Genomic DNA, 57671 nt, shown 5'->3' with positions numbered 1-57671 from the left:
GAATATCTTTATAACCAATTTCATTCGCAATTGAAATGGCACTTTGAATCATTCGATTTTGAGCTTCTTTATCGGTGAATATTACATGCGCTAGCTCTGCACTAAATGTATAGTTTTCTAAGTTGGTCAGCACCAGCATATTTAGAACGCCTGCATTTTGGGCGGTCGTTGGAATATCTGCTATAGCAGGCATTTTGAGCGAACCATCGCGTTGCACTTCATAACTGAACATAGCCAGATACGTCAAACCATCCACACGTTCACGAACTTCAGCCAACATAGCCTGACTGACTGGATTACGCGTTTCTACATATAACAAAGAATCAATCAGTGTTTTCACTTCTTGCGGTATATAGAGTCGCTGTCCAACCAATAGTCTTGCAGCAGGATTAATTGCATTGATTCTTGCCAAGCGTGCGACCGAAAGACCGTATCTCTGTGCAATTGTATATAAACTATCTCCAGGTCGCACCCAATAGTACGAGCCTATAATTGGTATAACAAGCGCTTGTCCTACTGCCAGTCGCGTATCACTTTCCAATTCATTTGCATCAGCGATTTGTTCGTACGGAACACCATATATTTTACCGATTTCATATAAACTCTCACCTTGCGAAACCACATGGATCTGCATGCATTCCCACTACCCTTCTTGAGTTCTATCCTTATGTTATGTTTGCACGTAACGAACTATGCATGAATCATAAATGCCATTTCACATGTATAAGATTTTGACGACCTCACATGCTACTCTCGATGTACACGACTACTAAAGGAGGAATTATATTTGACCAATCAATTCGAAACATCTCAACACATGCAAGGCGGAGCAGTCCCCCCATCAATGAATCATGGCGGACACGAGTTATTTGATGTCAAAGAAGTGCTAAGCGCGACTCTCGGAGCATTGAACCAAGCGATGATTTTACGTCCACATGTCCAAGATCCAGAACTTCTCGATATTCTCGATCGACAATACCGATTCACGCTGGATGAATACAATATCCTTGTCGAAAGTTTTAAGACCGGCAAAGACCCTTCACATCCTACACAGAGCTATCAAATGAAAGCAGGCAGCGATTTCATTTACGGCATGAAAGAAAAAGCACCATCTAAACCGATTCAATCTACAGGTGAAATCACCGATGAAATCATCTCCGGTTTGCTGCTAGGCGCTACAAAAGAAGGCGCTACAGGCAAAACAGCTGCTTCATTAGAAGTATGTAATCCAGTCGTCCGCCGTGTACTTGCAGATTCTGTGCCAAACTGTATAGAAATGGCATACGAATTATCTATTTATCAAAATAAACACCAATATTACCAAGTACCACAATTAAATGATCAGGATATGAATTTATTGCTGAATTCATTTGCGCCTTCACAAGGCCAACCTGCTTTACCAAAAAACATTCAATAAGTCATGGCTACAAGCAGATGGAGTATTTGCCCATCTGCTTTTTTGCATTTACACTCGTTATATTTGTATACTATATAGAAGAATACAATAGAGGAGTGTCTATATGAAAGTTGCGATATTTGATTTTGATGGTACGTTGTACACGAAAGAAACCTTTAAATTACTTATGGAGCAATTAAAGAATCATCCTAAATACAAGCAGTACTATGGAAAATTCTATCGCTCGATATTACCGCTATATATTCGTTATAAACTCAAAATTCTACCTGAATCTGTTATGAAAGAACGTTCTATGCGTCTTTATCTCCAAGCTTTGGATTCATTGTCAATGACAGAACTACATGAGTATTTTAAAGGCATGCATAACGTAATGTTGCCTGACTTCAATGAACAAGTCGTTAATCGGCTAGCCGAACATAAAAAAGATGGATACCATGTCTTGCTCGTCTCTGGAGCTTATACTCCTTTTTTGAAAGCTGTTACAAGTCATCTAACATTCGATAAGATTATTGGCACAGACATACCTTCAAATGGAGATGAACTAGCGATGGATCAGCCTTTTCTACATATTCAAGGCACACGAAAAAATGAACAAATCGAGCATGTACTGCAAGGGGAAACTGTGAATTGGGATAATAGCTTTGCTTATGGTGACAGTATTTCAGATCTTCCAGTCTTAGAGAAAGTTGGGTACCCTGTAGCAGTTCGTCCAGATGAAAAACTTACTGCAGTGGCTAAAAAAAGAAAGTGGGAAATACTATAAAAAACGTGAAGAGCTCTGACGATATCAGGGCTCTTCACGTTAAGTTGATTTTAATGTATTAATGTATAAACTGCCATCTGTCTGAATTTCTGCATAAAGAACATGCTCTGGCTTGGAAATTCCTTGCTTTTTCAGTTGTTCTGTTAGCCAATTATCAGTCAATTGAAGTTCCCGCATATTTTTCTCTTCTACTTTCCCATTAGTAATAATTTCAGTCGGAATATATTTTGGCGTCGGTGATGGAGCTTTGACATCTTTCTTCGTCGCATATTTCTCACCCGTATTTAACATGACACTTAAATTACCATTCGTTTCAAATATCGCGTAATTGACATCTTTCACCGAAAATACCGACTGCTCTCGTAGCATCATATTTAGATCATTGAAACTCAACCGTAATTTACGCATGGAACCTTCTAGGATTTTTCCATTCTGAATGACAATCATTGGTTTATCATCGAGTAATACTCGAAGTTTGATGGATTTGAACGATAAAAAGTTGGCAAGTATCGTTAACACCGCCCACAAAATCATTCCATATAAACCATTCAAGAACGGAGTTTCAGACTCCCCTGCCAAATTGGCTGCAATCGAACCAATTGTAATACCAGTCACATAATGAAAGAACGTCAATTGAGACACTTGTTTCTTCCCCATGAAACGCGCTAAAATCAACAGCACAATAAATGAGATCACCGTTCGTAACGTCATTTCCCAAAAAGCCAATTCCCAAAATTCATCTATGTTCACTGCATACACCTCCAGTAGTCGGAGTATGTGCAAACTATAGGAATTTATACAACAATTCTTTTAACTCCAGTTGTAAGGAGTTTTTTGGTAGACGTAGTAATTGAGCCAATTGGAGAATAATAAATGGGTATGAGAACGCCAAGTATTTAAAGGCTCATTTGTCGGATCATCATTCGGATAATAGTTTTCCGGAACATCAATATCCGCTCCTTTTTCTATATCACGCGTGTATTCATCCCCTAATGTGTGTGCATCGTACTCTAAATGTCCCGTGACCATAATATGCTTTGCATCATTTGAGATTACAATGAATGCACCTGCCTCTTCAGAAGCAGATAGTAAAGTCAATTCGGGATGACTCTTTATTTCTTCTAATGGCACTCCTGTATGACGTGAATGTGGCGCTACAAATACATCATTGAATCCTCGTGCCAAGTTCACTGTCGGATCGGTAATGTCATGTGAAAACACTCCAAAACACTTCTTTGGCAACTCGAACTTGTCAATTCCATAATGATGATAAAGCGCTGCTTGTGCCCCCCAACAAATATGAAGTACAGACGTTACATTCGTTTTTGTCCACTCCATAATTTCCTCCAACTCTTTCCAATACACTACATCTTCAAATTGTAGAAGTTCGATTGGGGCACCTGTAATGATCATACCGTCAAAACGACGATTTTTGACATGTTCGAAGGTAGTATAGAAAGTTTCTAGATGATTCTGACTGACGTTTTTTGAAACGTAGGTAGCCGTATTAAGAAATGTAACATTTACTTGTAATGGTGTATTACCAAGCAATCGAAGTAATTGTAATTCTGTCTTTTCTTTTTCAGGCATCAAGTTTAAGATCAATATATTAATTGGACGGATATCCTGTGTAGTCGCACGTTCTTCATCCATAATAAAGATTTTTTCTTCTTTCAATAATTCCCCTGCTGGTAGATGTTTTGGTATGTTAATCGGCATGCTAATTCCCCCTTGAAGATCTATTATTATTATTATTATTTCTATACAAAAAGCCCTCATTTCTCTTGGATAAGAAAATGAGGGTTGACCGTTCACCGTTCTTATCTCTCAAGACAACAATCTTGTTGGAGGTAGCACCTTCCTGTTTGCACAGAGGTTGCTGAAGCTTCATCAGGCCAAATCCCTCAGCTTCTCTTGATAAGAAATATTTAATTACTGACTATTATAGCATTAATAATTTAATTGTATAGCAGAATTATCGAATTGTTCTGCGCATTCAAGTTTTGTAAATTGTAGATAGTATATTTTTGTGTATAATAGAAATTACCAACTACATTTCTTCGAGGAGGAGCTTATGAAGTCTTTAGGTATTGTTCGTAAAGTAGATCATCTCGGTAGGATTGTGATTCCAAAAGAACTTCGAAATTCTCTGTCAATCGATAAGGGTGATCCTATCGAAATTTTCGCAGAGGACGATAGAATAATTTTAAGAAAGTATCAAGTCAACAGAGCATGTTTCATCACGGGTGAAGTGATGGAAGAAAATAAACAGTTGTCAAACGGTCTATTCATTAGTCCACGGGGCGCAGAAATCCTGATGGAGCAATTGAAAGATTACACAAAATAAAACACATAACAACTAATGGAGCATGTGGCTCAATAGAAAAGGACTGAAAACAACTTTTATCGTTGTCTTCAGTCCTTTGTTTAGTTGTATCCATGATCTCAATTATGGATACAGTAAATTACGCCAAGCTATTAATAAATTCTTCGATTTCTTCTTTAGTTTTACGATTTTTACTAACGAACCGGCCTGTTTCTGTCCCTTTGCTGAACGCTATGAAGCTCGGAATACCGAATATATCCAACTGACTGCATAGATCAATGAAATCGTCACGATCAACAGAGACAAATTCGTATTCCTTAAATTCCGTTTCCAATGTCGGTAAGAATGGTTCAATCACTCTACAATCCGGACACCAATCTGCAGTGAATAAGAAAATGACTCGTTCTCGTTGTTTAAGTTGCTCAAACTGCTCTAGAGATTCTAAATTTTTCAATTCCAAACACTCCTTTTTACGAATAGTATAAGGTCACTATAGCACGCTTACTAGTACATCTTCTCTTCAGACGACTTATGCCATTTCCATTTACTAAATCGAAATTAGGATATATCTTTATAATTAACGTCCAAAACACGAACGTTCACAAATAATTCACTATTTACGTTCGTATTTGACTGTTTTCTGTTTTTTGCAGGAAAGCAATTGACAATAGTTTTTGACGTGTTATGATAAATCTAAATTAATAGTTGATTAACAATTTCGACGAAGAGATACCTTCCTTTAACGAATTTTCTAGAGAGCTGATGCAGTGGTGAAAATCAGCAAATTCCAAGGTTGGAGGCACTTCCGAATTGATTGGCTGAACTTTTTTAGTAGGCTGGTCCGTCACATGTACGTTACGCATGCTGAATGAAGGCTGCTTTTGCAGCAAAACAAGGGTGGTACCGCGTTAGTTTATCGAGCTTTTCGCCCCTTACTTATATGTAAGGGATGGAAGGCTTTTTTATTTTAGCTAAAAGGAGGTAACCCGTAACATACATATACGGTCAATCACACATAGTTTTTTCACTAAAAAATCCACTACAAACAATTGAAGGAGAGAATGAATACCATGGCTTTTAAAATACTTATTAGTGACCCACTTAGCGAGGACGGAATTTTCCCACTACGACAAGCAGAAGGTTTTGAAGTTGTAATGGAGACAAACTTAACACCTGATCAGTTGAAAGAGCGAATCAAAGGCTTTGACGCACTATTAGTTCGTAGTCAGACAACCGTTACTAAAGAATTGTTGGAATCAGCAGATCAACTAAAAATCATCGGTCGTGCAGGTGTAGGTGTCGATAATATCGATTTGGACGCAGCAACTGAAAAAGGAATTATTGTTGTCAACGCTCCAGACGGTAACACGAACTCCGCTGCAGAGCACACAATTGCAATGATGATGTCTATGGCACGTAAAATTCCTCAGGCTTTCAACTCATTAAAAAACAATAAATGGGATAGAAAATCATTCCTAGGTGTGGAATTGAAAAATAAAACTTTAGGAATCATCGGACTTGGCCGTATCGGTGCTGAAGTGGCAAGACGTGCAAGAGGACAGCGTATGAATGTAGTAGCATATGATCCGTTTCTAACTGAAGATATTGCGAAGAAGTTAGGTATTGAAATCGGAACAGTAGATGAAGTACTCGAAGCAGCAGACTTCATTACAGTTCATACCCCACTACTTAAAGAGACGCGCAGAATGATCAATAAAGATGCTTTTGCGAAAATGAAAGACGGTGTACAAATTATCAACTGTGCACGCGGTGGAATCATTGACGAAGATGCTTTATATGACGCAATTGTCGCTGGTAAAGTAGCGGGTGCTGCATTGGACGTATTCGAGGAAGAGCCATTCGTAGGTCACAAATTATTAACTTTAGATGAAGTGATCGCAACTCCTCACTTGGGAGCAAGTACATTCGAAGCACAGGAATCAGTCGCAGTTGACGTAAGCCGCGATGTAGTGAACTTCCTGACAATCGGATCTGTTCGTAACCCAGTGAACTTGCCATCTGTTTCCCGTGATGTGTTGGCGAAAATCGAACCATTCTTCGATCTTACGGAGAAATTGGGCATGTTCTTATCACAAATTCAAAACTCGGTTATCCATGAAATCAACATTCAGTATGCTGGAGAATTGGCAAACTACGATGTACGAGCATTAACTCGTAATACGGTTAAAGGTATTTTGAAGCGTAATCTTGGCGAAACTGTAAATGATGTAAACGCGAAGCTATTAGCTGATCGTTACGGCATTAAAGTGAATGAACAAAAAACAACTACAGGTAAAGGCTTCTCGAACCTGATTACAGTAGAAATCGTTACAGAAAAAGGTGTCCGCAAAGTAGCAGGTACACTTCTGAACGGTCTAGGAGCACGTATTGTAAAAGTCGATGATTATGTAGTGGATGCGATTCCTAGCGGTCACTTATTATTCATCCGCCACATGGATCAGCCAGGTGCAATTGGTCGTGTAGGTACACTTCTAGCAAATGAAAACATCAACATAGCAGCGATGCAGGTTGGACGTTCTACTGAAGGTGGATATGCAATTATGATGTTAGCTGTTGACCACCACGTTGAGGCTGATTCGATCAAGCGTATTAAAGAAGTTCAAAATATTAATGATGCTAAAGCAATAGATCTATAAGAATAAAGAAATCCAGCTGATCATTTTATCAGCTGGATTTCTTTATGTACGATTAACAAAAAAGTCGAATCCCATAGCGGTCAGAATACCAAACACTAAACACCAAAGTGCAATACTGACTGCAGACCAAATCGCCGTATTCACTTTCTTCGCGCCGAATACAAGACCAATAAAGGCCGCGATATGTGTCCCAATTAATATTGGACCTGCAAGTGCTAAAACAGGTAGTCCATATGTATTCATAATTTGTTTTGCGCGTTGTTGGCGTTTCGATTCACCTTTTCCTTTCTTTTGCTTTCTGCGTTCCATCCATTCTTTAATAGGGTGGAAACCAATAATCAAAAGAAGGATAGTTGACATATTACCAGCAAATGAAAGTAGCATTACCCACATAGGCGATAACCCTCTAATAATACCTAAAGGAATGACAATCATGATTTCAATCCACGGTATAGCCGCTCCTAAAAACACCAAAAGATATTCTAGCATGATGCACCTCCTTGCTATTTAAACCAGTAGCTATGAGTAGAAAAGAATTAAAACCGATGAGATGATCTCATCGGTCTTCTAGTGTTGTAAGTATAGGAAATAGCCCATGTAAATTGTCAATCTCATAAGTAGGTTTTACTTCATCATTCGGTGGCTTATTCTCACGATTGATCCACACATTATGCATATTAACACGGCTTGAACCTAAAATATCTGTCATTAGGTTATCACCAATCATCAATGCTTCATCCGCTTGAATGCCGCATAAATCAAGAACATATTTAAATATAGAAGCATCAGGCTTTCCTTTTCCGAATGCGCCAGAAACAATTATATGATCAAAGTAACCAGGTATTTCAGGCGATATCGTTAATTTAATTTGCTGTAGACTCGGTGATCCATTTGTCAGTAGGACCAGCTGATAATCTTCCTTTAACTTATCTAACACTTCAAACGTTTCTTCATATATATAAGGACTATTTTTACGCTCTTTCGGAAACATTTCAGCCAGTTCTCTTCCGAATGCCTCATCATTAACCCCTAATTTCTTTAACCCTCTAATCCAAGCCTCTTTTTGATAGCCTGGAACAATCTCTTTCATTTTCTGGAATTCTTCCCCTTCATCGTCAAAGACACCCCATAGTCCTTCAAAAGGATTAATCCCGATGTTTTGAGTATGTGGAAATGTTTCGTATGTAGCATACAAATCTCTTGCTTCCTGACGTACCGCATGCTCGAGTTCAACTGGATTGACTCCTGTTTTCTTTGTCGCATACTCACATGTTTTTTGAAATGCCATTGAAATACTCTTGGCATCCCAAATCAGTGTGTCATCTAGATCAAAAATCAGTGTTTTAATCATTTTGACATCCCCTTTCTCATTACAATGATTGTGTTATATCCCATTCTCATTATACACATTACTCAAGTAATTTGTTAGTACGTTACAGAGGACGATGAACTATACGAAGATTATCATCGAAATATGCATATTTTTCTGAGAGTAAGGGAACCTACTAAATAGGAGGTGAGCTGGAATTGGCACAACATTATTTTATAGGCATCCCTACTGCTCATCCAGTCGAAGAAATAGCCCAGCAATTTCGTGCTGAATATCAATTGATAGAGAAATACAAAGTGATTCCACACGCAAAAGATCTGCATCTAACTATGCGCTATATCGGTGAGCTCGATGAAGCCAAACTCCCATGGCTGAAATCTTGTCTACAGAAAATTGCTCTATCGAATAAAGAATTCACAATGTACGTAAAAGGCATGTCTTTCTTCGGATCTGCAAGTGGACCACGTGTCGTTTTTCTTGCAGTCCAGCCTTCAAGTATATTAAGTGAATTACAAAGACAAATCGCCAGACGGGTTGAAAATATTCTGGAGCTGGAAAAAGATACACGTTTTGTTCCGCATATCACAATAGCTAAAAAAAGAAAAACGACGGATAAGCTGCAATTAGAAAAAAAGATGATTGAACCTGTGCCTATTACAATAGAAGGTTTTTCTTTATTCAAGATTCATCCGAATGAAAGTCCCTCATATGAAACAATTGCTTATTTTCCATTTAAAAAGAGTTGATTGCATAATTTGCAATCAACTCCTTTCTGTTTATTAGACTTTAAACCGTGACATATCATGTTGAAGTTGTTCCGCAAGTTGAGCCAAAGATTGTGCGCTTGAAGTGATTTCCTCATTAGCCGCCAACTGTTCTTCTGTTGCAGCGCTAGTAGACTGAGCTTCTGCCGCTGCCTGAACAGCCAATTCTTCCACTTGTTTGGCTCCTTCTGTCACTTCATCGGTCATCGCGCGAATTTCTTCAATCGCTGCAGATACCGTTGATACCTTTTCACTGACGTCTGAAGTAGCATGCTCGATATCCATGAAGATAGAATTTGTTTTTTCTGTGGATATTAGGCCTTCAGCTACACGCTTTCCGCCTTCCTCCGTGCTCATTACTACCGTTTCTACATCGTGAATGATTGTATCAATCATTCGGCCAATTTCTTGAGTAGATTGCTTGGACTGCTCCGCCAGATTCCGTACTTCCTCAGCTACGACAGCAAAACCTTTACCATGTTCTCCTGCACGCGCAGCTTCAATCGCCGCGTTTAGTGCAAGTAAATTAGTTTGTTCAGCAATCGCTGCGATCATCGATGTGACACCACGGATACTTTCGGTGTGCTTAGACATTTTATTAATAGTCGTCATAGAGTCCCCGATGTTTTGACTAATATTTGTCATCTGATTGGTTGTTTCCCCCATGAGTGCAGAACCTTCCTTAACCAATCGCGCCACATCTTCAGAAGAATTCAGCATTTCTTCGTTATCTTGTGTAATGACATCAATTGCAGTTACCATTTCACCCATCGAGACGGTAGATTGATTGACAATGTTTGCCTGCTCTTCACTTGTTTGCAAATTCTTTTCTGAAATTTCCGCTACCATCTCAGACGCTGCTAAACTTTCTTCAGCACTTGCGGACAATTCTTCTGATTGTGCTGCCAATTGCAAAGCTGAATTTTTCGCACGATCGATGATCCCTCGCAAATCAATAACCATTACATTCAGTGCAGTAGACATATCACCGATTTCATCATTGTTTTTAATCTTCACTTCATCTATCGCAAAGTTTCCAGCCGATACTTCAGTAAGCGCTGAAGTCATTCGCGCAACTGGACGGCTAATCAAACGACTGATCACAATCGTGATGATTATACTACCAATGATGCCGAATATGATTAAGGAACCAGCCAATAAAAATGCACTTTTTGTATAGCTCGCTACATCTTCTTCCAACTCTTGTTGCTGTTGTCTTTGATATTCAGTTATTAGATTGATATTATCCGAAATTGTCTCTTGATAACCAGCCCCGTTTGTTCCAATTGCAAGTGCTTGTTCATCATTCCCCGCACGTTTCTCTTCTATAATAGATAGAAGTACTTTATCGTATTCAGTACTCGCTTCTTTAATAGAAGATAAAGCTTCCTGCATAGAGTTGTTTGATATAATTCTCCCTAATTCAGTTAAGCGTTCTTCTATACGTAATTGAGTTTCTTCCAATTCTTTTATGTAAGATTCATTGCCATATAACATGTATCCTCTAATATCTTTAGCTAAATTATTTTGATCACTTTGCTGTTGCTCTAATAAAATCACTTTATGCATCCGATCATTAATTAAAAACGAATACTTTTCATTGACACTTTTTAGCGACAGGAATCCGATAACACCGATAATAATCATGATGATAACCACACTCATAAAACCAAACCACAGCTTTTTACCCACTGTAAACTTCATGTTTTCCATTCTCCTCTATTAAATTGTCAGTACAACTTAAAACTTTATATCCAGTTATTATTATACATCAACATAGTTATTTCAGTATATACTTTACCATAATATTCTTAAAAACATAACCTTTGACATGATATTCACTCATATTTTATAAAGTTATGCCATTACTAGGTATTTAGTTTTCCGAGACTGAAGATCAACATACATATCGTGACTTTATGGTATTAATATATAGTTAAAAGACGCTTTTTATAACGGTTTTTAAAAATCGAATTTTAAAAAACGTAAGAATTCGTCAGCAATAAAAGTTGATGAACAGAACGTAAATACACTAACCTTTCTCCATCATACGACACGAACTTTTTTCTTTCGTCAGAATGGTATTTTTTTTGTTTTTCTAGTATACTAGAATTTCATGACTCTTGAGAGAAGCACTCAAGGTAATCTTTCATTTCTACATATATTTACAAAATAATACACAAATAAAAGCAGTATTAGACTGAAGTAGTTAGGACGTGTTACTCGTGTCGACAGAACTTTTTATCACAACGGACTTTCAACGCCGATGGGTCAATGAATTGACTGAGGCAGGTCCGTTTTTCAGCAGCTTTTCAGAACGGTCTGATCAGCTCTCAAAATTCCCAAAAGAGAATATAGAAAAACTTGTGGAAATGGGCTATACGACGCTTACCCTACCTAAAGAATTCGGAGGCGCGGGTAGCACAGTGACGGACATGGTACTTTTCCAAGAAACTATAGCTCGCTTCGATAGCGCTACCGCTCTTGCAATCGGCTGGCATCAAGGAGTCGTTGGTGAGCTGTACGAGAGCCGTAAATGGTCGGAAGAACAACTGGCACAGTTTAGTGAAGCGATTCAACAAGGCGCGCTTGTTAATCGCTCGGTTACAGAAGCACAGACTGGGAGTCCAACTCGTGGCGGCCGTCCACAAACAACCGCGGTACGCACTGAAAATGGTTGGGTGATTTCAGGAGAAAAGACGTTTACAACTATGGCACCCGCCCTTACTCATATCCTGGTATCTGTTTGGATTGAAGAAAAACAAAAAACAGGTTTCTTTTTATTACCAAGTGAAACGACTGGTCTTTCCATCAGAGATACTTGGCATATGATTTCAATGCGCGGCACAGAAAGCCAGACGCTCGTACTAGATCAAGTCCAAGCAACAAACGAACAGTTAGTAGAAGTAAATGAAGAGCCACGCGCTACTAAACAAAATGGCTGGCTTCTACATATTCCTGCATGTTATATGGGAATTGCCCAGGCGGCTCGTGATTATGCAGTGCACTTTGCGGCTACTTATCAGCCAAACAGTCTCAACGAACCTATTGCTTCCCTATTCAATATTCAAACGCAAATCGGAAAGATGGATTTAGAGCTGATTAAGGCACGCCACTTACTTTATGATATAGCAGGTATTTACGACGATTCTGCACGTCGGGTTCACTTACAAAATGAGCTTGGAGTAGCGAAATCGATCGTGACAAACAGTGCAATTGAAATTGTTAACTTAGCGATGCGTATTGTAGGTGCAAAGAGTTTGGAATTATCGAACCCTCTTCAGAGACATTATCGCGATGTACGGGCTGGTCTTCACAATCCACCGATGGATGATATGACGATTACAAAACTTGCACAAGCAGCAATAAGTGGTCAACAATGATTAAACGTCTACTCGTGAGCGGTTACAAAGCCCATGAACTAGGAATTTTTAATGAAGACCATCAAGGAATACCTATCATCAAAAAAGCATTGACGGATCAATTATTAACTCTTCTAGATCAAGGTCTTGAATGGGTTATAGTCAGTGGACAGCTCGGTGTTGAAACGTGGATTATTGAATGCGTGTGGGAATTACAGGAAGACTATCCCCAATTACAATACGCGGTCATTACGCCATTTCTTGATCAGCAATCGAATTGGAATGAACGTAAACAAGAAACATACGAGCAAATCATAGCACTAGCCGATTATTCTGTAAGTCTGACGAATAAACCTTATGAAGCACCTTGGCAATTTGTCGAGAAGAATAAGTTCCTACTTCGAAATTCAGATGCTTTGTTGCTTCTATATGATGAAGAAAATGAAGGTTCACCAAAATTCCTGAAAAAAATGGCGGTACAACTAGCCGAGACAACCAACTATGAGTTATTGTCTATAACCGCTGATGATCTACAACTCATCGCGGAAGATTTACAGCGAGAACAATGGGAATAATAAAAAGCGAAATGCCGAAAATAGGCATTTCGCTTTTGTCTATTTTGATTTACTTAATTACTTTTAACACTTGTTTAAATTTATCTGTCCCCGCCTCACCAAGCAACTCATATAAAGCGGTTTCTACACAAGTACCTGAGACTCCTAGATGCTTCATCTTTTGCAAACCAATCATTTTATTGGCTTCGGTTCTGGAGGTCACAGCATCTACGACTACTTCTACTTCATAGCCCTGCTTTACAAGATCAGCTGCTGTCATATAGACGCATATATGGGTTTCTATTCCCGCAATTAATACTTGCTTTCTTCCCAGTTTCTCCAGTTGATTAACAAATTCTTCATTGCCCATTGCGCTGAATGTCATTTTCGCAATCGGTTGCTGACCTTCAAGCAAGTTCGATAACGATTCAGTAGTCGGCCCTAAACCATCAGGGTATTGTTCTAGCCATAGAATTGGAACATCCAATACGTGTAATCCTTTAATCAGTTTTTCCAGGTTATCATGCAATTCCTTACTTCCATTGACGATTTGTGCGAGCTTTCCTTGAACATCTACTAATACGAAAACTGTTTGATTGGTTTGCAACATATTTTATTCATCCCCTTTTCAACATTCCTGCTAGTATAGCATGTTTACAGATTTATTAGAAAAATATCCACCTCTATTTAATTACGTAAAAGACCGCCTCTCTTTCTTTAGAGAAAGAGAGGCGGTTCGGAATGGTTATTAGTTTTGTACAGTCGCTTTTTGTTTTGCTTTCGCTTTAGCTTCAATACGTCGAGCATGCAAGATAGGCTCCGTATATCCACTCGGTTGTTCCGCCCCTTTAAAGATCAAGTCGGATGCCGCCTGGAACGCGATAGAATCATCATAATTCGGAGCCATCGGTTGATACAATTCATCTTCCGCGTTTTGCTGATCTACTACTTTTGCCATCCGCTCCAAAGTTTCCTTTACTTGTTCTTTCGTACAAACGCCATGACGTAACCAGTTTGCAATGTGCTGACTCGAAATACGTAAGGTCGCACGGTCTTCCATTAATCCCACATCATTGATATCAGGAACTGTTGAACACCCTACTCCTTGGTCGATCCAGCGAACTACATAACCTAGGATTCCTTGTGCGTTGTTATCTAGTTCCGATTGTACTTCTTCAGTAGACCAATCTGCATTAGGCGCCAATGGAATATCAAGGATACCATCGCGGTAATCGATTGAACTGTCGATTCCAGCTTGTACTTCTTTAACATTTACTTCATGGTAATGCAATGCATGCAAAATTGCAGCTGTTGGTGACGGAACCCAGGCAGTGCTCGCTCCTGCTTTTGGATGAGCGATTTTCTGTTCAAGCATTGCAGCCATTAGGTCCGGCATAGCCCACATTCCTTTACCTATTTGCGCGTGACCTGGTAGACCCGCTCCAATTCCGACTGCCACGTTTGCAGCTTCATATGAAGATAGCCACTTAGATGTCTTCATATCTGCTTTGCGAATGACTGGCCCCGCTTCCATAGATGTATGAATTTCGTCACCTGTACGGTCAAGGAATCCAGTATTGATAAATGCAATACGCTCTTTTACTTCATTAATTGCAGATTTCAGATTCAGTGACATTCTGCGCTCTTCATCCATAACCCCAATTTTAATCGTATTGCGTTCAACACCTAGTAGATCTTCAATACGATCAAATAGTTTGTTTGCAAAGGCCGCCTCAGCTGGACTATGCATTTTCGGCTTTACGATGTAAATAGAATTATGAAGTGAGTTTTTAAACTCTGCGTTTTCTTTAAAGTTATGCGTAGCAATCAAAGATGTAAGAACACCGTCCAAGATACCCTCCGGTACTTCATTGCCATTTTCATCTAGGATCGCATTGTTAGTCATTAAGTGACCTACATTACGTACGAACATCAATGAACGACCACGCAGTGTCAACTGCTTGCCATCACCACCAGTATACGTACGATCAGCATTTAGTTTCCTTGTAACTGTTTTACTACCACGCTTGAATGTAGATTCCAAGTCACCCTTCATTAGACCAAGCCAGTTACGGTATACGCCAACTTTATCTTCGGCGTCCACTGCAGCAATCGAGTCTTCACAGTCCATCAACGTAGAAAGTGCCGCTTCAAGTACTAGATCTTTCACACCAGCTTTATCACTTTTACCGATTGGATTATTTTTGTCGATTGCGATTTCGATATGCAATCCATTATTCACTAACAATATAGCAGTAGGCTCGTCTTCTCTGCCATTATATCCAACAAACTTGGACTCATCTTGTAATAGAACCGTGTTACCGCTTTCAAGCGTCACTTGAAGTTTACCTTCTACAATTTTATAAGCTGTTACCTCTGCATGAGAACCCTCAGCTAAAGGCGCCGCTTGATCTAATAAATTCTTCGCAAAATCGATAACCTTTTGTCCACGAATCGGATTGTATTGAACACCAGCTTCAGCACCCGCTTCATCACTAATTACATCCGATCCGTAAAGTGCATCGTATAGACTTCCCCACCTAGCATTGGCTGCATTTAAAGCATAACGAGCGTTATCAATTGGAACTACCAATTGTGAGCCTGCTTGGTTTGCGACTTCATTGTCAACGTTAGCTGTTGTTACTTTAAAGTCTTCAGGAACTGGCTCTAAATAGCCAATCTCTTGTAAAAACTCTTTATATTTAGCGAAATCAATTTCGCCTTTATTATTTTGGTGCCATTCGCTAATAGTCTTTTGCAATTCATCACGTTTTTCTAATAGCGCTTTGTTTTCAGGAGCAAGTTCATGAATGAGCGAATCAAAGTTTGCCCAAAATTGATCTTTTTGGATTTCTAAGCCTGGTAGAACATCTTCGTTTACGAAGTTATACAGTTCTGTCGCGACTTGCAGTTTACCTACTTTTTCATAATTTGTCATGGAAAAAAGCCACCCCTTAATATTTTTTGCGCCACTCTGTTGTATAACATGTAGCGATGAACACTAATTATCATCGATTATTCAGCAATACCCCATAGCCTGCTAATTAAAAATTAGCACATAAAAGATGATCAATTTCTTCATTTGAAGACGTGTTAGTACATATCATACCTAAAGTCTAGTTAACTTTCAACTGAATTGTGAAAATTTTCACATCTCGATAAAGCAGACGTGATTGTAATCATCTACAACAGTTATATAACAGTTTATGTAGAGAAGTCTTCCCTCCTCTCGCCCCTATCTTTCTACTCAATAATTGTTCTATAAGTAGTAATCATTAAATATAGATAGCAAGTTGACACCTGTTTTTCCATATGATAGCTTTAAAGACAATCATCTGAATTGAATAGTTTGAAAAATGGGTGAAATGAAAAACCTTTCATTTCTTAATAGGGAATCCTTTCTTGGAGCGGTCCCGCCACTGTGAAGACGCCCAGCGTCCAGCCAGACACCTGCCTATTTTTCACAACGCTTAATCCTACGGTGAATAGGGAAGTGTTAGACATACGCAGTCTATAAATATATGCTTTTTTATGCATGTGTTTTATACATACGCGATCTTCTAACATTTCCCCGAGAAATGTTTTTTTAATACAAAAATTTCAAGGGGGAATAATCAATGGTTAAAAGTAGTATCACAGGCTATCCTGTTATAGGTGAAAATCGTGAATGGAAACGTGCACTCGAGGCATTTTGGTCGAACAAGATCTCAGAAGACGAGCTTCTTCAAACAACGAAAGAGATTCGATTGGCCAACTTAAAAAAGCAACAAGAGGCAGGCGTGGACTTAATTGCCGTGGGTGATTTCACATTGTATGATCGCGTACTAGATACATCCGCAATGTTCGGCATCATACCTTCACGCTATAACTGGAAAGGCGGACAAGTTTCCACTTCCACTTACTTCTCAATGGCTCGCGGCAATGACGAGGCAGTTGCCTCTGAAATGACCAAGTGGTTCAATACGAACTATCACTATATCGTACCTGAATACGAGGGACAGCGTTTTGAGTTGACGGAAAACAAGCCACTTGCTGCCTATCGTGAAGCAAAGAATGAACTAGGTATTGAAGGTAAACCCGTTCTTCTTGGCCCCTATACATTATTAAAATTATCTAAAGGATACGCGGACAAAGACGTACCATCCATCATCTTGCAATTGATTCCACTTTATCAAAAAGTGTTACAGGAACTACAGGATGAAGGTGTGCAATGGGTGCAAATCGATGAGCCAATTCTATCTACCTCCATTAGCTCAGATGAAATGAAAACTGTCACTGAAATATATTCACAGTTGACGAAAAGTCTCGATGGGCTAAATATTCTCTTGCAGACTTACTTTGATTCAGTAGAACATTATGTAGAGACTAGCGCATTACCAGTTGCAGGAATTGGACTTGATTTTGTCCACGGAGGCGAGAAAAACTTACAGAACTTGGCGCAATACGGTTTCCCTGAAAACAAAGTGCTTGCAGCCGGAATTGTAGACGGACGCAACGTATGGCGGTCAGATTTGGAGGATAAACTAGTATTGACTGAAACAATCCAGAAGCACGTTTCAACTGATAACTTGTGGATTCAACCATCTTGTAGTCTGCTTCACTCACCTGTTACGACTCGTTCTGAACAGAAGCTTGATGCAACAATATTGAATGCTTTAGCATTTGCTGATGAGAAAATCGAAGAAATCAAAACGATTCAAACGTCTTTACTACACGGAAGGGAAAAAGTCGCCTCCGAATTTGCAAAAAGCGAAGCAGCATTGAACGCATTTAACGCACTCCCCGCTCGTAACAATAAAGAAGTGCGTGAAGCAACGTCTGGAAGTTTACTTTCCGACAGTAAACGAAGTTCATTATTTGCGGCACGTAAAGTGAAGCAGCAGGAAAAATTCCAATTGCCACTGCTTCCAACTACTACAATAGGTAGTTTCCCACAAACTCCAGAAGTACGCGCTACACGTAATAAATGGAGAAAAGGTGAAATTACAGATCAACAGTACAAAGACTTCGTAAATGCTGAAATTAAAGAATGGATTGATATTCAAGAAGACCTAGGGCTAGATGTGTTAGTTCATGGTGAGTTCGAACGGACGGACATGGTTGAATACTTCGGAGAAAAGCTAGATGGCTTTGTCTTCACTGAAAAAGCCTGGGTTCAGTCCTACGGTTCACGTTGTGTGAAGCCACCAATCATCTTCGGAGACGTTGCATTCATTAAACCGATGACAGTCGAAGAATCCGTTTATGCAAAATCTCTCACAGATCACGAAGTAAAAGGAATGCTTACAGGTCCTGTCACCATTTTAAATTGGTCGTTTGTTCGTGATGATTTGTCAAGAGAAGAAGTGACAAACCAAATTGCACTTGCTTTACGCAAGGAAGTTGAAGCACTTGAAGCGGCAGGTATTCACATGATTCAAGTGGATGAGCCAGCACTTCGTGAAGGTCTTCCATTGAAAAAAGCTGAATGGAAACACTATTTAGATTGGGCAGTCAATGCATTCCGTGTATCTACTGCATCTGTAAAAGATACGACGCAAATTCACACGCATATGTGCTATTGTGATTTCAACGATTTTATTGAGGCGATCAGCGCACTTGATGCAGACGTCATTTCAATTGAAACTTCACGTAGTCACGGCGACTTGGTGGAAGCTTTCAATGAGTATCACTACGACAAAGGAATCGGCTTAGGCGTCTACGACATCCATAGTCCACGTGTTCCGGCTGTTGAAGAGATGACAGAGATTATCAACAAAGGCCTTGAAGTCCTCGAGCCCAACCAATTCTGGATTAATCCCGATTGTGGTTTGAAGACTAGAAAGCGCGAGGAAACAATTGCTGCATTGAAGAACATGGTAATCGCTACTGTACAGGCACGTGAAAAGCTAGGCGTAGTTGCAGTTAAATAATGAATTTAGAGCTGTCTAAGAAACTATATTCGTTTCTTAGACAGTTTTTTCTTTAAAGGTTTTTAAGTCACCTCTCCTAAAAACCAATCCCTTGCAATGCGAGTGGGCGATACTCTTTGTTGTGCATTAAGGTTATGGTTGTGATTAATGTTTAGCTTTAGAGGCTATGAGCGGTTATGAAGGTTCTATGATCACTTAGATGAATCTATGAGCACTCGTGGCGTCTGATAGAGCGGATTGTGCGTGCTATAGAGCGCTAAATGTGTTCTATGAGCGGAAGCTGGACACTCTAGCTTCCATCCCCTCGTACTCACAAACTCACTCACTATTAATAAACTCTTGCTCTTAAACTTAACAATGCAAAAGGATACTCCCTGAAGTTAGTCATTTCAGGGAGCATCCTTTTATTTCTACTCACTAATCAGTCAAACTGCTTCGCTAAGTTCGCCATCTCAATAGCAGACACTGCTGCGTCCCAGCCTTTGTTACCCGCCTTAGTCCCTGCACGCTCGATCGACTGCTCAATCGTATCCGTCGTTAGCACACCAAAGATCACCGGGATCCCAGATTGCATACCCGCTTGAGATACACCTTTTGCCACTTCATTGCAGACAAAGTCAAAGTGAGGTGTCGCGCCACGGATTACTGTACCGAGCGTAATGACTGCATCATACTTTTTAGAATCCGCCATTTTCTTCGCGATCAACGAAATTTCAAATGCTCCTGGTACCCATGCTACGTCTACGTCCGCTTCATCTACACCATGTCGTTTGAATGCGTCCTGTGCACCTGATAGTAGCTTCCCGGTGATGAACTCATTGAATCGACCTACAACAATTCCTACTTTTAACTCCGTACCTACTAAATGTCCTTCGAATAAATTACCCAATTTTACCTCTCCTTATAAAGTTAATAAGTGACCTAATTTTTCCGCTTTTGTGTGTAAGTATTTTTCGTTCGCTTCATTAAAAGGTAGTTGAATTGGAACACGTTCGACCACTTCCAACTCATATCCTTTTAAACCAGCAATTTTCTTCGGGTTATTCGTCAACAGACGCATTTCTCGAATACCTAGTTCTCGCAGAATTTGCGCACCGATTCCGTAATCGCGCAAATCCGCTACAAATCCAAGCTTTTCATTCGCTTCTACTGTGTCAAAACCTTGTTCTTGGAGTTCATAGGCTTTCAGTTTATTGATCAAGCCTATACCTCTACCCTCTTGGCGCATATAAAGCAATACGCCCCGACCTTCTTCTTCAATCTGAGAAAGCGCCGCTTGAAGTTGCGGACCGCAGTCACAGCGACAAGAACCAAAAACGTCGCCTGTTAAACATTCAGAATGAACTCTTACCAAAACCGGTTCTTCTGTCGTGACGTCCCCTTTTACCAACGCCACATGTTCTTTACCTGTCATCGTTTCAGTATAGCCAACCATGCGGAACTCTCCGTAATCTGTAGGCAACTTAATTTCCGCTTCACGAATTACTAATTGCTCTCGTTGTAGACGGTAATGAATTAGATCCTGAATCGTAATTAATTTCAAATCCAGTTCTTCGGCCATTTGACGTAATTCAGGCACACGCGCCATTGTTCCGTCTTCACTCATAATCTCGCAAATCACCCCTGCCGAAGCACTTCCCGCTAATCTCGCCAAATCTATAGCTGCTTCAGTATGTCCAGTACGTTCAAGCACACCTCCTGACTTCGCTATAAGAGGGAATACATGTCCAGGGCGTTTGAATTCACCTGAAGTTGCAGTCGACTCCATCATTTTAACGATTGTATCAGCTCGTTCAAATGCGCTAATGCCTGTATGTGTAGATTGATGGTCGACACTGATTGTAAATGCCGTGCCGTGCGAATCCGTATTATGATCAGTCATCATGGATAAGCCCAGTTGCGTAGCTTTCTGTTCCGTAATCGGCACACAAATCAAACCGCGACCTTTCGTTGCCATGAAATTGATAATTTCTGGTGTGACTTGATCAGCTAGCGCGACGAAGTCCCCTTCATTTTCTCGGTCTTCATCATCCACTACGATGACGACTTTTCCTTGCCGTAAGTCTTCTAATGCTTCTTCGATTGTATGAAACATCCTCATTCACTCCTTCACATAAATCCGTGTTGTTGTAAAAAGTCTTTCGATAACGTTTGACCATTGTCCTGTCTTTTTTGCAGCATGTTCTCAACATATTTAGCGAGCATATCGCATTCGAAATTGACCGTCTCACCTATTTTCTTTTTCGCAATGACTGTCATTTCCTGTGAATGCGGGATTAAAGAAATTGTAATATCTGGATCTTTCACTTCAAAGATTGTTAACGATGTACCATCCAATGAAATAGAGCCTTTATGTACCAAATATTGGCCATATCCTTCTGGTAGTGATAAGCGGATATATAATGCATTATCCACTGTTCGCTTGTCACGAATAGTCGCTACACCATCTACATGTCCCGTAACAAAATGGCCGCCAAGTCTGCCATTCGCAGCAAGGGCACGTTCTAGATTCACAAGGCTTCCTGATGTCAATTGCCGTAAAGATGTTGAGGTTACGGTTTCAGGCATAACGTCTGCCGCGAATTGATTTTTCGTAAAGCTTTTGACTGTCAAGCAAACACCGTTCACCGCAATGCTGTCGCCGATACTTACATAGGTCAACACAACAGATGCAGCTATCGTTAATGTCATGGACTGAGCACCTGGTTGTATATGTTTAACCGAGCCGATCTCTTCGATTATTCCTGTAAACATCGTTTAATCACTCTCTTTCGGTACCGCAATGATTTTTATGTCAGGTCCAATCATTTCTACACTTTCAAATGCAAATGGAAACGCATCATTCATCAATTGTGGATCAAGTCCTCCAATTGGCGTCAGAGATCCTGTTCCACCCAGTAACTTTGGCGCTACATAACAAATGACTTTCTGCACCGCACGGGCTTTGACGAATGACGCATTAATGGCCGCGCCACCTTCTACTAGTAACGTCATAACTCCACGTTTTCCTAATTCTAATAAAATATCTTCTACAATCAACTGAGGTTTCTGCATGCGAATGATCTGAACGTGCGGCTTTCTAAGTAACTTTTCTTGCGATAGTTCTGCATATTTACCACAAAAGATCCATGTCGGTGCTTCTGCGTTTTGAATAACTTGACTAAACTCTGGTGTTCGTAAAGATGTATCTAAAATAACTCGAATAGGATGTTTTCCACCTAGGGGCAGTCTGGTGGTGAGAAGAGGATTATCGTGAAGAAGCGTTTGGACGCCTACTAAAATTGCATCTTGCGTATGGCGAAGTTGATGGACATCGAGTCGCGCTTGCTCACTCGTCACCCATTTACTATCTCCTGTTGAAGTTGCAATCTTGCCGTCTATCGTCATAGCTGTTTTCATTGTCACATGAGGTGTTTTATGTTTAATAAAATGAAAAAATGGTTCATAGAGTTTTTTAGCGCGTTCATTGTATAGACCTTCTGTGACTTCCACTCCCGCTTCAAGCAGTTTCGCTATACCTTTACCCGCGACAAGCGGATTGGGATCCGTTGTGGCGATATAGACATGCTTGATACCTGCTTGAATAACGGCATTTGCACAAGGTGAGGTTTTACCAATGTGTGAACAAGGTTCAAGTGTTACATACAAATCAGCACCTGTTGCTCTTGCTCCCGCTATGTCTAGCGCTACGCGTTCCGCATGGCGCTCCCCCGCTTCTAAATGCGCTCCCATCCCAATGATTCTACCGTCTTTTACTAAGACCGCACCTACTGGTGGATTGGGGGAGGTTTGACCTGCTACGTTCTCTGCGAGTTGTAAGGCCATTTCCATATACTCCTGATTCACTCTGCAACACTCCAACTTACGGTATTCCTCTAGTGACAATTCTACATACAAAAAGCCCCGCAATATTTTATGCGGGGCTTGTAACCATAACAAAATAAACGTTATACGTAGCAATGAAAAAACCATTACATGTAGTATATACGCACTGTTCCTTCTCTCATCCAGACTTTAACTGTCGGCTTTGGAGTTTCACCAAATCCACCTTCTGCTTTATACAAAGCATCCGGGTCACGGACTAAGAGCTTGTTAGCTCATCACCGTCGGTAGGGAATTACGCCCTGCCCCGAAGGAAACATATTCGATTAATTAAGAGTCTAGCATACATATTCCGAAATTGACAATACTGAATATTTATTCAGCCGTAAATACCCACTTATCAACTGTGAATTTTTCAATGGCATTCATATTAGGCGAATAGCCGATTCCATCGTCAGTCGGAACGGTGATATAGCCGTTCTCAGCAACTACTTCAGGCGAAATGATATCCTGTTCCCAGTAACGTGAAGATCCTGCTGTATCACCAGGTAAAGTGAAGTTTGGAAGGGTCGTCAATGCTACATTTTGTGCACGTCCAATACCCGATTCCAACATGCCACCACACCAAACGTCAATTCCTTTTTCTGCACAATAATCATGGATTTTCTTCGCTTCTGTCAGTCCACCCACTCTACCGACTTTCACATTAATAATTTTGCAACTACCCATCTCGATTGCTTTCCGAGTATCTTCAAGTGAATGAATACTTTCGTCAAGACAAATTGGGGTGTTAATTTGTTTTTGTAGCGTTGCGTGATCGATAATATCATCTGATGCAAGCGGTTGCTCTATCATCATCAAATTGAACTGATCTAATTCCTTTAACAACTCTACATCATCTAACGTATAAGCGGAGTTTGCATCTGCCATCAAAGGGACATCCGGATACACTTCACGGACAGCCTTGAGGACTTCTATGTCTTTTCCGGGTTTAATCTTTACTTTAATACGCTTATATCCTTCATCGATGAAGTTTTTGATATTCGCTAGTAAATCTTCTACATTTTCTTCAATGCCGATACTGATTCCTACTTCGATGCGCTCGCGCTTTCCACCGAGTGCAGCGGCTAACGTCATATGATGATGCTTGGCATACGCATCCCAAATAGCTCCTTCAATTGTTGCTTTAGCCATATTATTTTTACGTATATGTCCAAATAATCCGGTTACTTCATCAGGATGTTCAATAGACTTACCAAGTACGGCAGGTATTAAGAAGTCACGGAGCATATGAATCGTTGTTTCCGTCGTTTCTTCACTATACCAAGGTGCTGTGAATGCGACAGACTCCCCCCATCCCTCGTGTCCGTCCTCGTCCGTTACAGTTGCTAGCAGGAAATCTTTCTGCTGCATCGTTCCAAAACTCGTTGTAAATGGATGTTTCATCATCATATTTATTCTGCGTAATGTAACCGAATTAATTCTCATTAGATAAGCTCCTTTGATTAGGCAACGGTATGATAGATCGCTTGCAGAATCGATAGTATGCCACCGTGTCTTCAGTTCTACATACATCAATCAAAGCAAATCCTTCCTCACACAGTTGTCGAAATATGGTTCTCGTCTTTATTCGCCATTCATAGGCTAGTTCTGGTTTTTTCTGCTTTATCAATTGTATATTCTTCGGCACAGGCACTTCTATTTCTTCTGCCAGTAGCCATTTATTTGTATCAGGCATGCGTAAGATAGGAAATGAATCGTTGTCTACATTAGTCTCAAAAGGACGACTGTATTGTAGATCGGGCTGCCATTTACTCATGACACGCACACTATCAATCCACCAAGCTACTTGGAAGCGGTCGGTTGGCAAACCTTTGTTCAGCCCATCATCCATTTTGCCATAACAATCCACTATATAGTCATAGCACACTCCATATAGCTTGGAAGTATTCAGATAGGCGTTGCGACTTTCGAGGGGATCAAATGTCCAGACTATTAGCCTGTATCCCATTTCCCGTGCAAGACGAAGTTGTTCGTCTTTCAACAGCTTTCCAATTCCCATCATCTGAAATTCTTTGTCTACTGCCAGCATATGAGAGCATAGGTATACCTGTCCTTCTGTATAACCTGTAAAACTGTAGGAATAACCGACCATTTGCTCTTTTAGAAATGCCCCGACAATTAACCCGCCATTTTTGACAGCAGTTATTGTTTGATGGACAGGGATAGGCTCCATTCCCCAGATTTTCTTCTCGAGTTTTTGCATCGCATACAAGTCTTCAAGTTCGGTCACTTTTCTAATTTTAATATCCAGGGTCATGACATCACCTTCTACTTTTTTGATTGAAACGTTAATTCTAAAGCAGTCGTTAAGATTTCAACTCCTGTTGCTAGCGCGTCTTGATTGAATGTCATATGCGGATGGTGAAGTCCTGGTGTTAAGCCACATCCTAAACCGAGCATAGTGCTTTTGACAGTAGGACGCTGTACAGAATAAAAGTGGAAATCTTCCCCACCTGGTGTGACAACGGTACGAGTAGCTTTGTCTTCTCCCACTACACTGACAATTGCTTGGTACATCAATTCTTCCGCTTCAGCATCCACTTCCGCAGCTACCATTTCCGCCATTACATCATAATCAATAACTACATCATATTGCGCAGCCACTGCTGAAATGACACGTTCTACATGCTGATATAACTCATCCATTACTTTATTCTCTTGTGCTCGCAAGTCTAAACTAAACTTCGCATTGCCTGGAATAATGTTTGCGGATTCTCCTCCGGCCTGGAACATCGTCATTTTCGCCGTGTGAGAAATAATCGGATCACAATGAATGGACTGCAATCCACTGACTAGTGATGCGCCTACTTCAATCGCATTTTTCCCTTGGTGAGGACGCGCGCCATGCGCTTCGGTTCCTTTTATGATACCATTTACCATCTTTGCCGCCCCATGACGTAAAGAGGCCGCGGAGCAACCGTCATTCATTTCATCCGCTGCACGCACATGAACGCCGAACAAGTACTCAATATCATCAATAATCCCCTGATCAACTACAGCTAATGCACCTTTTCCTTTTTCCTCTGCCGGTTGAAAAAATACTTTCAATGTACCTTTTTCAGGAATCCCACGTTCTTTCGCCATTAGCAGTGCACCAATACCCATCGTCATATGTCCGTCATGACCGCATGAGTGATTTGCTTGATATACGCCGTCCACTTCTTGCCACAGCGCATCGATATCTACACGTAATCCGACTACCGGCTTGCCTTCACCAATTGTGACAGACAAACCTGTAATTCCGTTAAACAAATTGACATTGAATCCTTCACGCTCAAGAAATTCTTTCAAATAACGTGTTGTTTCTGTTTCTTTCCAACTGACTTCCGGATGCTTATGTAAATGCGCAAACACTTCGTCTAATTTTGGCTTTAGCAACTGTACTTGCTCTTTCATTAAAGCGCCCCCCTAGTGTGAATTCCATCATAGCGTCTAATAGTTATTGCTGATTTTTCAAACTTCTCAATAATTCTAACATAAAAAAAGACTTCCGTTTCACACTGTGAAAGGAAGTCTTTTCTGTATTTATCAAAACGTCCAAAGAATCATCATACCGAACAATAACGTCATGTAATTGACTGAGTATAAGAACATAAAGTTAGCCCATTTATAATCATCTTTTGCATAGAAACCGTAAATGCTAGCTGCAATATATCCAATATTCATCAATGTAGCGATGACAATGAAGGTAGTACCGAACATTGTTAAGAGGAACGGTAATGGCAAGAGACATAATACATAATAAAGCATTTGACGCTTTGTAAAAGCAAAGCCGTAAACAACAGGGAGCATCGCAACATTCGCAGCGCTATAGTCATTGTATTTCTTCATAGCAATTGCAAATGTATGCGGCATTTGCCAAATGAATAATATTGCCACCAATACAATAGGTACAATATGATCCGCTGACATAATAGCTGCCCATCCAATGATAGGAGTAACAGCACCCGATACACTACCAATCACTGTATTCAATGTGTACTTGCGTTTAGACCACATAGTATAGGGTATTACATAAGTAAACCATCCAATAAATGCATAAATTGCTGCTTCAAACGTAGTGAATACTAATAATAACATTCCAATTCCCGATAATACCAAACCAATATTCAACACAGTCTTCAAAGCGAAATTACCTGTCACAGTAGGACGGTTTTTTGTTCTCTCCATCACTGTATCGATATCAGAATCAAACCAGTTGTTCATTACAAGAGCACCTGCAACAAGAAAAGTGCTACCTATCATGGTGAGTAGGAATACACCCCAGTTTTGTGCGAGTGACATGCCTGAAAAATACAACGCCAACCAAAACCCTACAAAAACCGGAAAGATATTCGCAATTAGGACAGGTCCTTTAACTAATGATTTAATATCCGAGAAGAAGGTAGATGCCGAGCGGCTTTGACTAGTACTCGAAACAATATGGGCTTCTTTCGTCATATGGATCCGTTCTCCTTTTACGTTACATTTCAATGATTTTTCTATTCGTACATATAACTATATCATTTTCTTAAAAGCAAAATCAAAAAAACAAGACAATTCCTTATAAACTGTTACAAAAATTTGTCCGGCGTTACTTAATAAGAGAAATGTCGATAAAAATCAACATTTTTTCACATTATTGTACAACGAATTATCTAATAGCACATTCCCCTATTTTTCGACAGAACGCGAACCTATACCCCCTATAGGTTATAACACTTGTTTACCCACCTGAACCAACCCTGTTTGATTTACCATATTCATTATAAAATACGATTTATATATACATATAAATCGTATAACGGCAAATGTTTTCTCAATATTTAAATTGATATTAATTTAATTATCCTGTAAACTTGCTTAATAGTATTGCGAAAAAACAATGATGATTTTTCTCTGACCTCTTCAACTGCCCATTTCTTTTTCCTGTGGCTGATTTTAAGAGATTCAAGTAAATAACAGTATTTCGTGATGAAAAAATTATAAAGAGAAGGGATTTGATTTTTTGAGAAAGTTTATGTTGTTTTTCTCCATCTCCACATTATTGCTTTTAACAGCCTGCGGTAATAGTGCGAGCAAAGATTCTATCAGTAAAATTCAGCTGGCTGACGCTGGTTGGGATAGTATCCGCATCCATAATAGTATTGCACAAATTATTTTAGAGAACGGCTACGGATATGAGACGGAAGTAGTAAACGGCACGTCTAGTGCAACATTGCAAGCGCTACAACAAGGTGATTTGCAGGTTTATATGGAAGTTTGGTCCGATAACCTAGGTGAAGCATATACAAAAGCAGTCGACAGCGGTGATATTGAATCCGTTTCAACAAACTTCGACGATAATGACCAAGGTCTTTATGTACCGACTTATGTAATTAAAGGTGACAAAGAAAAAGGTATTGAAGCAGTAGCTCCAGATTTAAAAACTGTGAAAGATTTAGAAAAGTACCCTGAACTATTCCAAGATCCTGAAAACAAAGACAAAGGACGTATTATCGGTGCACCTTCAAGTTGGTTGATAAGTAAACACTTGGATGAAAAAATCACTACGTATGGCTTGAATGAAAAATATACGTACCTATCTCCAGGTTCAGATTCTTCTATCGTAGCCGACTTGGCTAGCGCATATAAAAAAGGCGAGCCGTGGGTTGGATATTACTGGTCCCCTACCTGGGTAACTGCAACATACGACTTAACTCTTCTAGAAGACGAGCCATTTGACCAGGAAGCATGGGACAAAGATAAGTCTGGCGCATTCCCTCCGAATGATGTTTTCGTCAGCGTTCACAAAGACTTAAAAACACAAGCTCCTGAAGTAGTAGAGTTCTTAAGTCACTACGAAACAAGCAGTGCATTAACAGAAGAAGCATTGGAGTATATGGGTGAAAATGAAGCAAGCCCTGAAGATACTGCAAAGTGGTTCATGAACGAACATGAAGATCTTTGGACTTCATGGGTACCTGAGGATGTAGCCGAGAAAGTAAAGGCTGCACTGTAAGTAATTATAGATCTAGGGGTGGACGCATTCCGCTCCACCTCTTTTTTGTTTGTGTACAGATTAAAATTAGAGAAAGAGAGGGACAAGCTAGTACGTCCTAGCTTATTGCCTATGATGAATGAATTCCCGAACGTCAGAATACCTATAGGAGATTATGTAGAAAAGTTTATTGATTTTCTAGCGATGAACTTTGGATGGCTATTTGATTTCATTTTCACAATCGCCTCGACTACAATCCGTACTATTGAATCCGCTTTACTTGCCACGCCTTGGTGGGCCATCATGATTGTAGTTTTCCTACTTGGCTGGTATTTAAACAACATATTAAACGGGCTAATGTTTGCCGCCTTTATCTTTTTAATTGGATCCTTCAACTTATGGGAGGATACGATGACAACAGTTGCGATTATACTTATATCTGTTGTATTGTCCCTCGCGATTGGTATTCCGGTCGGTATATTGATGGCATTTAGTAAGACCTTCTCTGTCATCATGCGTCCTATTTTGGATGCTATGCAGACTATGCCAACATTCGTGTATTTAATACCAGTAATATTCTTCTTCCCACTTGGGAACGTTCCCGCAATTATTGCGACAATCATTTATGCGTTACCACCTGTGATCCGTTTAACAGAACTCGGTATTCGAAACGTCGATTCTGAAGTGATTGAATCAGCAGAGTCATTCGGATCTTCTCGAAATCAAATGTTAGTGAAAGTACAACTACCACAAGCCTTGCCTACTATGATGGCAGGAATCAACCAAACTACGATGATGGCTTTATCCATGGCTGTTGTAGGTTCGATGGTCGGTGCTCACGGATTGGGTGAACGGGTACTGTTCTCAATTAACCAAATCAATATTTCATTAGGATTTGAAGCAGGAATCAGTATCGTATTCTTAGCAATTATTATTGACCGCTTAACAAACGGTGTGGCAGACCGCCTACAAAATACAGGGAGGAGATCAGCATGACCGTTAAACTCAAAGTAGAGAATGTCACCAAGATCTTTGGTCCTCGTCCTAAGAAAGTCATTCCCATGATTGAAAAAGGAGCGTCCAAACGGGAAATCCTTGAAAAAACCGGACATACAGTAGGTGTCTATAACGCAAACATGGAAATCATGGAGGGCGAAACTTTCGTCATCATGGGCTTATCGGGAAGTGGTAAATCGACACTTATCCGTTGCTTCAATTTATTGAACAGGCCAACTTCAGGTGCAATCTATGTAGATGGTGAAAATATCGTCAAATACAATAAAGAACAATTGAAGTTTTTCCGTCAGAAGAAAATCGCGATGGTCTTCCAGCACTTTGGTTTGTTTAGCCATAGAACGGTTATGGAAAACATTGAGTACGGTTTGGAGATTCGGGGTTTGCCGAAAAGTGAGCGTCGCGCTATTGCACAAAAGCATATCGATACAGTCGGTCTGAAAGGGTACGAAAATCAATATCCTGATGAGTTGTCAGGCGGTATGCGTCAGCGTGTAGGTATCGCTCGAGCTCTGACGAATGATCCAGACATTTTATTGATGGACGAACCGTTCAGTGCACTTGATCCACTTATTCGTAGAGAGATGCAGATGGAACTTCTAGATATTCAGACACGTCTTCAAAAAACGATTATCTTCATCACGCATGATGTTAACGAAGCTTTCCGTATCGGTGACCGCGTGGCAGTTATGAAAGATGGAAATGTCGAACAAGTAGGTACCCCAGAAGAGTTATTGGAGACACCGGCAAACGATTATATTATTGACTTCACTCGTGAAATTGACCGTTCTAAAGTGTTGCAAGCTGAGAATATCATGTCAAAACCATTAAGTGTCATGAACGGCAAAGATGGTTTACATGTTGCAATCAAAAACATGGAAGAGCACGGCATTTCAAGTGTCTTTATTACGAATCGTGAACGACAGTTACTTGGGTTAGTTACAATTGATGGCGCAATCGATGGTGTAAAGAACAAAAAGACGTTGGAAGAAGTTATGATATCGGATGTATTGACAGCTACTCCTGAGGAATATGTGCAAGATATTATTCCTCGTGTATTAGATTCTAAATATCCCCTCGTTGTTGTAGATGAGACGAACCGAATTGAAGGGATTATTTTACGGGTTCACGTACTTTCAAGCATTATTAGTAACACGATTCACGTTGATGACCAAGAAGTAGTTCATACACCTGTCGAAACAGTTGAGGTATTGAAATAACAAAAAGGAAGAATGGGCATTGTTGTCCACTCTTCCTTTTTTATTAATTTTTTCCCGAAACGCCTGCACTTTCAAAAGTCGCCATTTCATTGACCATCCGAACAGCCGATTGAATGATACTATATGCCACAGCAGCACCAGTACCTTCACCAAGCCGCATGGATAGAGAAAGAATTGGTTCTTTTTCTAAATATTGAAATGCTCTTTGATGTCCTGGTTCCATCGATTGATGACCTAGCAACATATATCCTGACGCCCCTTCACCTAAAGTTTCAGCTACACACGCTGCTGCTGTTGAGATAAAGCCGTCCAGAATGACAGGAATACGTCTAGATGCTGCGGCAAGCATAGCACCAGTCATTGCTGCCAACTCTAAGCCACCAACCTTGCGCAGTACATCATAGCCGTCTGTAGAGTTCGGTTTATGAAGCATCAATGCGTCTCGAACTACTTTGATTTTATGTACGTGCTGTTCAGAGGAAATCCCTGTGCCATATCCAACAAGTTCTGCAGGGTCAATTTGTGTTATTGCCGCCACAACCGCACTACTTGAAGTAGTATTGCCGATGCCAACTTCTCCTACAACGAGACAATCTACACCTTTTTCAAAAAGGTTAAGTGCTTCTCTAAAACCAATATCGATGGCTTTTTCCACTTCATCTTGAGTCATGGCCTCATTACGTAAAAAATTCTTCGTACCTTGACGAATCTTGCAATCTTTAACAGGTGATGAAAATGATTCACCTATAACCCCTACATCTACTAATGCAAATTCGGCTTGTTGTTGCCTACCAAACACATTGATTGCCGCTCCACCAGCAGACATGTTGTGAACCATTTGGCGTGTAACAAGTTGAGGGAAAGCAGAGATCCCTTCCTCTACTACTCCATGATCTGCAGCAAATACCACTATTCCTAATTGCTTGATGGATGGCTGTTTCCGACCTTGTATTTCAGCTAATGTGATGACGATTTCTTCCAACTTACCTAAGCTTCCGACGGGTTTTGTCAGGATATCCAAATGCATTTTTGCTTCTGCTCCAGCTTGACTATCTAAAGCAGGGATCGTAAACATTTTCAAGTGATGACCTTCTTTCTTATCCATTCAATATATAATTATGCTAGCCCTACTAGTATATCAGGAGATACGGGCTGCTATCTAACGAAAGAACTATTATGCAATTATTGTCGATTGCAGGTATACTGTAATTAGCGCAAATGCTACATGCTGCGCTGACCAAATACTACTAAAAAGGGGCGATACAGATGATCAGTGAAAAATTAGCACAGGCATTAAATGAACAAATGAACAACGAGTTTGCTGCAGCACAAACGTATTTGTCTATGGCTTCTTATTGCGAATACCGAAATTACAGCGGCTTCGCACACTTTTACCTTCAACAAGTTGAAGAAGAGCGCCATCATGCCATGAAGATTTATTCTTACTTGAACGATCGTGGCATCCGTGCAATTATTACCGCGACGCCTGCACCTACTACTTCATTCGATAATCTAGTTCATACGTTCGAAGTAGCACTACTACAAGAAAAAGAAGTCACAAAATCATTCTATCAAATCATGGATATGGCTTGGGAAGAAAAAGAGCATGCTACGATTTCTTTCCTAAACTGGTTCCTTGACGAGCAAGTTGAAGAAGAAGCAACATTTGATAGACATATTGAGTACTTGAAGCGAATCCGTGAAGATAAGAACGCTTTGTTTATTTACGAGAAAGAGCTTTCTACTCGTTCATTCGAAACTGAATAAAAAAATAGGCAAGCTAGCGGTTCCCCAACCTCTTGCTTGCCTTTTCTATTTCAGTAATGCGATGTAAACACCTTTCACAAACACACTGTTTGTACAGTTGTTCTTCAGGGATTTTCCGAAACACTTCATCTGTAAATACTTTCTTTGTACACCAGCAAATCTCTGGTTCCGCGGATAAGTTCGAACACTTATTTTCGCCTTGGCAAATCGGACATTGATTCATCAAGTAATCCCCTTCTCTACAAACGATGTTTATCCAACTCAGCTGTGTTTTTCTTCTCTAATTCCACCACTCGGTCTTCCAATTCTTTATTGCGTTTCATACTCTCCATCGAATACAAACCAGCCAGTAAAGCGACCACAAACGTTGCGTAGTTAAACCACTCCATACAACCGTCCCCTTTTTACTTTTGTTTTTTCAAAAATGTTTTATATACTTTTTTCAATGTTTCAGGTGTGAGTTCCATATTATTCTCATACATGTATTTCACTGCATAGCCTAGCGCAATCGTCATGGATCCCGCAACACTCGCGGCAACGACCATTCCCGCACCCGGAATTACTTTCACGATTTGACGGAAAGTGGTTTTACCGATATTCCCTACAATGGTTGCGATGATCAATTCCTTGGCGTGATCTTTCGTGATAGGCTTTCCATATAATGTCGATAACTTCAACATAAGGCCCACTTGCAAAGTTGTCAACGGGATAAAATCAGCACCTGGGATAGGAGCTGCTCCAATTGCGGCTGCTGATGCACCGCTCGCAAGAATCCACCGCTTGGCAATAGATGACTTGTCTGCCATATTCGCAGCCAGTAATAGATCTTTATTTGCATCTTTTAAGTGTTGGAGGATCTCTTTTTGTAAGAACTCCATCTGCTCTCCTGTCTTTGAAGATATTGGTATAACCGGATAGGCAAACCCAGTATGCTCCAAAACATAGTTCACTAAACTTGGAACGTCATCTGCTGCATCGATTTTATTGAGCACTAGAATGATTTTCTTATTAAGCGTGGCAATCTTATTTAATGATTTTAGTTCTGTATCAGACAAAACGGTGCCTGCTGCATTTAGAAAGAACAGAATAACATCTGCTTGATTATAAAACTTCAATGTCTCATTGGAATGTTCCTGATAGATATCATCAAGACCAGGTGTATCAACAAATAATATTTTGTCACTGTAATAAAACTTCTTAACTTCCTTCGTTTCACCCGGTTGCGCTCCTACTTCCGCTACATCTTTTTGCATGAGGCGATTCAGTGTAGAAGACTTCCCTGCATTGACGTCTCCAACCATCGCAATCAATATTTCCTTTTTTAATTGTTCATTAATTAGTTGCGATTCAGACTTAAAAATCTCATCAAATGATTCATCCGACATAAATTTAGTTGTTTTCATTATAGCACTTCCTTCCAATGATTTTGACTATTCAGATTATCCTATTGTGAAAAAGAGCATCAGTCATTCACTCTCTTTTGACTGATGCTCTACGCTATTTATCTGGTTCGTTAATAATAAGGTGAAATCAAAATATACACAAGTACTCCGGTGAAACTAACATATAACCAGATAGGCATTGTCCAACGTGCAATTTTACGATGACGCGGAATTTCCATATTCCATGCTCTTGCAACACTTGTCAATGCGAGCGGCACGATGGCAGCTGCAAGCAAAATATGTGTGATCAAGATGAAATAATAAAATCCTGCCAAGAAGCCACTACCACCAAACGGTGTGGATTCTGATAAAAAGTGGTACGAGACGTACGTCACAAGAAATAAAGCGGTTGTGCCAAATGCGGCGTATATAAAACGCTGATGCACTTTGACATTCTTCTTCATAATAGCGACTAGCGCACCGACAAGAAAGACAAATGTGAAGCTGTTAAATATAGCATTCAATAAAGGTAAAATTGTAATATCAAATGCAGTGAAATTCTCTACACCTGGCATTCCAGCTAAGACACCGATTGCACCGATGAGAATGATCGAGATCGCGATGATCGCCGGACGATAATTACGTTTCTTAAAGTTTGCAGGTGGTGTTGTCTGATTCGAATAATTCATCTAGTGACACTCCTAATTCTATAATCATAACTACCCTACATCGTACCATACGTAACACGTTATGCAGGCTAAATTTGTGTCGATTTTTGAAATTGCGCTGCTGCTTCTTCCCTAAACTCATCAATCACTTTAATAAACTTCGTGATAGTCGGTGTTAAATATGAATCTGCACGACGGACAAAGACCGTTTTAATGTGACTATATTTTGGTGGTAGATGATAACAATAGACGACCCCTTGATCCAGTAGGTGCGAAACTGTCGATCTCGGAACGAATGTTACCCCTAATCCCGCTGCCACACTTCCAAGAATTGTCTCCAATGTTCCGAACTCCATCATTTTCGTAGGCTTAAATTGCTCGTCCTCAAGCCAAGATTCCAAACGTGCCCGGTAACCGCATCCCTTACTGAAACAAAGAATGGGTTCATCTTTAATATCTGCAATGGATTGGAATGGTTTACTTGAAAGTAGCACTAGTTCTTCTTCCAGTACATCGTGTACGGCCAAGTCTGGATGCGTCGTCCCTTCCGAAATAAAAGCCCCGTCAAGTTGATGATTTAGAACTTTTGCTTGTAATCGCTCTGTTACTCCTGATAAAAGTGAAATATCGACTTGGCTATACCTTTTATTATATCTCGATAGAATGATCGGTAGTTTGATGACGGTTTCCACTGAACCAAGCTCTAGTTTTCCGGAAGGCTCTTTGTCGTTCTGCACAACTTTTCTCATCTCATTCGTTAGAGATAAAATTTTCTCGCTATATACAAGAAGTCGCTTTCCTTCAGGAGTTAGGATCATTCCACGATTATGGCGATTGAATAATGGCGTCTTTAGTTCCGATTCTAGTTTTTGAATTCGGGACGTAATATTGGACTGTACATAGCGTAATTCTTTTGCAGCTGCAGTAATAGTTCCTTTTTCCGCTACCATCTGAAAGATTTCCAAGTCTTTGAATTCCATAGCCATCCTCCTAGTAATATTCTGTTATTTCTATGATATCAATAAAATCGATAGTAGTCATCATTATTATTCGTTTTACGTGATGTCTGAAATAGTGTTTACTAGAAGTAGTACTTCAAGGGGGTTTCGTTGTTGAAAAACAAAATTATCTGGGGAGCGCTTCTGTGCTTTATAGCGAGTGCATCGTGGGGTGCCATGTTCCCGGTTGCTAATAGCGCGTTCAAAAACATTGATCCATTTTACTTCACATTAATTCGTTATGTATCCGTAACTGTTCTACTCGTCGTTATATTATTATTTAAAGAAGGAACAAAGGCTTTTCGTTTTGAGAAAAGAGGGTTATCTCTTTGGTTCTTCGGAACGATGGCGTTCGTTGTCTATAATCTCTTTATTTTCTGGGGGCAAGACTTGATGGGACAACCAGGCACTATGGTAGCTTCCGTTTCAGAAGCCATGATGCCCATGATTTCCATAGTGATTGTCTGGATCATCAGTCGACATAAGCCACATGGTTTTACACTCACATGTGTGTTCACTGCATTTGTCGGTGTCATGCTTGTGATTACAAAAGGTGATTTACGCACGTTCTTGACGGCGACCGATGATATTGTACCTTCATTATTAATTTTCCTGGCGGTAATCGGCTGGGTGATTTATACGATGGGTGGAAATCACTTTAGTGAATGGTCTGCATTGCGTTATTCTACATTGAGCTGTTTGCTCGGTACACTAACTGCCTGTATCGTGGTATTCTTCGTAACATTGACAGGTTATATTTCCGTGCCGACTGTGGAAACGTTGCAAATAGTAACACCACATATGCTGTTTATGATTGTATTTCCAGGTATTATCGCATTAGTAGGTTGGAATGTTGGCGTGCGAATTCTATCTCCATTGAACGGTTTATTGTTCATTAATTTTGTCCCTGTTACTACGCTAGTCATTTCATATATGCAAGGATACCAATTAACGATTTTCGATTATGTCGGAACGGCGTTTATTATTGCGGCCCTTTTAGGAAACAATATATTCTTACGCCTACAGCAGAAGCGCAAAGACGAGTCACGTCAATATAAGAAACATAATATGCAACCTAGCGTTTAATTTACATTTAGAAAACAGAAAGACACATTCCACGTATTGGGAATGTGTCTTTCTGTTTGAATTGCTTCATTTTAAAATTTGAAGCGATGAACGATACGACTCAGTGCAGCCGCCTCATCTGTTAGTTTGCTAGCATCACTTGCTAACTGCTGAATCCCCTCGACTTGTTCATCCATGCCCGCTACAGTTTGTACCACATCTTCCGTAAATAGTTCAGAGATTGTAGTGATTTGCTCAATAATTTTTTCTATTTGTTCACCATCTCGAATTAATTCTTCCGCGTGGCGGCTATTGCTCGTAACAGCGGATTTTGTATCGATCACGGCATCATTCATAAAGTGGATGGATTGACCTGCCACTTTTACGATTTGTACGCCTTCTTCTATAGTGTCTGTATTCGATTCTACATGTTGCACCGCAATTTTCACCTCATTATTGGTCTGTTCGAGTGTTCGCACTACATCATTGGCGAAAGCATTCGTTTCTTCTGCCAATTTACGAACTTCATTGGCGACGACCGAAAATCCGCTACCTGCCTCTCCAGCACGTGCTGCTTCGATAGAGGCATTTAGTGCTAATAGATTCGTTTGTTCAGCAATTTTTGTAATGAGTGACACTTTTTGAATGACTTGATTAATATCATCCGCCACTTGCATGATCTTTTGTGAGGACATATGAACCGCATCATTGATTTGTTGCATCTTTTCTTCCGTTTCCTCAATAGCTTGGCTACCTTCTGTTGCAGCAGTCGATGCATTTTCAGATTTGGATAGCGTTTGCTGTATACGTGTTTCCATTTCTCGAATTCCTTGCATCATCGTCTGGATCATTGCGTTGGCAGATTGCAGTGAAGATAATTGTTGCTCTGTCCCACCTTGGAAACTTTGCATTGTTTCACCATAGGAAGTGAAAACATCCGATAATCGATTCGCTTCAGATGCTTGCACCTCACTAATTCTGTCCACAATTTCAGACGAGCGGTCTAGTTCTGTAACGATATTTTTTGTACCGATGACAATCTTATTAATTTCAAAACCAATTTGATTAAATTCTGATCTAGATCGTTCCGTTACTTCAGCTGTCAGATCCCCGGATGAAATTTTTCTAGTGACTTTTCTCCAAGACCTTACACCTTTCATGACAACCTTATAAAGCGCAGTAGTGAAAAAGCCTGAAAGAATTAAAGATGTAAGAACAAATGCTACGCCCTGTTGGATAGTCAAATCAAACGTATATGCAAGTACTGCCATAGCCATAGCTGGTAACAGAACAGCTGCTGTCGCTCCATATAGAATATATTTCTGATGATTGATGCGTCCTAATCGGAGTGTGAATTGTCTACCAGCTACTCGGATAATTGGCATCGAGGCATCGATAAGTCGCTCACCCGATTTTCGATCATATACTTGCAATAACGGCTTAGTTGTATTAGCAGCACGCAATCCGACTGTATCGGAAAATACTGTACCTTCCCATAATCGATTTGTATGGATATAACTCCGTCCCGTTTCATCGACAATCACAAAGTATTCGTCATCATGTAACTGTTCGTCTAATACTTGATGAAGTCGTTGATAATGTAAAGTAAATGATTGTTCATTTTCTATGAAAGGCTGAATACTTTTCGTCACTTGTTCCACTTTAGTCAATGCTTTTCTCGCAGAAGATGTGCTTAATATTTTTTCCACTAACAACACCTCTTTAGGTTCTTTTATACTATATACAGAATATAGCATAAATTGTGAGAAAGGTCACACTCTATTTTATTGATAGCCATCAATCCGCATGGTCAGGAATTAAAAGCACAGCGCATTTAGCTAACTGCAATACTTGTTTGCTGACACTGCCGATTGCTTCCGCTTTTCCTTTCCCTATTGCCATTGCAATATAACGAACTTCTTTATCATTAGACTCTGCGATAATTTCCATAGCAGGTATACCTGTACGTACTTTTGCAGAATACATGACATCTTGTCCATGCAACATATACCCACCTTTTTTAATGGTTGCCAGGCCCAGTTCTTGTAGTGTTGGTTGAATATTTAATAACACTATTTCGTCATCGTATAATTTTGCCAATTCTATTGCGTGGTGCACAACCTTAAATCCAGCATTTGATCCATCCAATGGCACAACAATCTTCATAACGATTCCCCCTGAATTAATAATTAAAAGCTATATTCTAACGCATAAACATCTTACTTTACTCATTCTATTTTCACAGAAGTATTTCCTCTTTATCCTGGGCATTACAATCAAGTCATTTGAATTATGCTAGTGAAACTTTTACACTGTGTACACTTAAAAAATAATTAGGAGTGAATGCATTTGAAGAAATGGTGGCTTTTACCCACACTCGCTGTATTTTTAGCTGCATGTGGTAACGACGGGGAAGCAAAACCTGTAGAAGATGAGAATATATCGGTTGATGTGATCGAGCCTGAAGAAGAATCGGCAGAACTTGATGAAGCAGAACCTACTGAGTCTGAAACTACTGCAGAAGAAACACCTACTAAAGAAATACCCCCTGAAGAACCAAATGCCCCATACGACCCTGCTAATTCTAACTTGTTGGGACATGAAGAGGCTGAGATATTGGCAGAATATATTCCGATAGATGAGTTAACTGCTCAAGTGGAAGTGGACAATCAAAACAAGCGTATTACTCTATTTGAAAATGAAAGCGGACAGAAGGTTTATAAAAGTATTTTCATAAAACATGAAAATCATTTGAAGATTATTGATTTAAACACCGATGATTTATTATTTGAAGGTCAGCTGTAAAATAGTAAAGCGCACAGACGTCAAATTGTCTGTGCGCTTTTTCATTTCAAATACCTTCTGGCTGAAACATACTCTGAGTTATATGGCTCTACTGTCATCGGGATGATCTCCACTGTACGTTTTGGGTTAGGTGCATGAATCATCTGACCGTTTCCTGCGTACATTCCTACATGGTGGATGATTCCTTTCCCCTTATTATAAGCAAAGAACATTAAGTCACCCGGTTGAAGATCTTTCTTCTGCACTAACTTTCCGTTTAGCGCTTGTACAGAGGCATCGCGTGGTATATCTATACCATGATGGCGATAGACAGAGTACGTGAATCCTGAACAGTCTAAGCCGAATCCTGAAGTACCTGCCCATAAATATGTTAATCCGTCAAAAAGCTTTGCTGTATTCATTATTTGCTGTGTCGTTGGTTTTGGCATAATACCGTCCCCCCCAACTATCTTCACTGCATTTTTATCAATATATTTAATGCCGTCTGCAGGCGTTTGGACAGCGAGCTTGTGATCCAATACATGAACAATAGGCAATGCGGTATTAAAGCTAATTGAACGGAATAATTGTTTTCCATTCTCATCCATTGACAATGCCGCTGATTTCTTCGTCACCATAGCTGTATCGCATGTCGCATAATTAGGATATAACGTTGTCAAATGGTTTTTCAACATCCAACCTGGGTAACCTTCTGCGTTTTTAGGCGAGCTTTGATCGATTACTGCTACTTGGACCCAGTCTCCTTTTGTTTGTAAGACCTTTACTGTTTGACCGTAAAGTGCTTGAGTCTCCAGTTTACCTACTAACCACTGCTTTTCGCGTAAACTCATCGCTGCAACCCATTTCGTAATATCAGGTGTTTTGGCTGTAGAGAAAGCATCTACTTTCCGAGTCTTGCCTGGTTCTTTCCAAAGTGTCGTAACGGGTACATTTACTGTTTGCACAGGGGTATTGTTCGGTTTATAACAGGCGGACTGCTCTCTGAAACTAGGCTCCAGAATTCGTGCGAGGAATACCGCAAAGTGTCCACGAGTTAATGTTTGATTCGGTTTGAACGTGTTATCGAGATACCCTGTCGTAATGGCGTTTACAGATAACTTTTGTATGTCTGATAAACCCCAGTACGTTGCGGGCACATCTCGGAATCGATACGTAGACGTACCTGCTAGATCGAATGCGCGAACGAACACCGCCGCCATTTGGCCCCGCTTCAAATTTCCATAGGGTTGGAATTCTTTTTTCTCGTTCCCCATAAAGATTCCTTCATCTACCATTGCAGCAATAAGTGCATAGTGCGGATGCGACGTTTGAACGTCGGATAATTTGGCATCTGGTCTATTGCCTACAGGTATGTTTAATGCACGCTGGATCATTCCTGAAGCTTCAAGCCGTGTGATTGGTTCGTTCACACGGTATGTAGTGCTTGGTTTTTCAATGATGATTCCTTTTTCAACTAGGTATTGTATTTCAGCAGCTGCAGAGTGTTGTGGACGTACATCTTGGAATATGGCGGCAAAAGAAGCGACTGGGAATGCAGAGACGACCAGCATTATCGTCAGCACTATTCCACAAATTTTTTTCAAGTCTAGGACACTTCCATTCTCTTAAATTGTATTGCCTTAACTATACCTGAGCGATAATTCTTTGTATAGAAATAATTCAAAAGAGTGTCTTGGGGGTAGGGTAGCTGGCAAAGGTTTAGGGGTTGGGGATTTGCGCTACTGAGGGGACGCTTTCCGGAGGGCGGTGAACCACACCACTAGTGCAAAGATGTGCTCCTAATGCTACGCTTTTGCACCAATCCCTTGCATTACGAGTGGGCGATACTCTTTGTTGTGCATTAAGGTTATGGTTGTGATTTATGTTGAGCTTTCAAGGCTATGAGCGGTTATCAAGGTTCTATGATCACTTAGATGAATCTATGAGCACTCGTGGAGTCTGATAGAGCGGATTGTGCGTGCTATAGAGCGCAAAACGTGTTCTATGAGCCCTCAAACGGATTCTATGAGCGGAAGCTGGACGCTGGAGCTTCCATCCCGAACTACTCACAAACTCACTGCTACTAAGCTCTTGCTCTTGCATTTAAACCCACGCAAAAAAGGATCCCCCTTGAAGTACTGTGACTTCTGGGACATCCCTGATTAACTGAATAGCAGTTCGCTGACTACCTTAATTCAAATATTCATCACAACAATACATTCTTCAAAATTGCTACTGCTTCGTCGATCTCTTCTTTTGAAACCGTCAACGGCGGCAACAAACGGATCACGTTTGTTCCAGCAGGTACAAGCAACAACCCTTGCTTCTCCGCCTCTTGTATAAATGGACCAATCTCCTGACCCGAATGAATTCCAACTAACAAGCCATTACCTCGAATAGAATACTTTCCTGCAGGTAATTCTGCTTGAAGCTGTTGCTTCAGATAAGCTGACTTTTCTTGAACATCCTTTAAAAATGCAGGATCAAATACATGATCGATTACTGTCTGTGCAACCGCAACGGCTAATGGATTACCACCGAATGTAGTGCCATGTGTGCCAGGGCCGAATGTATCGAACAACTTTTCTCCTGCTAACAACGCACCAATTGGAAAACCACCGCCAAGACCTTTAGCTAGTGAAACGATGTCAGGCTTTAGAGCGGTTTGCTCGTAAGCATAACGAGTTCCTGTGCGTCCAATCCCTGTCTGAACTTCATCAATGAGTAGAAGAATATTAAATTCTTTACATACTGCCATGACTGCCTCAGCGAACGCTGGTTCAATAGAGTTGACGCCACCTTCTGCTTGAATCACTTCTAGCATGATGGCCGCTACACTACCATTCGCTGCTTGTTTTAGAGCTTCTACATCATTAAAAGGTAATGCTTCAAAGCTTTCAAGCATCGGGCCAAAGCCTTGTTGGATTTTATCTTGTCCCGTTGCCGCCATTGCACCGAATGTCCGACCGTGGAATGATTGTTTAAAAGTTAAGATATGATGCTTGCCTGTATGTTTACGTGCAAGTTTAATCGCCGCTTCATTCGCTTCGGCTCCGCTATTACAAAATAAAGCATACGATAAATCCGTGTCTTTCGTTAACGATTCCGCAAGCTTTTCTTGCTCTGGGCTTTCGAATAGATTCGAGATATGCCAAAGTTTCTCACTCTGTTCTTGCAATGCCTTGACGATTGCAGGATGGGCGTGTCCTAGACTAACGACTGCGATGCCGCTTGTAAAGTCCAAGTACTCCTTCCCCTTATCATCTGTTACTACGGTACCTTGCCCTTTGACTAGATGCACCGTACGTCTTGCATAGTTGTTGAATAAAGAAGTCACGCGATTGCCCCCTCATTGGTAATGACCGTGCCGTTTAGTTTTTGACACACAATCTTTACAGATGGAATTCCCGCCTCTAGGCAATCAATCGCTGCCATTACTTTAGGAATCATTCCTCCGTAAATATCTTCTGTTTTAATCCATCCATAAATAGCTTGTGGCTCCACTTCTGTTTGAGGTTGATCTTGAATTCGGATACCTGATGTATCTGTCACTAGTAATAAACTTTCCGCTTCTACAGCCAATGCGATTCGACTCGCCACTGTATCTGCATTCACGTTCAATGGTTCTCCTGATTCCGTCTTACCGACACAAGAGATGACAGGAGTAATTCCTGCATCCAATAACGTATCCAAAATTTCTGTTTCAACGGATTTAATTTTCCCCACGTAGCCATACGTATCAAAATCAAGTAAATCACATGTAAATAAGTTTGCATCATATCCACTTAGTCCAACCGCCTTGACTCCTTCTTGATTGAAACGATGAACGAGCGAAGGATTCACTTGACCAATCATAATCGATTGAACAATACCGATTGCTTCAGCGGATGTCACACGAAACCCCTTTACCACAGACGAAGTGACTCCACGATCTGCAAGCTCTTGATTGATACTTGGTCCCCCACCATGAACAATAACTACTTGGATTCCGTCTTGCTGTAACTTTTTCACACCCTGGAAAAAGGTATCACTTAATTCATCTAACATACTGCCACCTAGTTTTATTACTTGTCGTTTACGTACGATATGTTGCGTTGATTTGGACGTAGTCATATGTTAAATCGCACCCCCATGCCATTCCCTGACCAGTTCCCTGGTTTAATTCTATTGCAAATTTAACTTCATGCTGCTTTAGATAAATCAATAACTTTTCTTCTGAAAACGGAATTGGTTCGCCACCTTCCACTACTACTGTGTCACCAATAGAGATCTTGATGTCTTCCGGATCTATTGTGGCTCCGCTATATCCAACTGCCGCAATAATTCTCCCCCAGTTTGCGTCACAGCCAAATACTGCGGTCTTAACGAGCGGTGAACCTACAACGGACTTTGCAATTTGACGGGCTTGTTCATCGGAAACTGCACCTGTTACTTTAGCTTCAATTAGCTTCGTAGCACCTTCTCCGTCTTTAGCAATCATTTTCGCTAAATCACGTGATACAGCATGCAATGCATCAACGAATGATTGCCACTCAGGATGATCTGGCGTTAATGAGCGATTGCCTGCAAGACCATTCGCCATGACAAGTACCATATCATTCGTCGATGTATCACCGTCTACTGTAATGGAGTTAAACGTAACATCTGTAATTTCTTTTAATGCTGTCTGTAAATGTTCAGATTCGATAGTAGCATCGGTTGTGATGAAGCCTAGCATCGTCGCCATATTTGGTTCGATCATGCCTGACCCTTTGGCTACACCAGCTACCACAACTTCTCTCTCATCGATTACTGTCGCGTATGCTGTGTTTTTTGTTACAGTATCCGTTGTCAAAATCGCTTGCGAAAATTGAATGGAACCTTCAAGTGTATCCATAGGTTGAAGCTTTTCAATGCCTGAAAGTAAAGGCACCATATTCATTTGTTCACCGATTACACCTGTTGAAGCAATTCCTACGAGATTGGATTCAATTCCCAAGTGCTCAGCAGTTTTTTGTTGCATAGTCATAGCATCTTGCATGCCTTGCTTACCTGTACATGCATTCGCATTACCGGAGTTGATAACAATTGCCTGCATCTTTTGAGTTTCATAGACGACTTTTTTTGTGACTTGAAGTGGAGCTGCTTGGATTACATTCGTTGTAAAGACACCCGCAACACTCGCTGGCACTTCGCTGACCAATAGAGCCAAATCATTTTTCTTATGTTTTAGCCCACAGTGAATCCCGACTGCCTTAAATCCTTTTGGTGAGATAATATTTTTACGCGAGATGCGCTTCATGCTTTCGATAGTTTCCATAGTAGTGCTCCCCCTCAATTCTTGTGTTCAAATTAATAGTTCAAATCCACAATGGAATGATATCGATTCCTGTTTTTTCATCAAGTCCATATTGGATATTCATGTTTTGTATCGCTTGTCCAGCAGCACCTTTTACGACATTATCAATAACTGCTATAATCGTTGCCTGATTTGTACGTGGATCTACTTTGACATGTATATCGCAATAGTTGGAGCCATATACCTGTTTCGTGCTAATTCTTTGTACATCTGTCAAAACACGAACGAACGGACTATCTTTATACGTTTCTTGCAAACAGTTTACGAGTTGTTCTTCAGTTACTTGTCCATTCACTTTTGCATAGCTTGTAGTCATGATCCCTCTTGTCATAGGTACGAGATGCGTAGTAAACATAATGGGTTCCGGCTGATTAGCGAATATATTCATCGCCTGTTCAATTTCCGGAATATGTTGATGCTGATGAATCTTATAGATAGAGAAGTTTTCATTCGTTTCACTGAAATGTGTTGCCTGACTTGGCTTATTGCCCGCACCAGATACTCCACTTTTCGCATCGATAATTAATTGACTTCCATCGATGAGTTTATTTTTCAGCAACGGCAGTAAAGATAGAAGAACCGCTGTTGGGTAACAACCCGGATTCGCAATCACTTCTGCATCAGCAATTTCATTCTTATTCCATTCAGGAAGCCCATATACACTCTTCTGTAAATAATCAAGCGATGGTGCATCTTTTTGGTACCATTGTTCAAATGTTGCTTGATCTTTTAGTCGGAAATCTCCTGATAAATCAATCAATTTTGCACCTGCTCCTACTAGCGGAGGAAGTAATGTGGTCGTAACGCCAGCTGGTGTACTGAAAAATACAGTGTCTAATTTACTAATATGTTCAGATTCAATAGCATTCATCTTTTGGTCATGAATTTTCACAAGATGTGGATATTTTTGAGAAAAGACCGTCCCCACTTCTGAGGAAGTGAATAAATCTATCTGTTCAATTTCCGGATGGTTTTGCAGTAACCGAATCAATTCTAGGCCACCATATCCAGACGCTCCTACGATTCCAACCTTCAACGCCCTCACCTCTTTATTCATTAAAGACAAGTATACGTATGTATAATTATAAAGTCAACTGTATTTTTATTTATTAACAGTCAATTCGAAAATTCTCTTTTCATTCTTAATAGAAATTCTATAACTTCCCCTTCACTATATGTTATTATTATGGAGAGTATAATATGATCAAATGAATAAGAAACTTTCAGGAGGCTATTATGGTAGATTTATTAAAATTATCCGGTAAAAACATTGTGATTATGGGTGTGGCAAATGAACGTAGTATTGGTTGGGGAGTAGCAAAAGCATTATTCTCAGTTGGTGCGAATGTCATTTTCACATACCGTAAAGATCGCTCTCGTGATAAATTGGAAAAAGCTTTAGCTAAAAGTGAATTTACAGCTACACAAATCGTGCAGTGTGATGTGAATAGTGATGAAAGCATCGAGCAAGCTTTCAAAGCAATCGGCGAACAAGTCGGTGTTATTCATGGCGTAGTCCACTCTATCGCATTTGCACACCAACAAGACTTGCATAATCCATTTGTGGAAACGACTCGCGAAGGATATGCATTCGCACAAGATTCCAGTGCCTATTCATTAGTTGCGGCAGCACGTGAAGCCCGCCATTATATGACAGAAGGCGGAGCGATCATTACGATGAGTTATTTAGGAGCGGAACGAGTTCTTGAAGGCTATAACGTAATGGGTGTTGCAAAAGCAGCTCTTGAAGCATCTGTACGCTACCTGGCATCTGAGCTAGGTGAACAAAATATTCGTGTCAATGCAATCTCTGCTGGAGCAGTTCGCACATTGTCTGCAAAAGGTGTTCCTTCCTTTAATACTATCCTTAGTCAAATTGAGGAACGCGCGCCACTAAAACGTAACGTCAAACCTGAAGAAGTTTCAGATATGACGGTAGCAATGCTAAGTAATTTGTCGAGCGGTGTGACAGGCGAAGTAATCTATGTTGATGCTGGCTACCACATTATGGGGTAATCTTATGAAGGATTCTCTTAGGAGAATCCTTTTTTATGGACACTTTTATTATTGTAGAATTAATTATCTAAATACATACGCTTTTCCAAGTACTTCAGGAGGAATACCAAATGAATAGATTTACAAAATTCGATACGTTCAAATTGGGGCTGACGATGTTTGCTCTCTTTTTCGGTGCAGGAAATATGATCTTCCCACCGCTGCTAGGTCAATTAGCAGGAACACAAACATGGATTACACTGGCTGGTTTTTTAATAACAGGAGTCGGTCTTCCCTATCTTGGCATAATTGCAGTCACTATGAGTGGCAATCAATTAAGTGATTTAGCTGGAAGAGCATCGCCTGTATTCGCTATAGTTTTCCCATTGGTTATATATTTAGCACTTGGACCGTTCTTCGGTGTTCCACGTACAGCGACTGTTTCGTTCGAAATTGCCGTTTCTTCATTTGTACCGGATTCGTATTCTAATTTAGCATTGGCGCTCTTCTCCATTGTATTTTTTGCAGTGACCATTTGGCTTTCACTTAAGCCGAATAAAATAGTCGATCGCTTTGGAAGTATTCTAACTCCCATATTGCTAGCTATCGTAATGTTTATTGTCGTGATTGGTATGATCAATCCAGTAGGCAAAGCGGGCGCGCCGCAAGGATCTTATGCAGAAGATTACTTTTACAAAGGATTTATTGAGGGGTATGGAACAATGGACGCAATGGCAGCGCTAGTCTTTGCCATTATCGTCATTAATGCCGTGAAGGCGAAAGGGATTACAGATAGAAAGACGGTAACTTCTATTACGATGAAAGCCGGATCCATTGCTGTCATCGGGCTGAGTTTTGTCTATGCTGGATTGGCCTATTTAGGGATGACGAGCCGCTCTGTAGCAGAAGGCGCCACGAACGGCGGAGATATTTTAGCAAAACTTGCATATGCCTTGATGGGTAATAACGGTTTATATTTACTTGGACTTGCAGTAACACTAGCTTGCTTAACGACTTCGGTTGGATTGACGACTGCTAGTGCGACCTATCTTTCTAAAGTCGCACCTAAGATTTCTTATAAAATGTTCGTCTTTATTATTTGTTCGTTTTCTGTGCTAGTCGCGAATGTCGGCCTCACGCAATTGCTCGCAGTGATGATTCCAGTACTAGGTGGAGTATACCCTCTAGCCATAGTCTTAATTACTTTTAGATTGTTACATCCGTTATTCAAAGGCTACCATGAAGTATATAATTACGGATTGCTAGCAGCAGGTCTTATTGGATTCTTTGATGTGTTACGAGCATTTAATATCGATCTGGTACCGGTTACATATATATTGGAATTCTTACCTTTATATGAGCAAGGCGTCGGATGGATGTTGCCTGCAGTTACGTTTGGTGCAATAGGTTTTATTGTCGCTTCCATTCAAGGCAAGCCTCGCGTTGAATAATAAAAAGCCTGCGGACATTCCGCAGGCTTTTTATGTACTTATTACATTTCTTTCATCAATCCTTTATTCCCTTTTGTAATAATGGATTCGTAATCGATATATGCGTAGATGTCTTCTTCCATCTGGTCACTGAAGTTTTTGAGTTCACCTACTGTCAGGTCCTCGATCGCTTTGTTTTCCTGTTCACAATAAATAATGATTTTACCAACGATTTCGTGCGCATCGCGGAATGGCGTACCTTTTGCGACCAAGTAGTCCGCCACTTCTGTCGCATTCAAGAATCCGCCTTTAATTGCAGCTTTCATATGCTCTGCATTTACTTGTAGAGTATCGATCATTTTAGACATAATTTCCAAGCAGTCAAGAACAGTATCTAATGCATCGAAGAATTGTTCTTTGTCTTCCTGCATGTCTTTATTATACGTTAATGGCAAACCCTTCAACGTCGTCAGTAAAGCGAATAAAGAACCATACACACGGCCAGTTTTACCACGGATCAGTTCTGCCGCATCTGGATTTTTCTTCTGGGGCATTATGCTACTTCCTGTTGAGTAAGCATCTGAAATCGTGATAAAGCGGAACTCTTGGCTACTCCAAAGAATGAGTTCCTCACTCAATCTACTCATGTGCATCATGATTAACGAGAAGTCGGACATCAATTCTAGTAAATAGTCACGATCGCTGACTCCGTCAAGAAAGTTATCTACCGGCTTATCGAACCCTAGCAGTGCGGTAGTTACTTGACGATCAATATCATGCGTCGTACCGGCAAGCGCACCACAGCCAAGTGGATTTTCATTCAAAATCTCGGCCGCATTTTGCACACGTTTTTTATCACGTTTGAACATTTGTGCATAAGCACCTAGGTGATGTCCGAAAGTAACGACCTGCGCACGTTGCAAATGTGTGTAGCCCGGCATAATAACGTTGTTTGCTCTTCCTTTTGCTTCAAGTGAATCAATTAAAACCTGTAGCGCATCCATTACAACAGAAGTTTGATTTCTAGCATACTGTCTCATATCGACTGCTACTTGATCGTTCCGGCTGCGGGCTGTATGCAATTTCTTACCCGTCTCCCCTACTCGCTCTGTGAGATTCATTTCAATAAACGAATGAATATCTTCATAATTGCCTTCGATTTGTAATTCGCCCGATTCGATATCCGCCAAAATCGACTGCAAACCATCTACTAGCAATTCACCTTCTTCAGGTGACAATAAATCTGAATGAACTTGCATCGTTACGTGTGCGATACTACCTGCGATGTCCTCTCTGTATAAACGATAATCAACGGGTAAAGAGCTATTAAATTTCTCCATGATTTCATCTGCTTTACTACTGAAACGACCGCCCCAAAGCTTCATTATTCATCAAACCTCTCATTTTGTATTTTTATACGTATCATTGTATAGAAATTATGTTCATCATGATCTTGTATCTTTTCTATTCTTTTATTTTGACACAGTAGACGACATTTTTCTACTTTGAGTGATGTAGTACATTCTTGCATAAACTGTATAGCTATGGGATAATAATTGAACTACAAATGAATGAGTGATGACAATGAGAAACTTTGTCCCAATCCAACAATTAAAATCATGTATGACCTCGCCCAAATTAAGCGAGGTTTTTTTGTTGCTTCGAGGAAACACTGTTAGAGGAGGGAAACATTTATGACTATTCAAGTACGTGAGCATTCCACTTCTGCAATCATGGCTATCTGGATCAGTTTATTGAGTAATGTAATCTTAACTATATTAAAACTGGTCGTTGGATTTGTTTTTAGAAGTCCCGTTTTACTTGCAGACGGTTTCCACAACGCAGGTGATGTGGTAGCTTCTGCAGCCGCACTCACTTCCATGCAAATTTCAAAACGTCCGGCAGATCAAGATCATCCGTATGGACACGGTAAAGCGGAAGTGATTGGTTCAAGCATCGTCGCTATTATTTTAGGTTTAGCCGCAATCTATATTGCTTTCGAAGCGATCATGGCATTATTTGAAGATCCCGCTACAGCAAGTAAAATCGCTTTACTCACTGCCGTCGTGTCGTTAATTTGGAAGTATGTACTTTATATTTATACAATACGTATAGGTAAAGCAGAAAACAGTAAAGGGCTAATTGCGACGGCATATGACCACTTAGCTGATGTCTATGCTTCACTTGCTGCAGTAGTAGGTATTGGACTTGCCTTAATCGGAGATGCTTACGAATGGCCGCTACTCACGTATGGAGATCCCATCGCGGGTATTATTGTCTCTATTCTGGTCTTTAAAATCGCTATGGAGATCGGTAAAGAAAGTATTGATATATTGATGGAAAAAAGCGTCTGTGATGAGCGTTTAATCGCATTTGAAGAATTGATTCATTCTATTCCGGAAGTAAAACGAATTGATCGCTTACGCGCAAGAGAACATGGACATTATGTATTGGTTGATATTCGAATCGGTATAAATGGTGATTTAACGATACAAGAAGGCCATATTATCTCAAGTAGATTACGTAATTTGATCATGGCGAAAAATGAAGACGTGGATGAAGTATTAATTCACTTAAATCCGTGGTATCCCGAAAAACAATCCGGTATACTTACTAACGAGGAGTGAATAAAATGAGTACAGTAACAATCAAAACAATTGAAGTATGTGTAAAGGAAACAGAGGAAACCGTACGCTTTGCAGATGAGCGTTTTTTACAGGAACCCATCTCTTACTTGAAATCGAATATAGCTGAATTTCTTTTTGTCGAATCGCCTGACTTCGATGAGATCAAAGTGGATTCGCTGGCACTTGAAGTAGATGACATGTTCAAAACGTATATGGCATTATTTGGTTTGCAAGGCAAGAAAAAAGAAGGCGAAACTATTCGTGCATGTATTGAGGAAAAACTTCAGCATAATTTACATGGCTTTAGTATTTCTTTTTCTGACAACGAAGGCTTCTGGGAGTTAAATATTCCGCTTGATTCTCTCAAAGGATTTGACGAGACGATGTCTATTCAAAATGCGCTACAACTTCTGTTTGAAGTACTTGGCGATTTGCATAAAATGAGAGCAAATAACTAATGGCTTCGCAATTTATATATACGTATATTCGGCACCGCGATGAAAAGGAATTATGTCGAATGGAAATGCGAGCTTTTTTCGGTTATGACGTAGAAGACAACGTGATTATAAGTGATATTGGCGTTGATCCGTCACGAAGCCCGTTCATACAAACTCGACTTGAAGTCTTACTGGATGCAGACAATTTAGAAATGCTGGCAGACAAAGCTTCTAAGCTGGAGACCGATCAATTATTTAAGACCGTCTGCTTGAATGATATGACGCTATCAACGACAGCTAAAATTGGTCATGATACGCGTCGTGAAATTGAGCGCACGATTGGATTACAGATCAAAGGCGAGCCTGAACTTGACCATCCCGAAGTATTTATCGGCATCATGCAATTGGACGGTCGTTGGTACGCAGGAAATGTGCTTTACAGTTCTTCTGACTGGCATGTTCACCAACAGAAGCCCCATATGTATTCCACTGCGCTTGGTACACGTCTCGCCAGAGCTGCCGTCAATATTGCAGTACCGCACCCTGAAGGAAAACGCGTCATCGATCCTTGCTGTGGAATCGGTACCGTTCTTGTTGAAGCATTATCTATGGGAATCCCTATTGAAGGTCGCGATATTAATCCGCTTGTCGTCTATGGCTCAAGAAAAAACATAGACTACTTCAATTTGGAAGGCAATGTTACAATAGGTCCAATTGCTGAAGTAGAAGAAGAATACGATGTGGCTATTATCGATATGCCGTATAATTTATTTACGCATATTACAGCAGAAGGCCAACTCGAGATTTTGAAAGAAGCTCGACGTTTTGCCAAAAGCTGTTTAATTATTACGATTGAAAATATGGATGAAATGCTCGAAATTGCTGGATTTGAGATAGCGGATCGGTGCCTTGCACACAAAGGTACGTTTTCGCGTGAAGTTGTCCTATGTAAATAATGAAAGACGAGTGAGCTTTTCTCTCACTCGTCTTTTTATTGTATATATCTATTTTCTGAAATATGATAAAGACAGATTGGAGGTACGATTATGAAACGTTTTATATCAGCAGTTATAGCCGCTATCTTATTCGCAATCATTTATTCAGCTATTTCCTATGTACCTGAATCACAGCGCGAATCGAGTACCTATTATTTGGGGTTCTCTGAAGCAATGGTATTCGTTATGTTATACGCAGGGCCTATCTTTTTACTGATTGGAATTCCCCTATCTATCATGATTGATACATTAATGAAAAACAAAAAGTCGCAGTATGTAAAGAAGCTAGTTTTCTATTCAGCGGCTGGACTTCTAATTGGTGCGCTGTTCCCTCTGATTTTACTGCCTGGACTGAATTCAGTGTCACTGATTGTCTTATATGCCGGTATTGGTCTCATGGCAGCGAATATTTATTTTCACACATTTCTCTTATTGCCTCCTCATAATAACATTTCAACAAATAAGGAGAAATAATACGATTCGTTTACGTATACGAAAACAGTAAAGAAAGTATAATAGTTTCTACTCACTTGGATACCCTACTTATAAATTTTTTATTGGAAGAGTGTGAATTTTGTAAAATAGGGAAAACAAAAGTATCAGAGCATTTATCTATCACGTCATTCTTTTTACAGTGAGCTCTTATTACTATCCAAGGAGTGTAGTCTATGTTTATTAGTATTATGAAGCTTTTGAGTGTTCTCTATCTATGGACATGGTTCGTCTGGCCATTCGTTTTTGTTATTTCTATAATTTATGCCATCAAGGAGCTCGTGCAAGAAGAGCCTGCATTTATGAAGCCAGCCATTATTGCGTCGGTATCCTTGCTGATCATCCTCGCAGGAATCGCCTCCCCTGCTTTGTTTTTATGAGTCTTTGAAAAAAAGTGATCGAAATCTTGGTTTGATGACTACGATCACTTTTTTGTTCTTATTTTTTGATATGGAAACTGTGCGTCAAAAGGAGCTTCCATCCCCTCGCAGACACTATTTAGCTCTCCTCTTCCAATACTCCCAACCAACACAAAAAAAGGACGCCCAGTTAGGACATCCTTTTAAATATTACTTATTTAGTCAATGACACCGTATAATCCGCAAGCAAACGTGCTCCGTAGCCCGTTGCTGACTTCGTATAATAACCTTTTGACTTCTGCTTATCCATAACGCCCGCCATGTCGACATGCAACCAGTTGGTCTTCGGTGCGAACTTACGCAAGAAGAGACCAGCTGTGATCGAACCTGCCACAGTTAGAGAACTCATATTGTTACAATCTGCATAGGCGCTATCAAGTGTTTCTTCATACTCATCAATTAAAGGAAGTGGCCAAACGAAGTCACCGTTTTGATCGCCAATTTTCTTCAGTTTATTAGACAACTCTTCGTCACCAAAGACTCCTCCGACTTCCGTACCAAGCGCCGCCACAACTGCGCCAGTCAATGTCGCGATATCCACAGTGTAGTCTGCGTTTAATTCACCTGCACGAATCAATCCGTCAGCCAAAATCAAACGGCCTTCTGCATCGGTATTACCGACTTGTACACTAATACCATTCTTGTATTGGATCACTTCGCCCGGCATAACAGCATCAGGTCCTGGTGTATTCTCAACCATTGGAATTAGCACGACAACATTCACTTTGGCATCGGAATGAGCTAGAAGTGATAAAGCACCGCTTACAGCAGCTGATCCGCCCATATCCATACGCATGTCACTGTCGTCACGTCCGCCTTTCAAGCTGATACCGCCCGAATCATACGTTACGCCTTTTCCGACAAGAGCAACGAGTGGTTTTGATGCATCCGTCTGCAAAGTCATCTCTACGAATGAAGGCTCATATTTACTACCGCGGCATACCGTTAATACACCATTCATTTCGCGTTCTTCAATCTCTTTTTTACCAAGAACATCGATTTTCACTTTTGTCCCTTTGAAATGATCTTTTAATACTTCTGGATATGTCTCTGGATTGAGCACATCGGAAAGTTCATTCATTAAGTCACGAGAAAATGCCATAGCTGCTGCACGCACTTCTCCTGATTTGACTGCTGCTTTGTCTGCACCTTTAACATCTAACGTAGTGACAGGGTCCGCTTTTTTAGATTGATAGCGGTCAAAGTTATAGGCACCAAGATGCCATCCTTCGACGAAAGCTGTTACTGCTTCATCTTGAGACGACCACTTTTGTCCTAGCTGATCTGCTTGAATCGAAGCAGAATCTACTTTTTGTGCCGCAAGACTGCGAGAGATTTCACCTGCAATACTGCGAATTGCATCTGCTGTTTTCCATTCTTTATCTTTTATAACGACTAGCTGTTTTCCGTCATGTACAAACGTGGAAAATCCTCCAGCTTGATTGTCGACAAATTGTTTCACCAACAGGTTCTTCGTTATTTGTGCATCAGTTGCGAATAAAATTTCTACATTAATTTTCATAGTCATAATAGCTCCCTTCACTATTTCGGTTTCCTAAATAGTTTATCACTTTTTACCTGATAGCGCTAAGAAGAGAGTTGCCAGCGGTCCTAAAAACAAAGAAAGTATAAACCAGTTCAATCCACTTCTGTTTTTCCCTTGCGCTAATACTGCATTGATTAAAGCTAACGTGCCCCATCCTACGAAATAGCCTTCATTCATTTTCCATCACTCCGTTACCTAGTTGTATAGTATGTATACGATATACCTAACAGGTTGGTTTCATTTATAGTTTTTAACGCAAAAAGGAACATCTATGATGTCCCTAGTTTTTCTCATAACTTTATTAGCTCCCTATTGATGTAGGCGCGCTATCATCAGTCGCATTTTTGAAGTTCTGATTACCGACTTTTGCTCGCACTTCTTCTTCTGTTAACGGCGGTGGAATTTCGTGATCTGCCAACTCTCTGTTTTCAAGTGGAACTTCTATGTTCTCCATGGCAGCATTCTTCGCATCCATTTCACGCCCATATTGCTCACGTTGCTCGGCAGTCGTTTGTTGTTCTTTTGATAAATCAGCCATTTCATCACCTCAGTTGTGCATTTTTACTTATCTTTCCCGTTATTTGTTATACTAAACCTATTAAGTGTAGCGGAAGGAGAGGTACTACGTGACAACGATTTTAGTGGATGCAGATGGCTGTCCAGTAATCAATGAAACGATTGCGATCGCCAAAGAGTACGACCTACCTTGTGTGTTAATATGTGACACTGCACATGAAATGCACCGGGAAGGCGCAGAAACAATTACTGTTTCCAAAGGTGCCGACGCAGTCGATTTTGTATTGGTGAACCGTATAAAAAAAGGAGACATCGTCGTCACTCAAGACTACGGATTGGCCGCTATGGCATTGGCCAAACAAGGATTACCACTTGACCAGAACGGTAGATGGTACACAAATGACAATATTGATCAATTACTCGCGGCACGTCATAAAGCTCAGAAAATCCGCCGGGCAGGAGGTCGTTTACGAGGTCCAAAAAAACGAACTGCTGAACAAAATGAAGGATTCATTACTAGTTTGCGTGAATTATGTAAAACCATTCGACCTTAAATTAGTTCAAATCATACAACAAGAGATCGCAAGGATTACGTGCGATCTCTTGTTGTATGAACTTTACGGCTTTACTAGAATAACTAAAACATCAGAGTCTTCTACTGCATGTAAACTATGTCTTTCTAACGGCACCATATGCAAGACATTATCTGGTGTGACATCAACTGGCTCGCCTTCCACTATGAACCGTACTTTTCCTTTACGCACGATGATGAATACTTCTTTATTCGCATCATGCTCAGCTACTTCCTCTCCTGTACGCAATTGAATATTCATGAAAGTTGCATTATCGACATTCGCTACTTTCTCCACATGCTTTTTCTTTTCAGACAGCTGATTTTTTGTATCAATCAAATTCATTCGTCTTCTCCCCTTTCAGAAATTCTTGCATAATCAGTTCATACGACTTTAGTTTATCATGAAAGTTATATGTAATTGAAACAAGCATGATTTCTTCTGCTCCAAAATCTTGCGCTACTTGTTCCAACTGCCTACGAGCTGATTCTGGTGTCCCTATAATCATACGCTCACGGTTTAATTGAACTAATTCTCTTTCCATTTGACTATATGGATATGCTGCTGCTTGTTCTGGTGAAGGTGTACCCTCTACTTTCATTCCTTGTTGTTGCATAATCATTAACAGATCCAACGAAGACGTAATCCAATCTGCTTTTTCTTCCGTCTCTGCACAAAATAAAAATACCGCTACCGCTTGTTTAGGGAAAGATGTATGAGCAGAAGCTTGAAAATGCTCTTGATAAAACTTCGCTGCTTCGCTCCCCCCTTCACTATTGATAAATTGTGCAAACATATATGGTAAACCTTTTTGAGCCGCTAAACTCGCTGACTCTTTGCTTGTGCCTAACATCCAGACGGGTGGTGCACTATTTGTGAGTGGGGTTGCTTTCAACCCTTCATATGGATGGTCTTTAGGCAATGCGTCGTGAAGATACATGTGCAGGTCGTCAATTTGTTGAGGATATTGATCACGATTTGGATATTCACCGTTGTTGAGAGCATAAGTTGCTCGAGGCATTCCCGCAGGAGCTCGTCCGACACCCGCATCAATTCTCCCAGGAAACAAAGCTTCTAACACTTTGAAGTTTTCTGCCACCTTATAAGGGGAATAGTGAGGTAGCATGACACCGCCTGACCCGATTCGGATCGTCGAAGTGACTGTAGCCAAATGCGCCATCAGAATTTCAGGAGATGAACCTGCTAGGGTTGGAGCATCGTGATGTTCAGACACCCAAAAGCGGCTATATCCTAATTCTTCGGCTTTCTTCGCCAAACAGGTAGTTTGCTGAAAAGCTTCATGGGCATCACTGCCGGATGTAATGGGAGATTGATCCAATATACTTAATTGTATCTTCAAGACAAGTCCTCCTCTTCTATTGCATATAGTCTACAAGAAGCCACGGCATAATTCACTGCTCAAGCTCATCATTAATTTAAACGGAGGTTACCCTATGCCATTCATCCAATCTGTTAG

General features: G+C 40.4%; 59 protein-coding genes and 3 riboswitches (2 of these 62 cut by a window edge). Of the genes, 23 read left to right on the top strand and 36 right to left on the bottom strand.

Features of this window, described 5'->3' with window-relative positions; translation table 11 throughout:
• A protein-coding gene (locus Q7P97_RS12460; protein WP_303969481.1) for a LysM peptidoglycan-binding domain-containing protein crosses the window boundary here: on the bottom strand, window positions 1-634 show its 5' end (the start). 650 nt of this gene lie to the left of the window's left edge; only the first 634 of its 1284 coding nucleotides appear in the window; its start codon is at window positions 632-634; its stop codon lies beyond the left edge, outside the window.
• A gap of 183 nt (window positions 635-817) precedes the next feature.
• On the opposite strand from Q7P97_RS12460, the gene Q7P97_RS12455 reads away from it, so the two are divergent.
• The gene (locus tag Q7P97_RS12455; RefSeq protein ID WP_303969509.1) at window positions 818-1417 is read left to right on the top strand and encodes a spore coat protein; all 600 of its coding nucleotides are present in this window, start codon (window positions 818-820) and stop codon (window positions 1415-1417) included.
• A gap of 103 nt (window positions 1418-1520) precedes the next feature.
• The gene (locus tag Q7P97_RS12450; protein ID WP_303969480.1) at window positions 1521-2180 is read left to right on the top strand and encodes an HAD family hydrolase; all 660 of its coding nucleotides are present in this window, start codon (window positions 1521-1523) and stop codon (window positions 2178-2180) included.
• Window positions 2181-2219: 39 nt separating this feature from the next.
• On the opposite strand, the gene Q7P97_RS12445 is transcribed toward Q7P97_RS12450, so the two are convergent.
• Both Q7P97_RS12445 and metA read right to left on the bottom strand, forming a co-directional pair.
• A complete protein-coding gene (locus tag Q7P97_RS12445; RefSeq protein ID WP_498052686.1) occupies window positions 2220-2930 on the bottom strand; it encodes a YetF domain-containing protein in 711 nt (236 codons plus the stop codon).
• A gap of 60 nt (window positions 2931-2990) precedes the next feature.
• Window positions 2991-3899 carry a homoserine O-acetyltransferase MetA gene (gene metA / locus Q7P97_RS12440; RefSeq protein ID WP_303969479.1) on the bottom strand — a complete coding sequence of 303 codons (909 nt, stop codon included), beginning with the start codon at window positions 3897-3899 and terminating at the stop codon, window positions 2991-2993.
• A 98-nt stretch (window positions 3900-3997) separates the two neighbouring features.
• Window positions 3998-4104, bottom strand: a riboswitch (SAM riboswitch).
• A gap of 150 nt (window positions 4105-4254) precedes the next feature.
• Between metA and Q7P97_RS12435 the strand changes: the two genes are divergently transcribed.
• On the top strand, window positions 4255-4527 hold the full coding sequence (locus Q7P97_RS12435) for an AbrB/MazE/SpoVT family DNA-binding domain-containing protein (RefSeq protein WP_303969478.1): 273 nt from the start codon (window positions 4255-4257) through the stop codon (window positions 4525-4527).
• A 118-nt stretch (window positions 4528-4645) separates the two neighbouring features.
• On the opposite strand, the gene Q7P97_RS12430 is transcribed toward Q7P97_RS12435, so the two are convergent.
• Complete coding sequence (locus Q7P97_RS12430) at window positions 4646-4960, bottom strand: thioredoxin family protein (protein WP_303969477.1); 315 nt, start codon at window positions 4958-4960, stop codon at window positions 4646-4648.
• 616 nt (window positions 4961-5576) lie between these two features.
• Here Q7P97_RS12430 and serA point away from each other — a divergent pair.
• Entirely contained in the window at window positions 5577-7163 is a 1587-nt protein-coding gene (gene serA, locus Q7P97_RS12425; protein ID WP_303969476.1) for a phosphoglycerate dehydrogenase, read from the top strand.
• Between the two features lie 42 nt (window positions 7164-7205).
• On the opposite strand, the gene Q7P97_RS12420 is transcribed toward serA, so the two are convergent.
• Window positions 7206-7652 carry a small multi-drug export protein gene (locus tag Q7P97_RS12420; RefSeq protein WP_303969475.1) on the bottom strand — a complete coding sequence of 149 codons (447 nt, stop codon included), beginning with the start codon at window positions 7650-7652 and terminating at the stop codon, window positions 7206-7208.
• Window positions 7653-7719: 67 nt separating this feature from the next.
• The gene (locus Q7P97_RS12415; RefSeq protein WP_303969474.1) at window positions 7720-8514 is read right to left on the bottom strand and encodes an HAD family hydrolase; all 795 of its coding nucleotides are present in this window, start codon (window positions 8512-8514) and stop codon (window positions 7720-7722) included.
• Window positions 8515-8690: 176 nt separating this feature from the next.
• Between Q7P97_RS12415 and thpR the strand changes: the two genes are divergently transcribed.
• Entirely contained in the window at window positions 8691-9239 is a 549-nt protein-coding gene (gene thpR / locus Q7P97_RS12410) for an RNA 2',3'-cyclic phosphodiesterase (RefSeq protein WP_303969473.1), read from the top strand.
• A gap of 33 nt (window positions 9240-9272) precedes the next feature.
• Here thpR and Q7P97_RS12405 read toward each other — a convergent pair whose 3' ends face one another.
• Window positions 9273-10961, bottom strand: a complete 1689-nt coding sequence (locus tag Q7P97_RS12405) for a methyl-accepting chemotaxis protein (protein WP_303969472.1) — start codon at window positions 10959-10961, stop codon at window positions 9273-9275.
• 521 nt (window positions 10962-11482) lie between these two features.
• Here Q7P97_RS12405 and Q7P97_RS12400 point away from each other — a divergent pair.
• Together Q7P97_RS12400 and Q7P97_RS12395 are read left to right on the top strand one after the other, a co-directional pair.
• Window positions 11483-12640, top strand: coding sequence for an acyl-CoA dehydrogenase family protein (locus Q7P97_RS12400; RefSeq protein ID WP_303969471.1), 1158 nt, complete (start codon window positions 11483-11485; stop codon window positions 12638-12640).
• On the top strand, window positions 12637-13194 hold the full coding sequence (locus tag Q7P97_RS12395; RefSeq protein ID WP_303969470.1) for an SLOG family protein: 558 nt from the start codon (window positions 12637-12639) through the stop codon (window positions 13192-13194). The genes Q7P97_RS12400 and Q7P97_RS12395 overlap by 4 nt, the downstream gene beginning before the upstream one ends.
• Before the next feature lie 49 nt (window positions 13195-13243).
• Here the strand turns inward: Q7P97_RS12395 and Q7P97_RS12390 are convergent, their stop codons facing one another.
• Window positions 13244-13783 carry a hydrolase gene (locus Q7P97_RS12390; RefSeq protein WP_303969469.1) on the bottom strand — a complete coding sequence of 180 codons (540 nt, stop codon included), beginning with the start codon at window positions 13781-13783 and terminating at the stop codon, window positions 13244-13246.
• A 138-nt stretch (window positions 13784-13921) separates the two neighbouring features.
• Window positions 13922-16111, bottom strand: a complete 2190-nt coding sequence (locus Q7P97_RS12385) for a malate synthase G (protein WP_303969468.1) — start codon at window positions 16109-16111, stop codon at window positions 13922-13924.
• Between the two features lie 403 nt (window positions 16112-16514).
• Window positions 16515-16645, top strand: a riboswitch (cobalamin riboswitch).
• A 145-nt stretch (window positions 16646-16790) separates the two neighbouring features.
• On the opposite strand from Q7P97_RS12385, the gene metE reads away from it, so the two are divergent.
• Window positions 16791-19085, top strand: a complete 2295-nt coding sequence (gene metE, locus Q7P97_RS12380; RefSeq protein WP_303969467.1) for a 5-methyltetrahydropteroyltriglutamate--homocysteine S-methyltransferase — start codon at window positions 16791-16793, stop codon at window positions 19083-19085.
• A 421-nt stretch (window positions 19086-19506) separates the two neighbouring features.
• Here the strand turns inward: metE and ribH are convergent, their stop codons facing one another.
• The 8 genes from ribH to cyoE all read right to left on the bottom strand — a co-directional run bounded on the left by ribH (window position 19507) and on the right by cyoE (window position 27410).
• A complete protein-coding gene (gene ribH, locus Q7P97_RS12375) occupies window positions 19507-19974 on the bottom strand; it encodes a 6,7-dimethyl-8-ribityllumazine synthase (protein ID WP_303969466.1) in 468 nt (155 codons plus the stop codon).
• A gap of 12 nt (window positions 19975-19986) precedes the next feature.
• On the bottom strand, window positions 19987-21180 hold the full coding sequence (locus tag Q7P97_RS12370) for a bifunctional 3,4-dihydroxy-2-butanone-4-phosphate synthase/GTP cyclohydrolase II (RefSeq protein WP_303969465.1): 1194 nt from the start codon (window positions 21178-21180) through the stop codon (window positions 19987-19989).
• A 14-nt stretch (window positions 21181-21194) separates the two neighbouring features.
• The gene (gene ribE, locus Q7P97_RS12365) at window positions 21195-21839 is read right to left on the bottom strand and encodes a riboflavin synthase (protein ID WP_303969464.1); all 645 of its coding nucleotides are present in this window, start codon (window positions 21837-21839) and stop codon (window positions 21195-21197) included.
• A 3-nt stretch (window positions 21840-21842) separates the two neighbouring features.
• Window positions 21843-22910: a bifunctional diaminohydroxyphosphoribosylaminopyrimidine deaminase/5-amino-6-(5-phosphoribosylamino)uracil reductase RibD gene (gene ribD, locus Q7P97_RS12360; RefSeq protein WP_303969463.1), complete on the bottom strand. Its 1068-nt coding sequence runs from the start codon at window positions 22908-22910 to the stop codon at window positions 21843-21845.
• A 166-nt stretch (window positions 22911-23076) separates the two neighbouring features.
• A riboswitch (FMN riboswitch) is annotated at window positions 23077-23226 on the bottom strand.
• A gap of 56 nt (window positions 23227-23282) precedes the next feature.
• The gene (gene menC, locus Q7P97_RS12355) at window positions 23283-24395 is read right to left on the bottom strand and encodes an o-succinylbenzoate synthase (protein ID WP_303969462.1); all 1113 of its coding nucleotides are present in this window, start codon (window positions 24393-24395) and stop codon (window positions 23283-23285) included.
• On the bottom strand, window positions 24385-25227 hold the full coding sequence (locus tag Q7P97_RS12350; RefSeq protein WP_303969461.1) for a GNAT family N-acetyltransferase: 843 nt from the start codon (window positions 25225-25227) through the stop codon (window positions 24385-24387). Before Q7P97_RS12350 ends, menC begins: the two co-directional genes overlap by 11 nt.
• 11 nt (window positions 25228-25238) lie before the next feature.
• Window positions 25239-26366 (bottom strand): amidohydrolase, encoded by a 1128-nt coding sequence (locus Q7P97_RS12345; RefSeq protein WP_303969460.1) that lies wholly within the window; start codon window positions 26364-26366, stop codon window positions 25239-25241.
• A gap of 132 nt (window positions 26367-26498) precedes the next feature.
• Entirely contained in the window at window positions 26499-27410 is a 912-nt protein-coding gene (cyoE, locus tag Q7P97_RS12340; RefSeq protein WP_303969459.1) for a heme o synthase, read from the bottom strand.
• Between the two features lie 547 nt (window positions 27411-27957).
• On the opposite strand from cyoE, the gene Q7P97_RS12335 reads away from it, so the two are divergent.
• The 3 genes from Q7P97_RS12335 (at window position 27958) to Q7P97_RS12325 (ending at window position 31163) form a co-directional block, all read left to right on the top strand.
• Window positions 27958-28950, top strand: a complete 993-nt coding sequence (locus Q7P97_RS12335; protein ID WP_303969458.1) for an ABC transporter substrate-binding protein — start codon at window positions 27958-27960, stop codon at window positions 28948-28950.
• Between the two features lie 111 nt (window positions 28951-29061).
• Window positions 29062-29925 (top strand): ABC transporter permease, encoded by an 864-nt coding sequence (locus Q7P97_RS12330; protein WP_369684290.1) that lies wholly within the window; start codon window positions 29062-29064, stop codon window positions 29923-29925.
• Window positions 29922-31163, top strand: coding sequence for a quaternary amine ABC transporter ATP-binding protein (locus Q7P97_RS12325; protein WP_303969457.1), 1242 nt, complete (start codon window positions 29922-29924; stop codon window positions 31161-31163). The genes Q7P97_RS12330 and Q7P97_RS12325 overlap by 4 nt, the downstream gene beginning before the upstream one ends.
• Before the next feature lie 43 nt (window positions 31164-31206).
• Here Q7P97_RS12325 and cobT read toward each other — a convergent pair whose 3' ends face one another.
• A complete protein-coding gene (cobT, locus tag Q7P97_RS12320) occupies window positions 31207-32238 on the bottom strand; it encodes a nicotinate-nucleotide--dimethylbenzimidazole phosphoribosyltransferase (RefSeq protein WP_303969506.1) in 1032 nt (343 codons plus the stop codon).
• Window positions 32239-32429: 191 nt separating this feature from the next.
• Here cobT and Q7P97_RS12315 point away from each other — a divergent pair, with 191 nt between their 5' ends.
• The gene (locus tag Q7P97_RS12315) at window positions 32430-32930 is read left to right on the top strand and encodes a ferritin (protein WP_303969456.1); all 501 of its coding nucleotides are present in this window, start codon (window positions 32430-32432) and stop codon (window positions 32928-32930) included.
• A gap of 13 nt (window positions 32931-32943) precedes the next feature.
• Here Q7P97_RS12315 and Q7P97_RS12310 read toward each other — a convergent pair whose 3' ends face one another.
• From Q7P97_RS12310 to Q7P97_RS12290, 5 genes are all read right to left on the bottom strand, one after another.
• Window positions 32944-33153 carry a cysteine-rich CWC family protein gene (locus Q7P97_RS12310; protein WP_303969455.1) on the bottom strand — a complete coding sequence of 70 codons (210 nt, stop codon included), beginning with the start codon at window positions 33151-33153 and terminating at the stop codon, window positions 32944-32946.
• 16 nt (window positions 33154-33169) lie between these two features.
• Window positions 33170-33319, bottom strand: a complete 150-nt coding sequence (locus Q7P97_RS12305) for a hypothetical protein (protein WP_157129920.1) — start codon at window positions 33317-33319, stop codon at window positions 33170-33172.
• Window positions 33320-33334: 15 nt separating this feature from the next.
• On the bottom strand, window positions 33335-34333 hold the full coding sequence (locus Q7P97_RS12300; protein WP_303969454.1) for an Era-like GTP-binding protein: 999 nt from the start codon (window positions 34331-34333) through the stop codon (window positions 33335-33337).
• 110 nt (window positions 34334-34443) lie between these two features.
• A complete protein-coding gene (locus Q7P97_RS12295) occupies window positions 34444-35001 on the bottom strand; it encodes a DUF420 domain-containing protein (RefSeq protein ID WP_303969453.1) in 558 nt (185 codons plus the stop codon).
• A 68-nt stretch (window positions 35002-35069) separates the two neighbouring features.
• Entirely contained in the window at window positions 35070-35960 is an 891-nt protein-coding gene (locus Q7P97_RS12290) for a LysR family transcriptional regulator (RefSeq protein WP_303969452.1), read from the bottom strand.
• Between the two features lie 129 nt (window positions 35961-36089).
• Here Q7P97_RS12290 and Q7P97_RS12285 point away from each other — a divergent pair, with 129 nt between their 5' ends.
• Window positions 36090-37064: a DMT family transporter gene (locus tag Q7P97_RS12285; RefSeq protein ID WP_303969451.1), complete on the top strand. Its 975-nt coding sequence runs from the start codon at window positions 36090-36092 to the stop codon at window positions 37062-37064.
• A gap of 71 nt (window positions 37065-37135) precedes the next feature.
• Here Q7P97_RS12285 and Q7P97_RS12280 read toward each other — a convergent pair whose 3' ends face one another.
• Window positions 37136-38752 carry a methyl-accepting chemotaxis protein gene (locus Q7P97_RS12280; RefSeq protein WP_303969450.1) on the bottom strand — a complete coding sequence of 539 codons (1617 nt, stop codon included), beginning with the start codon at window positions 38750-38752 and terminating at the stop codon, window positions 37136-37138.
• Between the two features lie 88 nt (window positions 38753-38840).
• Window positions 38841-39209: a universal stress protein gene (locus Q7P97_RS12275; RefSeq protein ID WP_303969449.1), complete on the bottom strand. Its 369-nt coding sequence runs from the start codon at window positions 39207-39209 to the stop codon at window positions 38841-38843.
• A gap of 183 nt (window positions 39210-39392) precedes the next feature.
• On the opposite strand from Q7P97_RS12275, the gene Q7P97_RS12270 reads away from it, so the two are divergent.
• Window positions 39393-39848: a hypothetical protein gene (locus tag Q7P97_RS12270; protein WP_303969448.1), complete on the top strand. Its 456-nt coding sequence runs from the start codon at window positions 39393-39395 to the stop codon at window positions 39846-39848.
• Window positions 39849-39889: 41 nt separating this feature from the next.
• Here the strand turns inward: Q7P97_RS12270 and Q7P97_RS12265 are convergent, their stop codons facing one another.
• From Q7P97_RS12265 to argC, 5 genes are all read right to left on the bottom strand, one after another.
• Entirely contained in the window at window positions 39890-41431 is a 1542-nt protein-coding gene (locus Q7P97_RS12265; RefSeq protein ID WP_303969447.1) for an S-layer homology domain-containing protein, read from the bottom strand.
• A gap of 602 nt (window positions 41432-42033) precedes the next feature.
• Complete coding sequence (gene argD, locus Q7P97_RS12260; protein WP_303969446.1) at window positions 42034-43164, bottom strand: acetylornithine transaminase; 1131 nt, start codon at window positions 43162-43164, stop codon at window positions 42034-42036.
• Entirely contained in the window at window positions 43161-43940 is a 780-nt protein-coding gene (argB, locus tag Q7P97_RS12255) for an acetylglutamate kinase (RefSeq protein ID WP_303969445.1), read from the bottom strand. Before argB ends, argD begins: the two co-directional genes overlap by 4 nt.
• Complete coding sequence (argJ, locus tag Q7P97_RS12250) at window positions 43903-45126, bottom strand: bifunctional glutamate N-acetyltransferase/amino-acid acetyltransferase ArgJ (RefSeq protein WP_303969444.1); 1224 nt, start codon at window positions 45124-45126, stop codon at window positions 43903-43905. Before argJ ends, argB begins: the two co-directional genes overlap by 38 nt.
• 40 nt (window positions 45127-45166) lie before the next feature.
• Window positions 45167-46201, bottom strand: a complete 1035-nt coding sequence (gene argC / locus Q7P97_RS12245; protein ID WP_303969443.1) for an N-acetyl-gamma-glutamyl-phosphate reductase — start codon at window positions 46199-46201, stop codon at window positions 45167-45169.
• A 200-nt stretch (window positions 46202-46401) separates the two neighbouring features.
• On the opposite strand from argC, the gene fabI reads away from it, so the two are divergent.
• On the top strand, window positions 46402-47181 hold the full coding sequence (fabI, locus tag Q7P97_RS12240; protein WP_303969442.1) for an enoyl-ACP reductase FabI: 780 nt from the start codon (window positions 46402-46404) through the stop codon (window positions 47179-47181).
• A gap of 110 nt (window positions 47182-47291) precedes the next feature.
• Window positions 47292-48611, top strand: a complete 1320-nt coding sequence (gene brnQ / locus Q7P97_RS12235) for a branched-chain amino acid transport system II carrier protein (protein ID WP_303969441.1) — start codon at window positions 47292-47294, stop codon at window positions 48609-48611.
• Window positions 48612-48652: 41 nt separating this feature from the next.
• On the opposite strand, the gene argH is transcribed toward brnQ, so the two are convergent.
• Window positions 48653-49975, bottom strand: a complete 1323-nt coding sequence (gene argH / locus Q7P97_RS12230) for an argininosuccinate lyase (RefSeq protein WP_303969440.1) — start codon at window positions 49973-49975, stop codon at window positions 48653-48655.
• A 309-nt stretch (window positions 49976-50284) separates the two neighbouring features.
• Here argH and Q7P97_RS12225 point away from each other — a divergent pair, with 309 nt between their 5' ends.
• The 5 genes from Q7P97_RS12225 to Q7P97_RS12205 all read left to right on the top strand — a co-directional run bounded on the left by Q7P97_RS12225 (window position 50285) and on the right by Q7P97_RS12205 (window position 53521).
• Window positions 50285-51217, top strand: coding sequence for a cation diffusion facilitator family transporter (locus Q7P97_RS12225; RefSeq protein WP_303969439.1), 933 nt, complete (start codon window positions 50285-50287; stop codon window positions 51215-51217).
• A 5-nt stretch (window positions 51218-51222) separates the two neighbouring features.
• Window positions 51223-51675 (top strand): protoporphyrinogen oxidase, encoded by a 453-nt coding sequence (locus tag Q7P97_RS12220; protein WP_303969438.1) that lies wholly within the window; start codon window positions 51223-51225, stop codon window positions 51673-51675.
• A gap of 59 nt (window positions 51676-51734) precedes the next feature.
• Window positions 51735-52610, top strand: a complete 876-nt coding sequence (locus Q7P97_RS12215) for a TRM11 family SAM-dependent methyltransferase (protein WP_303969437.1) — start codon at window positions 51735-51737, stop codon at window positions 52608-52610.
• Window positions 52611-52700: 90 nt separating this feature from the next.
• Complete coding sequence (locus tag Q7P97_RS12210) at window positions 52701-53123, top strand: hypothetical protein (protein WP_303969436.1); 423 nt, start codon at window positions 52701-52703, stop codon at window positions 53121-53123.
• Window positions 53124-53317: 194 nt separating this feature from the next.
• Window positions 53318-53521, top strand: coding sequence for a hypothetical protein (locus Q7P97_RS12205; RefSeq protein ID WP_303969435.1), 204 nt, complete (start codon window positions 53318-53320; stop codon window positions 53519-53521).
• Between the two features lie 193 nt (window positions 53522-53714).
• On the opposite strand, the gene Q7P97_RS12200 is transcribed toward Q7P97_RS12205, so the two are convergent.
• The 3 genes from Q7P97_RS12200 to Q7P97_RS12190 form a co-directional block, all read right to left on the bottom strand.
• The gene (locus Q7P97_RS12200; protein WP_303969434.1) at window positions 53715-55082 is read right to left on the bottom strand and encodes a leucyl aminopeptidase family protein; all 1368 of its coding nucleotides are present in this window, start codon (window positions 55080-55082) and stop codon (window positions 53715-53717) included.
• Window positions 55083-55127: 45 nt separating this feature from the next.
• Window positions 55128-55283: a hypothetical protein gene (locus Q7P97_RS12195; protein ID WP_169535198.1), complete on the bottom strand. Its 156-nt coding sequence runs from the start codon at window positions 55281-55283 to the stop codon at window positions 55128-55130.
• A gap of 124 nt (window positions 55284-55407) precedes the next feature.
• Complete coding sequence (locus Q7P97_RS12190; protein WP_303969433.1) at window positions 55408-55644, bottom strand: hypothetical protein; 237 nt, start codon at window positions 55642-55644, stop codon at window positions 55408-55410.
• Between the two features lie 88 nt (window positions 55645-55732).
• On the opposite strand from Q7P97_RS12190, the gene Q7P97_RS12185 reads away from it, so the two are divergent.
• On the top strand, window positions 55733-56176 hold the full coding sequence (locus Q7P97_RS12185) for a YaiI/YqxD family protein (protein WP_303969432.1): 444 nt from the start codon (window positions 55733-55735) through the stop codon (window positions 56174-56176).
• A 63-nt stretch (window positions 56177-56239) separates the two neighbouring features.
• Here Q7P97_RS12185 and Q7P97_RS12180 read toward each other — a convergent pair whose 3' ends face one another.
• Together Q7P97_RS12180 and Q7P97_RS12175 are read right to left on the bottom strand one after the other, a co-directional pair.
• Entirely contained in the window at window positions 56240-56539 is a 300-nt protein-coding gene (locus tag Q7P97_RS12180; protein ID WP_099624775.1) for a cupin domain-containing protein, read from the bottom strand.
• Window positions 56526-57554 (bottom strand): LLM class flavin-dependent oxidoreductase, encoded by a 1029-nt coding sequence (locus Q7P97_RS12175; protein WP_303969431.1) that lies wholly within the window; start codon window positions 57552-57554, stop codon window positions 56526-56528. Before Q7P97_RS12175 ends, Q7P97_RS12180 begins: the two co-directional genes overlap by 14 nt.
• Before the next feature lie 94 nt (window positions 57555-57648).
• On the opposite strand from Q7P97_RS12175, the gene Q7P97_RS12170 reads away from it, so the two are divergent.
• Window positions 57649-57671: the beginning of a type III polyketide synthase gene (locus tag Q7P97_RS12170; protein WP_303969430.1), read on the top strand. The gene runs 1057 nt beyond the window's last position; the window shows 23 of its 1080 coding nt (coding positions 1-23); the start codon lies at window positions 57649-57651; its stop codon lies off the right edge, out of view.

Origin of the sequence: Sporosarcina ureae, assembly GCF_029267015.1 — a bacterium.
Lineage (GTDB): Bacteria > Bacillota > Bacilli > Bacillales_A > Planococcaceae > Sporosarcina > Sporosarcina ureae_D.
The sequence above is the reverse complement of the archived record's forward strand: the minus strand, read 5'-3'. Positions and strand labels throughout refer to the sequence as shown.

Excerpts from the sequence above, each read along its gene's own strand:
- Q7P97_RS12345 (WP_303969460.1), bottom strand. The coding sequence starts at position 26,366 with ATGAAAGAGCAAGTACAGTTGCTAAAGCCAAAATTAGACGAAGTGTTT.
- metA (WP_303969479.1), bottom strand. The coding sequence starts at position 3,899 with ATGCCGATTAACATACCAAAACATCTACCAGCAGGGGAATTATTGAAA.
- ribD (WP_303969463.1), bottom strand. The coding sequence starts at position 22,910 with ATGGCCTTACAACTCGCAGAGAACGTAGCAGGTCAAACCTCCCCCAAT.
- argH (WP_303969440.1), bottom strand. The coding sequence starts at position 49,975 with ATGAAGCTTTGGGGCGGTCGTTTCAGTAGTAAAGCAGATGAAATCATG.
- Q7P97_RS12295 (WP_303969453.1), bottom strand. The coding sequence starts at position 35,001 with ATGAATTATTCGAATCAGACAACACCACCTGCAAACTTTAAGAAACGT.
- Q7P97_RS12200 (WP_303969434.1), bottom strand. The coding sequence starts at position 55,082 with ATGAAAATTAATGTAGAAATTTTATTCGCAACTGATGCACAAATAACG.
- brnQ (WP_303969441.1), top strand. The coding sequence starts at position 47,292 with ATGAATAGATTTACAAAATTCGATACGTTCAAATTGGGGCTGACGATG.
- Q7P97_RS12325 (WP_303969457.1), top strand. The coding sequence starts at position 29,922 with ATGACCGTTAAACTCAAAGTAGAGAATGTCACCAAGATCTTTGGTCCT.
- Q7P97_RS12300 (WP_303969454.1), bottom strand. The coding sequence starts at position 34,333 with ATGAAAACAACTAAATTTATGTCGGATGAATCATTTGATGAGATTTTT.
- Q7P97_RS12315 (WP_303969456.1), top strand. The coding sequence starts at position 32,430 with ATGATCAGTGAAAAATTAGCACAGGCATTAAATGAACAAATGAACAAC.
- Q7P97_RS12405 (WP_303969472.1), bottom strand. The coding sequence starts at position 10,961 with ATGAAGTTTACAGTGGGTAAAAAGCTGTGGTTTGGTTTTATGAGTGTG.
- Q7P97_RS12305 (WP_157129920.1), bottom strand. The coding sequence starts at position 33,319 with ATGGAGTGGTTTAACTACGCAACGTTTGTGGTCGCTTTACTGGCTGGT.
- Q7P97_RS12350 (WP_303969461.1), bottom strand. The coding sequence starts at position 25,227 with ATGACCCTGGATATTAAAATTAGAAAAGTGACCGAACTTGAAGACTTG.
- Q7P97_RS12195 (WP_169535198.1), bottom strand. The coding sequence starts at position 55,283 with ATGAATGAAGGCTATTTCGTAGGATGGGGCACGTTAGCTTTAATCAAT.
- Q7P97_RS12180 (WP_099624775.1), bottom strand. The coding sequence starts at position 56,539 with ATGAATTTGATTGATACAAAAAATCAGCTGTCTGAAAAGAAAAAGCAT.
- serA (WP_303969476.1), top strand. The coding sequence starts at position 5,577 with ATGGCTTTTAAAATACTTATTAGTGACCCACTTAGCGAGGACGGAATT.
- Q7P97_RS12455 (WP_303969509.1), top strand. The coding sequence starts at position 818 with ATGCAAGGCGGAGCAGTCCCCCCATCAATGAATCATGGCGGACACGAG.
- cyoE (WP_303969459.1), bottom strand. The coding sequence starts at position 27,410 with ATGACGAAAGAAGCCCATATTGTTTCGAGTACTAGTCAAAGCCGCTCG.
- Q7P97_RS12310 (WP_303969455.1), bottom strand. The coding sequence starts at position 33,153 with ATGAATCAATGTCCGATTTGCCAAGGCGAAAATAAGTGTTCGAACTTA.
- menC (WP_303969462.1), bottom strand. The coding sequence starts at position 24,395 with ATGAGAATTAATTCGGTTACATTACGCAGAATAAATATGATGATGAAA.
- Q7P97_RS12395 (WP_303969470.1), top strand. The coding sequence starts at position 12,637 with ATGATTAAACGTCTACTCGTGAGCGGTTACAAAGCCCATGAACTAGGA.
- Q7P97_RS12215 (WP_303969437.1), top strand. The coding sequence starts at position 51,735 with ATGGAAATGCGAGCTTTTTTCGGTTATGACGTAGAAGACAACGTGATT.
- Q7P97_RS12220 (WP_303969438.1), top strand. The coding sequence starts at position 51,223 with ATGAGTACAGTAACAATCAAAACAATTGAAGTATGTGTAAAGGAAACA.
- Q7P97_RS12370 (WP_303969465.1), bottom strand. The coding sequence starts at position 21,180 with ATGTTTCATACAATCGAAGAAGCATTAGAAGACTTACGGCAAGGAAAA.
- Q7P97_RS12415 (WP_303969474.1), bottom strand. The coding sequence starts at position 8,514 with ATGATTAAAACACTGATTTTTGATCTAGATGACACACTGATTTGGGAT.
- metE (WP_303969467.1), top strand. The coding sequence starts at position 16,791 with ATGGTTAAAAGTAGTATCACAGGCTATCCTGTTATAGGTGAAAATCGT.
- Q7P97_RS12290 (WP_303969452.1), bottom strand. The coding sequence starts at position 35,960 with ATGGAATTCAAAGACTTGGAAATCTTTCAGATGGTAGCGGAAAAAGGA.
- argJ (WP_303969444.1), bottom strand. The coding sequence starts at position 45,126 with ATGGAAACTATCGAAAGCATGAAGCGCATCTCGCGTAAAAATATTATC.
- Q7P97_RS12390 (WP_303969469.1), bottom strand. The coding sequence starts at position 13,783 with ATGTTGCAAACCAATCAAACAGTTTTCGTATTAGTAGATGTTCAAGGA.
- Q7P97_RS12275 (WP_303969449.1), bottom strand. The coding sequence starts at position 39,209 with ATGAAGATTGTTGTGCCATTGGATGGATCAAATGCTGGATTTAAGGTT.
- Q7P97_RS12190 (WP_303969433.1), bottom strand. The coding sequence starts at position 55,644 with ATGGCTGATTTATCAAAAGAACAACAAACGACTGCCGAGCAACGTGAG.
- Q7P97_RS12450 (WP_303969480.1), top strand. The coding sequence starts at position 1,521 with ATGAAAGTTGCGATATTTGATTTTGATGGTACGTTGTACACGAAAGAA.
- Q7P97_RS12210 (WP_303969436.1), top strand. The coding sequence starts at position 52,701 with ATGAAACGTTTTATATCAGCAGTTATAGCCGCTATCTTATTCGCAATC.
- fabI (WP_303969442.1), top strand. The coding sequence starts at position 46,402 with ATGGTAGATTTATTAAAATTATCCGGTAAAAACATTGTGATTATGGGT.
- Q7P97_RS12385 (WP_303969468.1), bottom strand. The coding sequence starts at position 16,111 with ATGACAAATTATGAAAAAGTAGGTAAACTGCAAGTCGCGACAGAACTG.
- Q7P97_RS12420 (WP_303969475.1), bottom strand. The coding sequence starts at position 7,652 with ATGCTAGAATATCTTTTGGTGTTTTTAGGAGCGGCTATACCGTGGATT.
- Q7P97_RS12225 (WP_303969439.1), top strand. The coding sequence starts at position 50,285 with ATGACTATTCAAGTACGTGAGCATTCCACTTCTGCAATCATGGCTATC.
- ribE (WP_303969464.1), bottom strand. The coding sequence starts at position 21,839 with ATGTTTACAGGAATAATCGAAGAGATCGGCTCGGTTAAACATATACAA.
- argB (WP_303969445.1), bottom strand. The coding sequence starts at position 43,940 with ATGACTACGTCCAAATCAACGCAACATATCGTACGTAAACGACAAGTA.
- Q7P97_RS12330 (WP_369684290.1), top strand. The coding sequence starts at position 29,062 with ATGATGAATGAATTCCCGAACGTCAGAATACCTATAGGAGATTATGTA.
- Q7P97_RS12205 (WP_303969435.1), top strand. The coding sequence starts at position 53,318 with ATGTTTATTAGTATTATGAAGCTTTTGAGTGTTCTCTATCTATGGACA.
- Q7P97_RS12435 (WP_303969478.1), top strand. The coding sequence starts at position 4,255 with ATGAAGTCTTTAGGTATTGTTCGTAAAGTAGATCATCTCGGTAGGATT.
- cobT (WP_303969506.1), bottom strand. The coding sequence starts at position 32,238 with ATGTTTACGATCCCTGCTTTAGATAGTCAAGCTGGAGCAGAAGCAAAA.